At 70.9% G+C, this 40,792-nt stretch carries 38 protein-coding genes and 1 pseudogene; 20 read left to right on the top strand and 19 right to left on the bottom strand.

Annotated features, from left to right (window positions below):
• The 4 genes from O3Q52_RS07285 to O3Q52_RS07270 form a co-directional block, all read right to left on the bottom strand.
• Positions 1-878: ABC transporter ATP-binding protein (locus tag O3Q52_RS07285; protein ID WP_269647975.1), on the bottom strand; the 878-nt coding region annotated here is incomplete at its 3' end.
• Positions 875-1,759 carry an ABC transporter permease gene (locus O3Q52_RS07280; RefSeq protein ID WP_269647974.1) on the bottom strand — a complete coding sequence of 295 codons (885 nt, stop codon included), beginning with the start codon at positions 1,757-1,759 and terminating at the stop codon, positions 875-877. The genes O3Q52_RS07285 and O3Q52_RS07280, both read right to left, overlap by 4 nt.
• Positions 1,756-2,715 (bottom strand): ABC transporter permease, encoded by a 960-nt coding sequence (locus O3Q52_RS07275; protein WP_269647973.1) that lies wholly within the window; start codon positions 2,713-2,715, stop codon positions 1,756-1,758. The genes O3Q52_RS07280 and O3Q52_RS07275 overlap by 4 nt, the downstream gene beginning before the upstream one ends.
• A 21-nt stretch (positions 2,716-2,736) precedes the next feature.
• The gene (locus O3Q52_RS07270; RefSeq protein ID WP_269647972.1) at positions 2,737-4,530 is read right to left on the bottom strand and encodes a peptide ABC transporter substrate-binding protein; all 1,794 of its coding nucleotides are present in this window, start codon (positions 4,528-4,530) and stop codon (positions 2,737-2,739) included.
• A 241-nt stretch (positions 4,531-4,771) separates the two neighbouring features.
• Here O3Q52_RS07270 and O3Q52_RS07265 point away from each other — a divergent pair, with 241 nt between their 5' ends.
• Together O3Q52_RS07265 and O3Q52_RS07260 are read left to right on the top strand one after the other, a co-directional pair.
• Positions 4,772-5,977: an ROK family transcriptional regulator gene (locus O3Q52_RS07265; protein WP_269647971.1), complete on the top strand. Its 1,206-nt coding sequence runs from the start codon at positions 4,772-4,774 to the stop codon at positions 5,975-5,977.
• Positions 5,978-6,052: 75 nt separating this feature from the next.
• Positions 6,053-7,582 (top strand): M81 family metallopeptidase, encoded by a 1,530-nt coding sequence (locus O3Q52_RS07260; RefSeq protein ID WP_269647970.1) that lies wholly within the window; start codon positions 6,053-6,055, stop codon positions 7,580-7,582.
• A gap of 82 nt (positions 7,583-7,664) precedes the next feature.
• Here O3Q52_RS07260 and O3Q52_RS07255 read toward each other — a convergent pair whose 3' ends face one another.
• The 3 genes from O3Q52_RS07255 to O3Q52_RS07245 all read right to left on the bottom strand — a co-directional run bounded on the left by O3Q52_RS07255 (position 7,665) and on the right by O3Q52_RS07245 (position 9,730).
• Positions 7,665-8,480 (bottom strand): SAM-dependent methyltransferase, encoded by an 816-nt coding sequence (locus O3Q52_RS07255; RefSeq protein ID WP_269647969.1) that lies wholly within the window; start codon positions 8,478-8,480, stop codon positions 7,665-7,667.
• Between the two features lie 121 nt (positions 8,481-8,601).
• Positions 8,602-8,814 carry a DUF397 domain-containing protein gene (locus tag O3Q52_RS07250; RefSeq protein ID WP_269647977.1) on the bottom strand — a complete coding sequence of 71 codons (213 nt, stop codon included), beginning with the start codon at positions 8,812-8,814 and terminating at the stop codon, positions 8,602-8,604.
• A gap of 40 nt (positions 8,815-8,854) precedes the next feature.
• Positions 8,855-9,730: a helix-turn-helix transcriptional regulator gene (locus O3Q52_RS07245; protein WP_269647968.1), complete on the bottom strand. Its 876-nt coding sequence runs from the start codon at positions 9,728-9,730 to the stop codon at positions 8,855-8,857.
• Between O3Q52_RS07245 and O3Q52_RS54115 the strand changes: the two genes are divergently transcribed.
• The 4 genes from O3Q52_RS54115 (at position 9,684) to O3Q52_RS07225 (ending at position 12,686) form a co-directional block, all read left to right on the top strand.
• The gene (locus O3Q52_RS54115; RefSeq protein WP_332112878.1) at positions 9,684-10,661 is read left to right on the top strand and encodes an ATP-binding protein; all 978 of its coding nucleotides are present in this window, start codon (positions 9,684-9,686) and stop codon (positions 10,659-10,661) included. The genes O3Q52_RS07245 and O3Q52_RS54115 overlap by 47 nt on opposite strands.
• Positions 10,639-11,118: a hypothetical protein gene (locus O3Q52_RS07235; RefSeq protein ID WP_269647966.1), complete on the top strand. Its 480-nt coding sequence runs from the start codon at positions 10,639-10,641 to the stop codon at positions 11,116-11,118. The genes O3Q52_RS54115 and O3Q52_RS07235 overlap by 23 nt, the downstream gene beginning before the upstream one ends.
• Before the next feature lie 123 nt (positions 11,119-11,241).
• Entirely contained in the window at positions 11,242-12,000 is a 759-nt protein-coding gene (locus O3Q52_RS07230; RefSeq protein ID WP_269647965.1) for a hypothetical protein, read from the top strand.
• Complete coding sequence (locus O3Q52_RS07225) at positions 11,964-12,686, top strand: DUF1775 domain-containing protein (protein ID WP_269647964.1); 723 nt, start codon at positions 11,964-11,966, stop codon at positions 12,684-12,686. Before O3Q52_RS07230 ends, O3Q52_RS07225 begins: the two co-directional genes overlap by 37 nt.
• A gap of 41 nt (positions 12,687-12,727) precedes the next feature.
• Here O3Q52_RS07225 and O3Q52_RS07220 read toward each other — a convergent pair whose 3' ends face one another.
• The 5 genes and pseudogenes from O3Q52_RS07220 to O3Q52_RS07200 form a co-directional block, all read right to left on the bottom strand.
• Positions 12,728-13,414, bottom strand: coding sequence for a response regulator transcription factor (locus O3Q52_RS07220; protein WP_269647963.1), 687 nt, complete (start codon positions 13,412-13,414; stop codon positions 12,728-12,730).
• Between the two features lie 10 nt (positions 13,415-13,424).
• Positions 13,425-14,165 (bottom strand): annotated as a pseudogene (locus tag O3Q52_RS07215) (sensor histidine kinase); the annotation flags it as partial.
• Positions 14,134-14,352 carry a hypothetical protein gene (locus O3Q52_RS07210; RefSeq protein WP_269647961.1) on the bottom strand — a complete coding sequence of 73 codons (219 nt, stop codon included), beginning with the start codon at positions 14,350-14,352 and terminating at the stop codon, positions 14,134-14,136. The gene O3Q52_RS07210 and the pseudogene O3Q52_RS07215, both read right to left, overlap by 32 nt.
• 331 nt (positions 14,353-14,683) lie before the next feature.
• A complete protein-coding gene (locus O3Q52_RS07205) occupies positions 14,684-15,136 on the bottom strand; it encodes a MarR family winged helix-turn-helix transcriptional regulator (protein WP_055617293.1) in 453 nt (150 codons plus the stop codon).
• Between the two features lie 79 nt (positions 15,137-15,215).
• Entirely contained in the window at positions 15,216-15,377 is a 162-nt protein-coding gene (locus O3Q52_RS07200; protein WP_269647959.1) for a hypothetical protein, read from the bottom strand.
• Positions 15,378-15,506: 129 nt separating this feature from the next.
• Between O3Q52_RS07200 and O3Q52_RS07195 the strand changes: the two genes are divergently transcribed.
• The 8 genes from O3Q52_RS07195 to O3Q52_RS07160 all read left to right on the top strand — a co-directional run bounded on the left by O3Q52_RS07195 (position 15,507) and on the right by O3Q52_RS07160 (position 24,587).
• Positions 15,507-16,049 (top strand): MarR family winged helix-turn-helix transcriptional regulator, encoded by a 543-nt coding sequence (locus tag O3Q52_RS07195; protein ID WP_269647957.1) that lies wholly within the window; start codon positions 15,507-15,509, stop codon positions 16,047-16,049.
• Positions 16,050-16,265: 216 nt separating this feature from the next.
• Positions 16,266-16,991 (top strand): response regulator transcription factor, encoded by a 726-nt coding sequence (locus tag O3Q52_RS07190; protein WP_269647976.1) that lies wholly within the window; start codon positions 16,266-16,268, stop codon positions 16,989-16,991.
• A gap of 386 nt (positions 16,992-17,377) precedes the next feature.
• A complete protein-coding gene (locus tag O3Q52_RS07185) occupies positions 17,378-18,622 on the top strand; it encodes a cytochrome P450 (protein ID WP_269647956.1) in 1,245 nt (414 codons plus the stop codon).
• Between the two features lie 58 nt (positions 18,623-18,680).
• The gene (locus O3Q52_RS07180) at positions 18,681-18,878 is read left to right on the top strand and encodes a ferredoxin (protein ID WP_269647955.1); all 198 of its coding nucleotides are present in this window, start codon (positions 18,681-18,683) and stop codon (positions 18,876-18,878) included.
• The gene (locus O3Q52_RS07175; protein WP_269647953.1) at positions 18,875-20,095 is read left to right on the top strand and encodes an NAD(P)/FAD-dependent oxidoreductase; all 1,221 of its coding nucleotides are present in this window, start codon (positions 18,875-18,877) and stop codon (positions 20,093-20,095) included. The genes O3Q52_RS07180 and O3Q52_RS07175 overlap by 4 nt, the downstream gene beginning before the upstream one ends.
• Before the next feature lie 58 nt (positions 20,096-20,153).
• A complete protein-coding gene (locus tag O3Q52_RS07170) occupies positions 20,154-20,996 on the top strand; it encodes an SDR family oxidoreductase (RefSeq protein ID WP_269647951.1) in 843 nt (280 codons plus the stop codon).
• 45 nt (positions 20,997-21,041) lie between these two features.
• Positions 21,042-22,871 (top strand): NAD(P)/FAD-dependent oxidoreductase, encoded by a 1,830-nt coding sequence (locus O3Q52_RS07165; protein WP_269647949.1) that lies wholly within the window; start codon positions 21,042-21,044, stop codon positions 22,869-22,871.
• An 84-nt stretch (positions 22,872-22,955) separates the two neighbouring features.
• Positions 22,956-24,587, top strand: coding sequence for a hypothetical protein (locus tag O3Q52_RS07160; RefSeq protein WP_269647947.1), 1,632 nt, complete (start codon positions 22,956-22,958; stop codon positions 24,585-24,587).
• A 127-nt stretch (positions 24,588-24,714) separates the two neighbouring features.
• On the opposite strand, the gene O3Q52_RS07155 is transcribed toward O3Q52_RS07160, so the two are convergent.
• Complete coding sequence (locus O3Q52_RS07155) at positions 24,715-25,365, bottom strand: TetR/AcrR family transcriptional regulator (protein ID WP_269647946.1); 651 nt, start codon at positions 25,363-25,365, stop codon at positions 24,715-24,717.
• Between the two features lie 190 nt (positions 25,366-25,555).
• On the opposite strand from O3Q52_RS07155, the gene O3Q52_RS07150 reads away from it, so the two are divergent.
• Complete coding sequence (locus O3Q52_RS07150; RefSeq protein WP_269647945.1) at positions 25,556-27,349, top strand: ABC transporter ATP-binding protein; 1,794 nt, start codon at positions 25,556-25,558, stop codon at positions 27,347-27,349.
• Positions 27,350-27,415: 66 nt separating this feature from the next.
• On the opposite strand, the gene O3Q52_RS07145 is transcribed toward O3Q52_RS07150, so the two are convergent.
• Positions 27,416-27,634: a hypothetical protein gene (locus tag O3Q52_RS07145; RefSeq protein WP_269647944.1), complete on the bottom strand. Its 219-nt coding sequence runs from the start codon at positions 27,632-27,634 to the stop codon at positions 27,416-27,418.
• A 366-nt stretch (positions 27,635-28,000) separates the two neighbouring features.
• On the opposite strand from O3Q52_RS07145, the gene O3Q52_RS07140 reads away from it, so the two are divergent.
• Both O3Q52_RS07140 and O3Q52_RS07135 read left to right on the top strand, forming a co-directional pair.
• Complete coding sequence (locus O3Q52_RS07140; protein WP_269647943.1) at positions 28,001-29,794, top strand: S8 family serine peptidase; 1,794 nt, start codon at positions 28,001-28,003, stop codon at positions 29,792-29,794.
• A gap of 222 nt (positions 29,795-30,016) precedes the next feature.
• The gene (locus O3Q52_RS07135; RefSeq protein WP_269647942.1) at positions 30,017-30,694 is read left to right on the top strand and encodes an AIM24 family protein; all 678 of its coding nucleotides are present in this window, start codon (positions 30,017-30,019) and stop codon (positions 30,692-30,694) included.
• Positions 30,695-30,783: 89 nt separating this feature from the next.
• Here the strand turns inward: O3Q52_RS07135 and O3Q52_RS07130 are convergent, their stop codons facing one another.
• The 4 genes from O3Q52_RS07130 to O3Q52_RS07115 form a co-directional block, all read right to left on the bottom strand.
• A complete protein-coding gene (locus tag O3Q52_RS07130) occupies positions 30,784-32,256 on the bottom strand; it encodes a hypothetical protein (RefSeq protein WP_269647941.1) in 1,473 nt (490 codons plus the stop codon).
• A 32-nt stretch (positions 32,257-32,288) separates the two neighbouring features.
• Positions 32,289-32,846 carry a hypothetical protein gene (locus tag O3Q52_RS07125; protein ID WP_269647940.1) on the bottom strand — a complete coding sequence of 186 codons (558 nt, stop codon included), beginning with the start codon at positions 32,844-32,846 and terminating at the stop codon, positions 32,289-32,291.
• A 108-nt stretch (positions 32,847-32,954) separates the two neighbouring features.
• On the bottom strand, positions 32,955-34,262 hold the full coding sequence (locus O3Q52_RS07120) for a cytochrome P450 (protein WP_269647939.1): 1,308 nt from the start codon (positions 34,260-34,262) through the stop codon (positions 32,955-32,957).
• Positions 34,263-34,393: 131 nt separating this feature from the next.
• Positions 34,394-35,656, bottom strand: a complete 1,263-nt coding sequence (locus O3Q52_RS07115) for an endonuclease/exonuclease/phosphatase family protein (RefSeq protein WP_269647938.1) — start codon at positions 35,654-35,656, stop codon at positions 34,394-34,396.
• Between the two features lie 386 nt (positions 35,657-36,042).
• Here O3Q52_RS07115 and cyc2 point away from each other — a divergent pair, with 386 nt between their 5' ends.
• Positions 36,043-38,229: a germacradienol/geosmin synthase Cyc2 gene (cyc2, locus tag O3Q52_RS07110; RefSeq protein ID WP_269647937.1), complete on the top strand. Its 2,187-nt coding sequence runs from the start codon at positions 36,043-36,045 to the stop codon at positions 38,227-38,229.
• An 83-nt stretch (positions 38,230-38,312) separates the two neighbouring features.
• A complete protein-coding gene (locus tag O3Q52_RS07105) occupies positions 38,313-39,008 on the top strand; it encodes a S1C family serine protease (protein ID WP_269647936.1) in 696 nt (231 codons plus the stop codon).
• Between the two features lie 37 nt (positions 39,009-39,045).
• Here the strand turns inward: O3Q52_RS07105 and O3Q52_RS07100 are convergent, their stop codons facing one another.
• On the bottom strand, positions 39,046-39,798 hold the full coding sequence (locus tag O3Q52_RS07100) for a phosphodiesterase (RefSeq protein ID WP_269647935.1): 753 nt from the start codon (positions 39,796-39,798) through the stop codon (positions 39,046-39,048).
• A gap of 131 nt (positions 39,799-39,929) precedes the next feature.
• On the opposite strand from O3Q52_RS07100, the gene O3Q52_RS07095 reads away from it, so the two are divergent.
• On the top strand, positions 39,930-40,553 hold the full coding sequence (locus tag O3Q52_RS07095; protein ID WP_269647934.1) for a LysE family translocator: 624 nt from the start codon (positions 39,930-39,932) through the stop codon (positions 40,551-40,553).
• The last annotated feature ends 239 nt before the right edge of the window (positions 40,554-40,792 follow it).

The following is a 40,792-nucleotide window of genomic DNA, read 5'->3' as shown; positions in this document are numbered from 1 at the left end:
GCCCCGCCCGGCGGCGTCCCAGGCACGGTTGCGCCGTCCACCCCGGCAACAGTCAACCGCGGCACGGCCGCCAGCAGCCGCTTCGTGTACTCGTGCGTCGGCCGCAGCAGAACCTCTTCCACCGGGCCGGTCTCCACGATCTCCCCGTCCAGCATCACCGCGACCCGGTCCGCGAAGTCCGCGACGACGCCCATGTTGTGGGTGACGAGGAGGACGCCGGTGCCGGAGTCCGCCGCGAGGGCCCGGAGCAGGTCGAGGATCTCGGCCTGGACGGTGACGTCGAGCGCGGTGGTCGGCTCGTCGGCGATCAGGAGGCTCGGGGAGTTCGCGATCGCCATGGCGATGACGACCCGCTGCCGCTGTCCGCCGGAGAGCTGGAAGGGGTACGCGGACGCCCGCTTCTCGGGATCCGGGATACCCACCCGGCGCAGCAGTCCGACCGCCTCTCCGGCGGCTTCGCGCGCGGAGACCGGCCGGTGGTTGCGTACGACCTCCGCGATCTGTGCCCCGATCCGGGTCAGCGGATCGAGGGCGGTCGCCGGCTCCTGGAACACCATCGACACCGTGCGCCCCCGCAAACCCATGAGGTCGGCCTCGGCGGCGCCGACGACGTCCGTGCCGTCGACCGAGGCCCGGCCCGACGCCCGCGCGTTCCCCGGCAGCAGCCCCATCGCGGCGAGCGCGACCGTCGACTTCCCGGACCCGGACTCGCCGACCAGCGCCAGCGTCTCCCCGGGCCGTACGTGCAGCGACACCCCGCGCACGGCGGGCACGTCACCCGTCTCCGTGGAGAAGGTCACCCCGAGGTCCTCGACCTCCAGGATGCTGCCCGTACCGCCCACACCGCCCACACCGCTCGTCCCCGTCGTGTCCTTCATGCCCGCCCCTTCACGTCGAACGCGTCCCGCAGCCCGTCCCCGACGGCGTTGAAGGCGCACACGACGAGGATGATCGCGAGGCCCGGCGGCACGATCAGCCACCAGCGCCCGGAGTACGCGGCCGTCAGCCCGGCCGACAGCATTCCGCCCCAGTCGGTCGAGGGCGGCTGGACACCGAGTCCGAGGTACGAGACGTACGCGACGAGCAGGATCGCGTCGGCGACCTGGAACGTCGCCGCGACCACGATGGTCGAGACCGAGTTCGGCAGGATGTGCCGGAAGATCGCCCGGCCGTGGGTCCCGCCGATCGCGCGGAGCGTCAGCACGTAGTCGCGGCTCTTCAGCGTGAGCGTCTCCGCCCGTACGAGACGGGACGGGACGAGCCAGGACACGAACCCCAGGATGAGGATCAGGCCGAGCGAGTCCGGGGTCGTGATCGCCGAGACGACGAGCAGGATGAACAGCGCAGGGATGGCGATCCCGGCGTCCACGACCCGCATCATGACCGCGTCGACCCAGCCGCCCGCGTACCCGGCGACCGCGCCCCACAGCGTCCCGATGACCGTCGCGAGGAGACCGGCCGCGAGCCCGACGAGCAGCGACACCTTCCCGCCGAACATCAGCCGCCCCAGCTCGTCGTGCCCGACCGCGTCGGTGCCGAGCCAGTGCGCGCCGCTCGGCGCGAGGTTCACCTGGGTGAGGTCGGTGTGGGTCTGGTCGGTCGAGTACACCAACGGGCCCACGAAGCAGAACAACAGGAAGAGGGCGACCACCAACAGCCCTGCCACCGCGAGCCTGTTGCGCGCGAACCGCCGCACGGAGAGGCGGTATCCGGTGGCCAACTCCCGCGTGGCCGCCTCGGTCTGGAGTACGGCACTCATGTCCGGCCCGCCTTCACACGAGGGTCGATGATCCGCTGGACGACGTCGGCGAGCAGCGTGCCGACGACGGTCGCGACGGAGATGACGAGCACACAGCCGAGCAGCACCGGATAGTCGGAGGACTGCGCGGCGCTCCAGAACAGCAGCCCCATTCCCGGGTAGTTGAAGAGCTGCTCGACGACGAGCGCACCGCCGAAGAGCACGGGCACGTAGTAGCCGAGCATCGCGACGACGGGCGTGAGGGAGTTGCGGAAGACGTGCCGCCACAGGATCGCGCGCGGCCGCGAACCGCCGGCCCGCGCGGTCCGTACGTAGTCCTCCTGGAGGTTCTCCAGCGTCGCGGCTCGCATGTACCGGCTGAACACGGCGACCATCGACGCGGCCCCCGCGACCACGGGCAGCACCAGGGCGCCCGGCTGCGCGAACACGTCCGCGAGCGTCTCGCCCTGAGGTGCCTGCGAGGGGAACCAGTTCAGCCACTGGGTGAACACGAGCACGAGCACAAGTCCCAGGAAGTACACGGGAGTCGCGTACGCCACGAAGCTCAGCGTGGTGATGACGTAGTCCACCGGCCTGTTGCGCCGCACGGCCTGCCACATGCCGAGCGGGAACGCCAGCAGCAGCCCGACGAGCGCGGACAGCACGGTCAGGACGAGTGTCTTGGGCAGCCGCTGCTCGATGAGCTGGAAGACCCCCTCGTTGAGCGTGTACGAGGTGCCGAGGTCGCCCTGGACCAGCGTGCGCAGGTAGTAGAGGTACTGGACGGGGAGCGAACGGTCCAGGCCCTGCTCGTGGTTGAAGGCCGCGATCTGCTGGGCCGTCGCCTGCGGGCCGAGGATCCCGCGTGCGGGACCCCCGGGCAGCGCGTGCAGCAGGCAGAAGACCACGACCGTGACGATGAGGATCACCACGAGGGCCTGGAGGACCCGTCGGGTCAAGTAGAGGAAGGTGTCCATGAGTTGGCTCTCAGCCGGTCCTCACCTGGTCCACTTCCACTGCGCCGGGTGGAAGTTGGCGAGCGAGTCCTGTGAGAAGCCGCCGAGGCCGTTCTCGACGACGGAGATCTGGTAGTCGGGCGCCGGGAGCCAGATGACCGGCAGGTCCTTCGCGAGGGCCTCGCTGTAGTCCTGGACCGCCTGCGACGAACTCGACGTCGTGGAAGCGGTGATCAGCTTGTCGACGTCGGGGTTCGAGTAGTTGCCGAAGTTCGAGCCGCCCTTGGTCTGGAACAGCGAGTCGCCGGTCGGGAAGGCGTTGAAGTACCAGCTGCCGGCGGTGCCGAAGAACGACAGCTGCCACTTGCAGATCGGCTGGCCCGAGGTGCACTGCGGGGTCTGCGAGAGCACCGAGTTGACGGGCGCGGTCTTGATCGAGAACTTGATGCCGGTCTTCTCCAGCGAGGACTGGATCGAGCTCATCATGTTGTCGGTCACGGCCGAGCCGGACTGCGACAGCACCTGCATCTCGAACTTCGTTCCCTCGGCGACGCCTTCACCGCACTGCGTCTCCCCGGTCCCCGGGTCCGTACAGACCATGACCCCGCCCTTCTCCTGCCAACCATGGCCGGTCAGCAGGGACTTGGCCGCCGAGGTCGAGAACGGGTACGGGTTGTCCTTCTGCACCTGCGAGACGAAGTCGGACGCCTGCGCCTGCGGGACCGGGCCGTAGCCGGGCACGGCCGTCCCGTTGAAGATGACCTTCGCGAGGCTCGTCTGGTCGATCGACCGCTGGACAGCCTGACGTGCGTACAGCTGCTTGAACACCGCGCCCATGGCGGGGTTGTTGAAGTTGTACGGCATGTAGGTGATCGCCCAGCCGGACCACGGCTTGACCGTGTAGCCCTGCGCCGTGAACCGGTCCTTCTGGTCGAGGTCGGTCGCCTCGATGTAGCCGTAGTCGACGCTCCCGGAGCGCAGCGCGTTCTTCTCGGCGTCCGCCGTCGTGAAGGGGAGCAGGTTCACCGTCGCGATGTTCGCCTTCTCACCGCCGTCGTACTTCTTGTTGGCGGTGAGCACGACCTTGCCGGACGTGGAGAACGACTTGACCGCGTACGGGCCGCTGAGGGTCTTCCACAGCGCGTCCTTGTCGTAGCGCGAGATGTTCTTCGCGGCCGAGTTCAGATACGCCCAGACTTTCTTCGCGCCGGCGGCGGTCCGGTCGGCGTCGGACACCTGCGCGGAGGCGTCGGTCTTGTCCCACACGTGCTGCGGCAGCGGAGTGATCTCGCTGAACTCGTTGGCCAGCATCCACTGGGAGTTGTAGGCCTTGTCGAAGGTGATCGTGAAGTGACGGTCGTCGACGGTCTTGAACGAGGTCCAGTTGTCCGGCGCCTTGCCCGGGTTGTAGCCCGCCCACTCCGCCTTGTTCGTCTTGATGAGGTTGAACCAGAACTCGACGTCGCGCGAGGTGATCGGCTTGCCGTCGCTCCAACTGCGGTCGCCCAGCGTGAACTTGACGCTCTTGCCGTCGGCCGCGAAGTCGGCGGCCGTGGCGATGGACGCCTTCTTGTTCCATGCGATCTTGCCGGTGGAGCCGTCGTAGGCGACGAGCCGCTCCCACAGACTGTCGGCGATGGACCGGTTGTTGGTGTTGAGGTGCGCGGCCGTACCGATCGGCAGGATCCAGTTCGGTGTGAAGTTCGCGGGCAGCGCGTAGGTGATGGAGTCGGGGGACGCGGACGACGTGTCGTTCGTCCCGGAGCAGCCCGCGAGCAGCAGTGTGCCCGCCGAGACGACGGCACAGGCGACGAGCGTCGTGCGAGCAGGGGACATGGCTCTCCTCAGGTGAACAAGGGCTCAGGGTGCGCGAGGCCGGACGCGAGGCCGGAGATGAACGGTGGCGTTCGGCGGAGCCAGTCAACGACCGGAAGGTTCGAAGAAACAGGCGGCCCGCTGTAAAAAGTCTGTTACTGCTGTTCTGGAAAAAGTCGCGCGAGGGACATACGGGCATACGCTCGTCGCCTCGACCTCCGGATTTCCCCGGCTTTCCCCAACCCTGGGAGTTACTTCGTCCATGTCTGAAAAAAGTGCGGGACACCGGAGGGGCGTCACGGGCGTCTCCTCGCTGGCCGAGCGCGTCCTCGAACTCCTCGCCTCAGGGCAGGCGTCGACCCGCACGGAACTCGCCGCTCTGCTCGGTGCCGCACCCTCGACGATCTCGCTCACGGTCGGCCAGCTCGTGGCGCACGGGCTGGTCGCCGAGCAGGGAACGCGGTCCTCGACCGGCGGGCGCCCGCGCAAGGTGCTGCGCCTCGGCGGGAGCGAGGGTTTCGCCGTCGCGGCCGACCTCGGCGGACGGCACGCGCGCGTCGGGGTCGTCCTGCCCGGCGGCGGGTTCACCGAGGTCTCCACCGTGCCGTTCGCGACGGCCGAGGGACCCGAGACCGCGCTGCCGGCACTCGCCGAGACCCTGGAGACCCTCGCCGGGCGACGCGGCCGGGAACTGCTGCGCGGCGTCGGCCTCTGTCTCCCGGGCCCGGTCGACGTCGTACCGGGCGTCGTCACCCTCCCCTCGCGCATGCCCGGCTGGAACCGCTTCCCCGTCCGGGACTGGCTGGAGGAGCGGTTCGGGGTACCGGCCGCGATCGAGAACGACGCCAACTGCATGGCCGTGGGCGAGCACAGCGTCCAGCCCGCCGAGCGCCGCCAGTCGATCATGGTGAAGATGGGCTCGGCGATCGGCGCGGGGGTCATCGCCGACGGGAAGCTGTACCGCGGCGCGACCGGCGCCGCCGGCGAGATCACCCACGTACGGGTCGAGGCGGGCCACGACATCCCCTGCTCCTGCGGCAACACCGGCTGCCTGGAGACCGTCGCCTCGGGCGCGGCGCTCGTCCGGATCCTGCGCGAGCGCGGCCTGGACGTCGCCTCCATCGAGGACGTCGTGCGTCTCGCCTCCGACGCCGACCCGGAGGCCACCCGCGCCGTCCGCCAGGCCGGCCGCTACCTCGGCATGGTCCTGTCCGCGAACGTCAACTTCTTCAACCCCGACGCCGTGTACCTCGGCGGCCTCCTCTCGACACTCGAACCGTTCGTCGCCGCGGTCCGCAGCCAGTTGTACGAGGGATGCCATCCGCTGGTGACCAAGCACCTGGTGATCGAGCGGGCCAGCCTCGGCGCGGACGCGGGACTCGTCGGCGCGGGCCAGTTCGCGCTCCAACGGGCCCTGGCGAACGCCCTCCAGGCCGTCACCGGCAGCGTCGCCCCCGCTCACCACTGACCCCCACCACCGTGCGGGTCACTCAACCCATCACCGTGCGAGCCCCTGACGACACCCACCACCGTGCGAGGAGCCATGCCACAACCGCGTACCCCCGTCGCCCGTCCCGTCATCGCGATCGCCGGGCTCGGCATCGAGTCGTCGACGTTCTCGCCGGCCCGGACCGAGGCTCCCGCCTTCCACCCGCAGCGCGGCACGGACGTCCTGACGCGCTACCCGTTCCTCGCGCCGGGATCACCGCTGAGGGACGCCGCCGAGTGGCGCGGCGCCCTGGTCGGCAAGGCGCTGCCCGGCGGTACGGTGACGGCGGCCGCGTACGCCGAACTCTCCGACGAACTCATCGTGAGGCTGGGGGAGTTGGGCGATCTCGACGGCCTCTGGTTCGACATCCACGGAGCCATGACGGTCGAGGGCCTCGACGACGCCGAGGCGGACCTGCTCGCCCGCGTCCGTGAGACGGTCGGCCCGGACGTCATCGTGTCCACCTCCATGGACCTGCACGGCAACGTCTCACGCGAACTCGCCCACCTGAGCGACCTGATCACCTGCTACCGCATGGCCCCGCACGAGGACGCCATGGACACGAAGGAGCGGGCGGCCCGCAACCTCGTGGACCTCCTCAAGACCGGCGCACCCCGCCCGGTCAAGGCCTGGATCCCGGTGCCCGTGCTGCTGGCGGGCGAGCAGACCTCGACCCGTATCGAACCCGCGAAGAGCGTGTACGCGGCCGTCGACGAGGTGGAGGCCGCGGAGGGCGTCACGGACGCCGCGATCTGGGTCGGCTACGCCTGGGCGGACGAGCCGCGCAACCGGGCGGCGGTCGTCGTCACGGGCCCGTCGCAGGACGCGGTCACGGCAGGTGCCGAACGCCTGGCGCGGGGCTTCTGGGAGGCACGCCACGACTTCGCCTTCGTCGCCCCGACGGGCACGCTGGACGACTGCCTGGACGAGGCACTGGCCGCCTCCGAGGCGAACCGGCCCTACTTCATCAGCGACACCGGCGACAACCCGACGGCGGGCGGCGCGGGCGACGCCACCTGGGGGCTCGAACGGGTGCTGTCCCGGCCGGAGTTCAAGGACCCGGCGGGACCGACGGTCATCTACGCCTCGCTCCCCGGCCCGGCCGCCGTGGAGGCGGCGGTCCGGGCGGGCGTCGGAGCGACCGTCACCGTCACGGCGGGCGCGGAGGTCGACGACCGGCACGCCGGACCGCTCACCATGACCGGTGTGGTCCACGCGATCCGCCACGGCGACCCGCACGCCCAGGTGGAGGCGGTGCTACGCGTCGGCAGTGTGCACGTGATCCTCACCGCGCTGCGCAAGCCCTACCACCACGAACACGACTTCACCGACCTGGAGTTGTCACCCCGCAAGGCCGACATCGTCCTCGTCAAGATCGGCTACCTGGAACCCGAACTCTTCACCATGGCCGCCGACTGGAAGATGGCCCTCACCCCCGGAGGAGTCGACCAGAACCTCCTACGCCTGGGCCACCACCGCATCAACCGCCCGATGTACCCGTTCGACGGAGAGATGCCGACCCCGGACCTGACGGCCAGAATCATCCCCGCGTCGACCGAACTGCTGGGCGCGCAGGACGAGTAACCCGCGCCCCTGAAGGGGCGCGGGGAACTGCGCGACAAGCCCCCACCGGGCCGCGGATCAAGAACTGGCGGCCGGCGGAGCGCTACGGCTTACGGGCCACAGCCCCGTACATCGCGATGTCCTCGTCCCGAATCCCCTCACCACTCGTGGCGTCCGGGTGCCACTTGTGCACCTGCACGATGCCGGGTTCGACGAGTTCGAGGCCCTCGAAGAACTCGTCGGCCTCATCGATCGTGCGCAACCGCATGGGCATGTTCCGCGCCGCGTACTCGCGGGCGACCCGCCCCACGTCCTCGGGCGCGAACTCGGCGGTGCCGATGGACATCGCGAGGTAGCTGCCGGAGGGGAGGGGCTCCAGGAGGCGGCGCACGATGCCGACCGCGTCGTCCTCGTCCAGGACGAAGTGGACGATCGCGATCACGGTCAGCGCGACCGGCTTGTCCAGGTCGAGCGTCTCGCGGAACTCGGGGGAGTCGAGCACGGCCTCCGGGTGCTGGAAGTCGGCCTCGATGTACGCCGTCCTGCCCTCGGGGCTGCTGGCCAGCAGCCCCTGGGAGAGGGTGAGGACGATCGGGTCGTTGTCCACGTAGACGACCCGTGACTCGGGAGCCACCGACTGGGCGATCTCGTGGAGGTTCGGCGAGGTGGGGATGCCGGTGCCGATGTCCAGGAACTGGCGTATCCCCGCCTCCTTCGCCAGCCAGGCCACCGCGCGGTTCATCCAGTCGCGGTTGGCCTTCATGTGGATCGGCAGGGCGGGCCACTCCCGCGCCATGGCGTCGCCCGCCTCCTTGTCGGCCGGGTAGTAGTCCTTACCGCCGAGGATGTAGTCGTAGATGCGCGCCGAGTGGGCGTTCTCGGTGTCGATCCGGTCGGCCGGCCATCCGTTCTCGGGCAAAGCCGCCCCTCCTGTCAGGTCGTCGGGTTCGAAGTCAACGCTCAGGAAAATCAAGGGTGTTGATCAAAGCAGGAGTGTTCAGGAAACCAGGGAAGTCTGTGCGCGGGAGCAAGGGGGTGCCTCAGAGCAGGAAGTCGGCGGCACCCGCCTTCACACCTGACAGGAAACTCGTCATCTCGCGGGGCGTGAAAACCAGCGCGGGGCCGTCGGGATCGGTCGACTGGCGCAGTGCGACCCGGCCGTCGCCGAGCTTCTTCGCCTCGACACAGGCGCCGCCCGCGTCGTCGCTCCACGGCTTGTACCAGCCGCGTGTGCCGAGGTCCCGGGACGGCATGCCGTTGCGTATGTGTCCGTCGCGTATGTGGTGGTGCACGTCAGAGCTCCTTGCGAATCGCACCGAGGAGAGCCTCGGTCTTTCTGGCGGGCGTCGCCTGCGCGCCCAGCCGGTCCAGAGCCTCGCGATAGACCAGGACGTCGTCGTCCTTGTCCAGATAGACAGCGCCCACCAGACCGTTGAGGTAGACGATGTCCGGCAGTTCGCGTGCCCGGAACCGGAAGAGATGGAAAGCCCCCGCCCGCATCGCCGGATGCGGCCCGTTCTTGAACGGCATGATCTGCAATGTCACTTGGGGTAGCGAGTTGACCGCGATCAGATGGTCGATCTGGGCGCGCATCACCTCGGCTCCGCCGACCGGCCAGCGCAGCACGGTCTCGTCCATCACGATCCACACGCGCGGCGGCGAGGGACGCGACAGCAGCTCCTGGCGCCGCATCCGCAGCGCGACCCTGCGCTCCGTGGCCTCGGTCGCGGCGTGCGGATTCCCGGCGCCCAGCAGGGCCCGGGCGTACTCCTCGGTCTGCAGCAGACCGTGCACGAACTGGGCCTCGTACGCGCGGATCTGCAGCGCCGCCTGCTCCAGGCTCAGATAGGCCGCGAACCAGTCCGGCAGCACGTCACGGTAGGTGTGCCACCAGCCGCGCTTGTTGGCCTCGCGGACCGATTTGAGGAAGGTGTCGATCTCCTGCTGGTCGGTGACGCCGTACACCTGGAGCAGTTTCTCGGCGTCAGGGAGCCTGAGCCGGGCCACCTTCGCGGCTTCCATCCGGCGGATCGTGGAGTGGCTGACCCCGATCGCCGCACCCGCCTCCTCGAACGTCAGTCCGGCGCGGGTGCGCAGCTCCTCCAGTTGCCTGCCGAGGATCATGCGCAGGACGGAGGGCGCGCCGCCCCAGTCGGTTTCCGCGGTCACGGCTTACCCCCTCACAGCGGGTTCGAGGTCGCAGTCTGTCACGATCATCCGTTCGACGGAGGAAGCATGCACCTGTCGAATTGCAATTTTCAACTTGTCGGTTGCGGGGTGTTGTTGGCAGGTGTCACAGTGGGGCGTACCGTCCCGGTCCGGTGAACGGCGAGACGACGCAGCCCAGTTGGGGGAGAACAGGCTGCGATTCGTCACCGTGCGCAACGGGTTGTACGCGCCTCGCGGCGGAACCGGATCAAGCGGTACCGGCACTGGCCCGACCCCCGGTGCGAAGGCAGAAGAAAGGCGAACGGCGATGGCTCCGCCCTCCCTCCCCAAGCCATTGGGCCGACTGCCCGCGAGCGAACACCCCCACAGAGCGGGCGTGTTCGGCCTCTCCCCGAGACCTGCCTCGGTGGGAGTGGCCCGCAGGAACGTGCGCGAACTGCTGAGCGAATGGGGTGTGAGCCCCGAAACTTGCGACAACGCTGTCCTGGTGACCTCCGAGCTGGTCACCAACGCGCTGACGCACACGGCGAGTGAGTGGATCGTCTGCAGACTGCGCACCGCGGGCGGACGGCTCCACATCGAGGTCGAGGACCAGAACCGCGGCCTGACGCTCCCCGCACAGCGCAGTGCCGGCCCAGACGACCAGGGCGGCCGCGGACTGATGCTCGTCGGCATGGTCAGCAGCGACTGGGGCGTCAAGGACAGCACGAACGGTTCCGGACGCGTCGTCTGGGCCGTACTGCCCTCCCAGCCGGTGCCGTCGCCGCCGGCGTCCTCCTCACCGGTGTCGTTGCGGTCGGTGCCGCCGCAGCCGACGTCGGAGTCACGAGAACCCGCCTCCACCGGGCGCGCGCCCACCACGCACCTCACCCGGCCCAACCCCCACTCGGCCGAAGGACACCTGCCTCATGGAACTGCAGCACGCCCCTGAACCGCGACCGCGCACGTACGGCTCGCGGCTGCGCCCCTCCGCCACCTTCCCGTCCGGGGATCCCGGCCGTCTGGTCATCCCCGCCCAACTGCGCGCCGGGCTGGGCTGCGACGCCGTGACCACGTCCCGGGAGCACGGCGAACGCATCATGAACTCCCTGCCCCGCGTGGGCTGTGTCTTCGCCGACGACTTCGAGGGCGAGAAGCGCTGGTGGTGGATCGTCCCCTCCGGGTCCCACATCGGCGTCAGCTGGCCGCCCTCCACGACATACACCGTCGGCGCGCACCTGGCCGATCCGTCCTGGACACGCGCCCGCCGCGGCCCCTGGGCCGACCGGCCCCGACTGATCCACAGCCCCGCGGGAGGCTCGCCCTACACCCCGCCGATACCCCTGTACTTCCTCACCTGCCGCCTCGCGGGCAGCGTCCCGAGCTGGTCCCTGGGCACGGTGGACTGAACCGCTCCCGCCCCGCCCGAACACCGGCGAGTTCCGCTCAGTGCCACCCCGGGTGAACGGCCCGATCACCTCTGACGTAGATGTATGCGACAAGGTGAACGCGGCGGAGGATGATGGGCGACCGTGCCAGGTGACCATGTGACGCAGTGCGACGGCCGGGGCCAGGGCTCCCGGCCGAGTCGCGCGGGCGCCCGGGTCCGGGCCGTGACGTTCGCCCTCGTCGGCAGTGTGCTCGCCGCCGTCGGCCATCACGCGGTCAAGGGCGGGCAGGTGCCGTGGCGGCTCGTGATCGCCTTCGCCGTCGCGCAGTTCGTCGTCGTACGGCCCTTCGCCCGCCGCCGCCCCGGACTGCTCGCGGTCGTCGGATGCACCCTGGCGGCACAGGCCGCGATGCATCTCGCGCTCACGACGGCCGGCGGCCACCGCGCCGGCATGGGACACACGGCCCACGACGCCATGACGACGGGCGCCGGCGGACACCCCTGGCGGCACGCCTCCGAGACGGCCATGACGACCGCGCACGTCGTCGCCGCCCTCGTCGTCGCCTGGCTGCTCCACCGGGCCGACACCGCGGTCACGGCGGCCCTGGCCACCGGCCGTACGCTGCGCGCGGCCGCGGCGGCGGTCATGGCCCGGTTCCTGCCGGGCGCGGCCGTCGCCACCGCCCACCGGCCGCTGCCCGTACCGCTCGCCGGCTCCTTCGAACTCCCGGCAGGAGCACGGACCCGGACCCTGGAACACGCGCTGGTGCGCAGGGGACCCCCGGGACGGACACCCGTCCCCGTCGTCCCCCTCACCCGGGCCCGGCCTCGGCCCGCCCGGTTCCACAGCCAAGGAGTTCCACCATGTCCCTGTCCCTCAACGGGCGTCGTGTCGTACTGACCGGCGCCGCCGCGCTCACGGCCGTCCTCGCGCTGGCCGGTCCCGCCTCGGCGCACACGGAGGTCGAGGCCGACAAGGCGCAGGCCCTCGCCGAGAACGTCACCCTCACGGTCGTCTGCGAGGCGGAGTCCACCACCGCGGGCTTCCGCGAGGTGCGCGTCGTGCTGCCCGAGGGGATCGCACCGGCCGACGTCACGCTTGAAGAGGCCCCCAAGGGCTGGCAGTTGAAGGCCACCGACGATGGTTACGTCGTGGGCGGCACCCCTCTCAAGAACGGCGTCGACGCCGAATTCAAGGTCAGGATCCGCCAGCTCCCGGACGTCGAGGAAGTGGCGTTCAAGACCATCGAAACGTACAGCGACGGGAAGGTCTCGCGCTGGATCGAGCTGCCCAAGGGCGGTGAGAAGCCCGAACAGCCCGCCCCGCTCCTCAAGTTGAAGGCGGCCGCACCGGGCGCGAAGCCGATCAGTCCCAGCCCGACCGCGAGCCCGACGCCCAGCCCGACCCCGTCGGTCACCACGACGCCTTCCGAGTCCGGGGCCACGGCGGCCGCGGCCGACACGAAGAAGGACGACGACGGAACGCCCATGAGCCTCGTCGTCGGCGGGATCGTCGTGGCGGTGCTGGTTCTCGGCGGCGGAGCGTGGTGGCTCACGAACCGCCGCGCGTCCGCCTCGGGGAGCTGATCTCACCCGGCTCGTGGGACGCGCACGTCCCACGAGCCGGATCAGGACGCGGGCGGCGGGGCCTGTACGAGCCCGGACTGGTAGGCGATGACGACCAGTTGGGCCCGGTCTCGGGCGCCCGGCTTGGTCATCGCGCGATGCACGTGCGTACGTACGGTCAGGGGGCTCACGACGAGGCTCTCGGCGATCTCGTCGTTGGACCTGCCCTCGGCGGCCAGCGCCATGACCTGCCGTTCGCGGGAGGTGAGGGTGGCGAGGTGCTCGGGCGCCGCCAGCCGGTCGGCGGGTGTCGGGGTCGCGAGGAAACGGGTGATGAGGGAGCGCGTGGCGAGCGGGGAGAGCAGGGACTCCCCGGCGGACACCGTCCGGATGCCGTCGAGCAGCACGTCGGCGGTGACGTCCTTGCCGAGGAAGCCGCTCGCTCCGGCGCGCAGGGCCAGGGCCAGGGCCACGTACTCGTCGGTCTCGAAGGTCGTGAGGATGAGGACCCGCGTGCCCGAGAGGTCCGGGTCGGCGCAGATCGCCGTGGTGGCGCCCAGACCGTCGGAGCCGGGCATCCGGATGTCCATGAGGACGACGTCGGGGCCGAGGGTGTGGGCGAGCCCGACGGCCTCGTCGCCGTCCGTCGCCTCGCCGACCACCTCCATGTCGTCGCAGGAGTCGATCAGGATCCGGAAGGTCGCTCTCAACAGGGCTTGGTCGTCGGCGAGCAGGACGCGGATGGTCATCTGATTCGGTTCACTTCCGGGGATCGGGATCGGGATCGGGGTTGGGATCGGGGTTGGGATCGGGATCGGGCCAGGGTCAGAGATGGATGGGCAGTTCGCCGGTGACGCTGAAGCCGCCCTCGGGGCGGGGTCCCGTCCGGACGCGGCCGCCGACGGAGCGGGCACGTTCCCTCATGCCGATGAGACCGAAGCCGCCGCTCGGGGAGGGCACCACGGGAGTGTCCCCCGATCCGTCGTCGGTGACCGTGATGGTCAGCCGGTCGTGCGTGTACGCCAGTGTCACCCGCGCGGCCCGCGCGGACGCGTGCTTGGTCACGTTGGTGAGCGCTTCCTGCACGATCCGGAACGCCGTCAGATCCACGCCCGGTGTGAGCGGCCGCCGTTCGCCCTCGGTGACAATGTCGACCGTCAGCCCGGCGGAGGAGAACGCGGTGGCCAGCTCGGTCAACTGCCCGAGTCCGGGGGCGGGTTCCAGGGGCGCCTCGGAGTCGCCGGGCCGGCGCAACAGGCCGACGGTGGCCTTCAGTTCGCGCAGCGCGGTGGAGGTGGTGCCGACCATGTCGGCGAGGATCCGCTCCGTCTGCTCGGGGCGGCTGGCCGCGAGGTGGGCGGCGGTGCCGGCCAGGGCGTTGGCCAGTGCCATGTGGTGGGCGACCACGTCGTGCAGTTCGCGGGCGATGCGCATGCGCTCCTCGGCGACCCGGTGGCGCGCCTCCTCCTCACGGGTGCGCTCGGCGTGCTCGGCGCGGCTGCCACAGCAGGGCGACGCAGGCGATGCCGCCCAGCAGCAGTCCGACACCGAGCGATCCGTGAGTCCGGGAGTCCCCGGCCGAGGTGAACGTGTTTCCCAGGACGACGGCGGCGAACAGCTGCATGATCACCAGCACGTCGACGACGCGGGGGTGGTCCTCGGCGTACCGCTGCCAGCTGGTGATCATCGGACTCTCCGGTGGGAAGCGAACCCGAGCGCCGCCTTGACCGGGACGGGTACGGACCGGAAGACGAGCAGCGGGAGCAGGACCGGTCTCACGCGGTCGATGGAGAGAAGCAGCCACGGGACGGAGGTCTCCACATCTGGTCTCGGGTACCTCCCAAGACTCCCGGCCGGCGGCCGCCCCGTCGTCGTGCGCCTGCCGACACTCTCCCGTACTCAGAACGCAGTACGCCGAGGCCCGGCACGTCCTCCGAGCACACGACGAGGTACGCCCCGGTCGACATCGAGGCGTACGGAGAAAATCGAGGCGTACGGAGAAAAAGGGGGCCCGGCGCTCAAGGGCGGGGCCAGGGCCGCTCGTCGAGGTTCTCGATGTCCGTGTTGAACCGCTTGAGGTACGCGGCGAAGGTGGCGACCTCCTCGGGGTCCCAGTCGGCCATCACCTTCTCCAGCCCCTGGATGGCCTCCGCGCGATGCGTGTCGAGGCGGTGCTCGCCCTCGTCGGTGATGCGGAACTTGCGGGCCATGCCTCCATCGGGGTCCGGAATGCGCTCGACGAGACCGCCGCGCAGCATGGCGGCGGTCTGCCGGTTGAGCGTGGAGGCGTCAAGGCCGAAAGCGTCGCTGAGCTGCCCGATGGACATCGGGCCCTCCATACGGATCCGGCTCAGCAGGATGTAGGCGCTGCGCTCAAGGCGGCCGCCGGTCCGGGCCCGGGGTGAGTTCAGGTAGAGGTGCCGCCCGAGCAGCATCGCCTCGAACTCGATCAAGTGCGTGGGCTTGTCCATGCCGCCGGTCCTTCCCCAGATCTCGACTCGCGCCCCGAAACCTGAGCCTGGGCCTGAGGTCAGGGCAGGAGCCATGACATCAAATATGCACCACGCACCTAATGTGTACGATGCATGCCCCCAGGTCCGCCGCGCAGCCCTGGTCGCCGAAGGTGACGACGATCTTCTCGGCGGCGCCGGGTGTGAGGGTCGGCCTGAAGGCGAGGTCGATGGCGTCGGACTCCTTCTGGACGGCGACCATGACGAGCTTGGTGCCCCATCCGGCATTGTCGTCGGTGAGGTCGTCGGTGCCGCAGATGCCACAGGCTCGGATCCTGGGCAGGGCAACCTATTTACTTGAGTCAGGCAAGTAGCTGCTAAAGTGGACCCCATGTCCACACCGTCGCCCGCACACACCCCTGACCCTCTGTCCGGAGCCGAGTCCGCCCCCGTCTCCGACGAGGTCATCGAGATCGAGCGAGCCCTCAACCGCATCGTCTATCTGACCGGTCGGGTCAGGCAGCACGACCGCCTCATGGCCCTGGCCGGGGTGTCGCTGGACCGGGCCGCGGTGGCGCTGCTGCGGCAGATCGCCGAATCGGAGCCCATGCGCCCAGGCGAGTTGGCGGCGCGGCTGGCCGTGGAGGCGTCGCACGTCACCCGGCAGGTACAGCAGCTGGAGAAGGGTGGTTACGTGACCCGGGTCCCGGATCCGGACGACCGCCGCGCCCAGCGCATCCAGCTCACCCCCGTCGGCCAGGAGGCGATCGACCGTATCCGCATCGCGAGTTGCCGGGGCATGGAACTCGCGCTGTCCCACTGGAAGCCGGAGGAACTGCGGCAACTCTCCACGCTGTTCCATCGGATGGTCGACGACTTCCTGGACACCGAGGTCACGCTGGAGGGTGAGCACTCCTCGCCGCGCCAGGCCTGACCGGGGGCGGCCGGGTCCGGTCGACGGCACGGCCGGCGCGCGCCCTCGTCGCCGGAGTCCCGGGGTGCGAGGGTTTCCTCGGTGCCGTTCGGCGCGACCGCCGTTCGTGCGCGACGCGTGAGCCCGGCACGAGGTGGTGTCGCCGCCGCCCGCCTCCTACACATGAACGAGGTGCATGCGATGGACGGGACGGACGGGGTGGACCGGGTGCTCGGAATGGACGGCGTCGGCGTCGGTGAGGCGCGCGGGGGTGGCGTGGAGGGGCCCGCGCCCGCCCGTGGGAACGGGCAGCGCGTCCTGGTCGTCGTCCACGACTCCGCGATCGCCGAACTGCTCACGACCACACTGGAGTTGGCGGACTACCGGGTGACCGCCGCCCGCACCGGCGCCCAGGGCATGGCGCGGCTCGCCGAGCACCGTTTCGACCTCGTGGTCATGGATGTCTCGGTCCCGGACATCGAGGAGCTGGGTGAGGGGCGCCGGTTCCGCCCGGCCGACCGGCCTCCGGTGCTCTTCCTCGCCGAGTACGAGAAGCTGGGCCTCCTCGTCCCCGAACTCGGCCTGGGCGAATCGGACTACGTCACCGTGCCGTTCCGGATCTCCGAAGTCCTCACCAGGGCCCATGTGTTACTGCGCGGCCGCGGTTCGGTGCGCCAAGGGCCGTGCTACGGCGACCTCGTCCTCGACGACGCCACCTGTCAGGCCCGGCGCGGCAGACGGGCCCTCGACCTCACCCCGGCGGAGTACCGGTTGCTGCGTCATCTGCTCGTCAACGCGGAGCGGGTGCTGTCGAAGGAACAGATCTGCCGGCATGTCTGGGGCGAGACCCGGGCCGGTAACGCGATCGAGAAGCTCGTCTCCCGCCTCCGTCACAAGGTGGACCAGGAGCAGCCCCCACTGATCCACACGCGCCGGGGCTTCGGCTACCGGCTCGGACGCTGACCCCGACATCGCCCGCGCCCCGACTCCCCGCGCCCGGCGCCCTTCAAGTCCCGACGCCCGGCGTCTCCCGAATCCCGCGCGTCCTCGACTCCCCACACCTCCAACTCCCTCACCCCCACACCCTTTTGGCCCTCCACCTCGGCGGCTGTGCGCCTCTCGCACCGGCCGCTTCGTCGTGTCCGTGGGCCACGGCCGCGACGTGGGGTGGCGCGAAAGTGTGCCCAGGTGGCCGACCTCCTGCGGGTCCGATCTGTGATCTGGGTCACGTCAGCTTTATGTCAGGCAACTGGCCGGAAGCCGTCAGTCCGCTCCGCTTGCATGTGGTCTCAGAGGTCTCCAACCCTTCCCCGTTCTCCGCCCCGGCGGAGCCCCCACCGAGGAGTCAGATGGCCGAGACACTGGCCGGAGCCGCGTCCGACGCAGCCGAGGCGATGCCCGAGTTCCCGATGCCGAGGGCGGCCGGCTGTCCGTTCGCCCCGCCGCCGGCCGTCGAGGAGTTGCGCGAGCGGAACCCGATCAGCAAGGTCCGGATCTGGGACGGCAGTACGCCCTGGATCGTCACCGGGCACGCCCTGCAGAGGGCCCTGCTGACCGACCCCCGCGTCAGCGCCAACGACAAGAGCCCCGGCAGCTTCCCGTTCGTGACGGAGTACCGGCAGCAGATCGCCAAGTACACCCCGGAGCTGATCGTCAACACGGACGCCCCCGAGCACACCCGGCTGCGCCGGATGGTCAACGGGCCGTTCATCATCAAGCGGATCGAGGCCATGCGGGCCCCGATCCAGAAGATCGTCGACGGTCTGATCGACGACATGCTGGCCGGGCCGAACCCTGCCGATCTCCTGACGGCGCTCGCGCTGCCCGTGCCCTCGCTGGTGATCAGCGAACTGCTCGGAGTGCCGTACGCGGACCACGAGTTCTTCCAGGAGAACAGCAGCCTCGCGCTCGACCGTGCCGCCGCGCCCGAGGACTCGCGGGCGGCGAGCAGCGCACTCGCCGCCTACCTCGACGACCTGCTCGGCAAGAAGCTCACCGACCCCGGTGACGACGTGCTGTCCGAGATGGCGGGGCGCGTCGAGGCCGGCGAGATGAGCCGGAGCGAGGCCGTCCACATGGGCGTGGCGATGCTCATCGCCGGCCACGAGACCACCGCGACGATGATCAGCCTCGGCACGCTGGTCCTGCTGGAGAACCCCGAGCAGCTCGCCCTGGTACGCGACTCCGAGGACCCCAAGGTCGTCGCCGGCGCGGTGGAGGAGCTGCTGCGCTATCTGAGCATCGTCCAGGTCGGTCTTCGCCGCGTCGCCACCGAGGACATCGAGATCGGCGGGCAGGTCATCCGCGCGGGCGACGGGCTGATCGTGGACCTGCACGCCGCCAACTGGGACCCCGAGGCGTTCCCCGGCGCCGACCAGGTGGACGTCACCCGGCCCGCGCGCCAGCACAACGCCTTCGGCTACGGCCCCCACCAGTGCCTGGGCCAGTCCCTCGCCCGCCTGGAACTCCAGGTCGTCTACGGCATCCTCTACCGGCGCGTCCCCACGCTGCGACTGGCGGCCAGGGTCGAGGAGTTGGAGTTCGACCACGACGGCACCACGTACGGCGTCGCCTCCCTGCCCGTCACCTGGTGACCGGCCCGCACCGTTGAACGCAGTGGGTGAACGTACCGAAGGAGCAAGGAAGAAGACCATGCGTGTGGAACTGGACGAACCGAAGTGTGTGGCGGCGGGGCAGTGTGTGATGGCCTCCCCGGAGGTCTTCGACCAGCGTGACGACGACGGGGTGGCGATCCTGCTGGAGGAGCACCCCGCCGACGAACTCCTCGACGGGGTGCGCGAGGCCGTGGCGATCTGCCCGGCGGCGGCGATCCGGCTGGTCGACCAGTGAGGCGGATTCTCGTCGTGGGTGCCTCGGCGGCCGGACTCTCGGCCGCCGAGACGCTGCGCCGGGAGGGGTACGACGGCGCGCTCACCCTGGTCGGTGACGAGCCGCACCCGCCGTACGACCGGCCGCCGTTGTCCAAGCAGATCCTGGCGTCCGAGTGGGAGCACGACCGGCTGACGCTGCGCTCGACCGGCGAACTGGACGCCCTGAAGCTGGACTTGAGACTCGGCAGCGCGGCCACGGGCCTCGACCTCGACGGGCGTGAGGTGCTGCTCGCCGACGGGACGCGGGTCGCGTACGACGGACTGATCGTGGCCACCGGGGTGCGTCCGAGACGGCTGCCCGGCGACGGGCACGCGCATGTGCTGCGCACCCTGGACGACGCGCTCGCGCTGCGGGACCGGCTGGGGGAGGGGCGGCGGCTCGTGGTGGTCGGCGCCGGGTTCCTGGGCGCCGAGGCCGCCGCCGTGGCCCGGGGTCTCGGCGCAGAGGTCACCCTCCTGGAACCGGCGCCCGTACCGCTCGGCCACGCCGTCGGCGACGAGGTCGGACGCGTGCTGTCGGCCGCCCACCTGGAGCACGGAGTGGATCTGCGCACCGGGGTCACCGTGTCCGCGGTCACCGAGGCGGGCGTGCGGCTGGCCGACGGTGAACTGGTCGAGGGCGACGAGGTGTTGGTGGCCGTCGGCTCGCTTCCGAACACCGAGTGGCTGGCGGACAGCGGCCTCACCGTGGGCGACGGCCTGGTCTGCGACGAGTACTGCGAGGCGGTCCGGGAGTCCCCCGGCCCGACGAAGTCCCCAGGGCCGACGACCGGGGGCGTGTACGCGGCCGGTGACGTCGCCCGCTGGCACAACCCGCTGTTCGGGGCGTCGATGCGCATCGAGCACCGCACGAACGCCGCCGAGCAGGGCATGGCCGCCGCCCGGAACCTGCTGCACCCGCAGGCGCGCAAGCCGTTCGCGCCCGTGCCGTACTTCTGGTCGGACCAGTACGGCATGAAGGTCCAGGCGTTCGGCCATCTGCGCGGCCACGACGAAGTCGCCGTGGTGGAGGGGGACCTGGCCGAGCGCCGGTTCCTGGTCGCCTACCGCAGGGGCGACCACCTCACCGGGGTTCTCGCGGTCGGCATGCCGCCGAAGGCGATCCGCGGCTGGCGCCAGGCCGTCGCCGTGCGCTCCACGTGGCACGACGCCGTACCGGCCACTGGCGTGTTGTAGCCCTCGCGCTCAACTGGGCATCGATAAAGGGTAGTTCAGACGATCAGGGAGGTTGTTCGTGGTCGACCGTCCGAACGAGGAGCATCGGGACGTGGTCGTGGTCACGGGGGCGGGAGGGATGGGCGTCGCGGTCGCGCGCCGGCTGGGCAACGGGCGGAACGTGCTCCTCGCCGACGCGTCGAGCCAGGGACTCGACCGGGCCGTCACCGCGCTCACCGACGAGGGCTACGCGGTGCGCGGCATGGTGACCGACGTGTCCGACCGCGGGGCGGTGCACAAGCTCGCGGAGGCGGCGGCCGACGAGGGCCGGGTGGTCGCGATCGTGCACACCGCGGGAGTCTCGCCCGCGACCGGGCCGGCGAAGACGATCGTCGACGTCAACCTGCTCGGCACCGCCCATGTCATCGACGCGTTCGAGACGGTCGCCACCCGCGGCACGTCCCTGGTGGTGATCTCCAGCATGGCCGGTCATGTCGCGTCCCTGAGCCGCGAGGAGGAGGCCGCCCTCGCGACGACCGCCACCGAGGACCTCCTCGGCCTCGACGTCGTCAGCGCCATCGGCGACGACGCGCAGACCGCGTACATCGTCACCAAGCGGGCCAACCACCTGCGGGTGCAGGCCGCCGCGCTCGCCTGGAACCTGCGGGGCGCCCGGGTCAACAGCGTCAGCCCGGGCGTCATCGCCACCGCGATGTCCCGGGCGGAGGCCGCGTCGCCGTCCGGGGCGCACATGATGGACATGCTGGACGCGAGCGGATCGGGCCGCGTCGGGACGCCCGGGGAGATCGCCGACGCCGTGGCGTTCCTGACCGGCCCCGAATCGTCGTACATCACCGGGACCGACCTTCTCGTCGACGGCGGACAGGCCGCCTGGCTCCGCCTCCACTTCCGCCCGCGGTAGCGACCGGGCGACGACCGCACCCCCTCCACAGCAGAAGGGACACGCATGACCATCCCCCACACCCCGTCCGCCGCGCCCGACTTCGACCCGGAGGAGCTCGGGTTCGACCCGGAGGCCCTGCGCGCTCGCTACCGGGCCGAGCGCGACCGGCGGATCCGCCCCGACGGCAACGCCCAATACCACCGCGTCGCCGGCGAGTTCGGCTACTACGCCGACGATCCGTACGTGGCGGAGCCGGAGTTCACCAGGGAGCCGCTGACCGACCGGGTGGAAGTGGTAGTCGTCGGCGGCGGGTTCGGCGGTCTGCTGGCCGGGGCGCGCCTGCGGCAGGCGGGCGTGCGGAGCATCCGGGTCATCGAGCAGGCCGGGGACTTCGGCGGGACCTGGTACTGGAACCGGTACCCGGGAATCCACTGCGACATCGAGTCGTACGTCTACATGCCGCTCCTCGAAGAGATCGGCTACGTCCCTCAGTGGAAGTACGCGCCCGGCGAGGAGATCCGGCAGCACGCGCGGGCCATCGGGCGGCACTTCGGCCTGTACGAGGACGCCTGCTTCCGGACCCGGGCGACCGAACTGCGGTGGGACGACACGGAGTTGGAGTGGATCGTCACCACCGACCGCGGTGACCGCATGCGGGCGCGCTTCGTGGTGGTCTCCAGCGGCACGCTCAGCCAGGCGAAACTCCCCGGCATCCCCGGCATCGAGAACTTCAAGGGCCACACCTTCCACACCAGCCGCTGGGACTACGCGTACACAGGCGGCGACGCGAACGGAAACCTGCACCGGCTCGCCGACAAGCACGTGGCCGTGATCGGCACCGGAGCGACCGCGATCCAGGTCGTGCCGCACCTCGGCCGCGACGCCGAGCGGCTGTACGTGTTCCAGCGCACGCCCTCCTCGGTCGACGTACGCGGCCAGCGCCCCACGGATCCCGGGTGGGCCGAGTCGCTCGAACCGGGCTGGCAGCGGCGCCGCAGGGACAACTTCCTCAGGACCGTCACCGGGACCCAGGCGGACGAGGACCTGGTGAACGACGGCTGGACCAGCAGCGCCCGGCTGCTGCAGAACCTGATCCCGACCAACAACTACGCGGACCTCCTGCCCGAGGAACGCGACCGCGTGAACGAACTCGCCGACTTCCAGAAGATGAACGAGATCCGCGACCGCGTGCACACCGTCGTCGAGGACCCCTCCACGGCCGAGGCTCTCAAGCCCTGGTACCGCTACATGTGCAAGCGGCCCACGTTCAGCGACCACTACCTGGACACGTTCAACCGGCCCAACGTGACGCTGGTCGACACGGCCGACCACGGGGGCGTCGAGCGCATCACCGAGGACGCCGTCGTCGTCGGCGGCGCCGAGTACGAGGTCGACTGCGTCATCTTCGCCACCGGCTTCGAGGTGGGCGTCTCGGGCATCCTGTCCGGCCAACTCCCCGTGTACGGGAGGGAGGGCGCCACGCTGCCGGGGGCCTGGATGCAGGGCGGCCCGAAGACGCTCCACGGCTTCTACAGCCACGGCTTCCCGAACCTCTTCCAGCTCGGCCCGCTGCAGAACGCCAGCGCCGTGAACTACGTCCACATCCTCGACGAACAGGCCGGCCATGTCGCCGAAGTGGTCGCCGAGGCACGGGAGCGCCGGGCCCGGTACGTGGAGCCGTCCCCCGAGGCCGAGGACGCCTGGGTCGCGACGATCCGTCAGAAGGCCGCGGACCTCTACAAGTTCCAGGCCGAGTGCACCCCCGGCTACTACAACAACGAGGGCAGGCCCAGGAAGCGCAGCGAGTCGTACGGCGACGGACCCGTCGCGTTCCACGAACTGCTCAGGAGCTGGCGCTCGGACGGCGGCATGAACGACGTCATCGTCGAGTGATCCGCCCGGGGCGCCCGACCACGGGGGCGTCGGCGCCCCGACCGTACGACTGACCATCACCGAACCCAGGGACGGGGAACGACGGTGCGGCCCAGCCGATTCGACGACACCGGCAACACGCCTTCCACGAGCGGCCGTTGGGACCTGAGGAGACTCAACCCCCCGAACCGCCTGTGGGGTTCGAACGGTGTCACCTTCGGTCCCGACGGGCGGCTGTACGTGGCACAGTTCCTCGCCGGGCAGATCAGCGCCGTCGACACGGCCACGGGGGACGTCGACGTGGTGGTGCCGCTGGACGGTCCGGTGCAGGCGCCCGACGACCTCGCCTTCGGGGCGGACGGTTCCATGTACATCGCCGACCTGACACCGGGGCGGGTCTGGCGGCGCAGCCCCGAGGGCGCGTTCAGCCTCGTCTCCGACCAGGTGCAGGTGCCCAACGGCATCACCTGTGTCGGAGACCGGCTCTTCGTCAACGAGATGAAGATGAACGGCCGCCTGCTGGAGCTGTTCCCGGACGGCGGCGACCCGGTGGTGCTGACCGACGGGCTGGCCCTCGGCAACGCGATGCAGCTCGGCCCGGACGGCTGTCTGTACTACCCGCACATGATCGGCAACCAGGTCTGGCGGATCCCGCCGGACGGCGGCACACCCGAACTGTTCGCCAAGGAGGTGGACGACCCGGTCGCGGTCCGGTTCGACAAGGGCGGCGTCCTGGTCGTCCTGTCGCGGGGCCCGGCCGGCATCGTGACGCGCATCGATCTCGCCACCGGGGCGCGGTCGGTGGTCGTCAGCGGCGTCCTCGGACTGGACAACGCGGCCTTCGACGCGGAGAACCGCATGTTCGTCTCCAGCTTCGGCAGCGGCGGCGTCACGGAGATGCGCGAGGACGGCCGCACCCGGGAGATCGTTCCCCGAGGACTCAGCGGCCCGTTCGGGGTCACCGTCGACCTCCGGGGCACGGTCTACGCGGCGGACCACTACCGCCTGGCGAGCCCCGGCGACTCCGGGGAGCACGACTCCAGCGGCGTGATCACCCACGAACTGCAGCCCTTCGTCCACGGCATCACCGCGGACGACGGACTGCTCCACTTCGCCTCCGAGTACGGCGACGTCCGTACGTACGATCCCGTCCGCAGGACCACGCGGGTACGGGTGCAGGGGCTGAACGAGCCCACCGGCATCGAGCGCTCGCCCGACGGAGCCCTCGTCGTCGCCGAGTCGGGTGCCGGCCGCGTCGTACGGATCGACGGGCGGTTCGACGGGACGGACACCGTCACCGTGCTCGCGGAGGGGCTCCGGCACCCCGTCGACATCGCCTTCGACACCGAGGGGCGCTGCTATGTCAGCGACGACGAACTCGGGGCCGTGCTCCGGATCGACGACGACGGCGAGACGGTGGCCGTCGCGGACGGCCTCGGCGCGCCACAGGGACTGACCGTCCGCGGGGACGAACTGTTCACGGTGGACGTCGAGCACCGGTGTCTGCGGGCGGTGTCCCTCACGACGGGGGAGACCCGGATCGACGCCGAGGACCTCGCGGTCGGCCTGCCCCCGGGCATCACCCGTACCGAACCCGCCCTGTTCGCCGCGGGCATGCCCGGCTCGCCGCACCCGTTCGCGGGCCTGGCCGCAGCCCCGGACGGCACCCTCCTCCTCTCGGCGAACGGCGAGGGAAGCATCCTGCGCCTGTCGGCACGCGCGCCTTCGGAGGGTTGAGGGGCCGGTGCCCCTTTAGGGGCGCGGGGAACTGCGCGCCCAGCCACGACGGCCCCGCACACGAAACCCCGCACACAAGCCCCGCACACAAGCCCCGCACACGAAACCCCGCACCCCAGCGGAGCGCCTACGTGCCGGAGATGCCGCCCAGGCAGAACCGCCAGACCTCCTCCGAGGTGACCGGCTCGGCGTGGCCGTCGGCGGCCGAGCCATGGGCCTGGGCGGCGAACATGACGGTCTGCAGGACGAGCGCGGCCTGGCGGCGGGGCCGCCCGGCCGCGATGACGCCCGCGTCGGCGGCCCGCTCGATGAGCTCCGCGAACACCGTGAGCAGCGGCCGGTGGGCGGCCGCCACCTGGGAGGGGTGCTTCACCAGCAGTTGCAGGGCGAAGCCGCCGAACAGCTGCCGCGGCACGTCGGGGCCCGGCTGCGCCCGCTCGTGGAGCATCTCCACGGCCAGGCGCAGCGCCCGGAGCGGATCGCTCTTCGACGCGGCGGCTTCCCCGATCTCGTTCGCCGATTTGGCGAGCGTGTCCTCGAACAGGGCGAGCAGCAGCTCGTGCTTCCCGTCGAAGTACTGGTAGAAGCTGCGCAGCGACTGCTTCGAGCGGTTGACGACCTCCTGGACGGTGAAGTCCGTCGTGCCCTTCTCGGCGATGAGCGAGTAGGCCGAGTCCAGAAACCTCTGTACGCGTTCCTCCGCGCGCAGCTTCGCGGCCCGGGTGGATCGCTCGACGGCACGCCGGCGCCAAGCCGGTTGTTCGGGGGCAGCGGTCATTAGTCGAACGTTACTCGACGGGCCCGTTCGGATACCGCCGGCCGAAATCCCCTACGGCGCTGTCAGTGGCATCGGCGATACTTCCAACGATCCCCCTTGCTCCGGACGAGGCCCCGGACCGGACTCCGGACCGGACCGCGGACGGGACTCCGGCCGAGAGCGGGAGGGGAGCCGATCGAGGGGGAGCACCGTGCCGCAGCCCGACCCGTCCGACACACCGTCCACGCCGCCGTGGCGGCTCCTGCTCGGGTACGTACGCCCGTACCGCTGGACGTTGCTGCTCGGGGCCGTGCTGTCTCTGCTGACCGGCGCCGCGGGGCTCGCGCTGCCGCTGGTCGCCCGGTCGCTCATCGACGACCTGGGGCACGACCGGGCGATCACCGGCGCACTGCTGGCCATGTCGGCGCTGGTGGTCGCCAACGCGGCGATCGGGGCGCTGGGTGGGTACGTGCTGCGGTACACCGCCGAGTCCGTCGTGCTCGGCGCCCGGCGGGGCCTGGTGTCGCATCTGCTGCGGCTGCGCATATCCGCCGTCGACCGCAGCGAGCCCGGCGATCTGATGGCCCGGATCACCTCGGACACCACGCTGCTCAGGGAGGTCACCACCGACTCGCTGGTCGGACTCGGCACGGGCGGGCTCACCCTGGTGGCCACCCTCGCGATGATGGGGTTCGTCGACCCGGTGCTGACGGGCGTCACCCTGGGCGTGGTCCTGGCCGCGGGCACGGTGATCGGCGTGATCGTTCCGCGGATCAACCGTGCCAGCAAGCGCGCGCAGGACGCAGTCGGAGCCATGGGTGCCTCGCTGGAGCGGACCCTCGGCGCGCTCCGGACCATCAAGGCGTCCGGCGCCGAGCACCGCGAGGAGCGGGCCGTGCACGCGGCGGCCGAGGAGTCGTGGCGCCAGAGCGTACGGGCCGCCAAGTGGTCGGCGCTGGCGGGGAACACGGCCGGCCTCTCGATGCAGGTCGCCTTCATCACCGTCCTCGCCGTGGGCGGCGCACGGGTCGCGACCGGAGCCATCGACATCGGCACCCTCGTCGCGTTCCTGCTGTACGTCTTCTACTTGATGGCGCCGATCCAGCAGGTCGTCGGAGCCGTCGCCCAGTACCAGACCGGCTCGGCCGCCCTGGCGCGCATCGAGGAGGCCAGGCTGCTGCCCGCAGAACCGGCCGCCGAGCCCTCGCCGCTGCCCCGGCCCGGCGCCGAACCCGCCTCGATCGCCTTCGAGGACGTCCGCTTCCGCTACGACGACGACCTTCCGTACGTGCACCACGGCGTGACCTTCGCCGTCCCGCCGCGTGGCATGACCGCCTTCGTCGGACCGTCCGGCGCCGGGAAGACCACGGTGTTCTCGCTCATCGAGCGGTTCTACGACCCGGAGGAGGGGACCATCGCGCTGGACGGCCGCGACCTCACCGACTGGGAGGTCTCCGCGCTCCGGTCCGCCATCGGCTACGTGGAGCAGGACGCGCCCGTCCTCTCCGGCAGCCTCCGCGACAACCTCCTGCTCGGCAATCCCGACGCCGACGACGGCGAGGTGCTCCGCGCGCTGAAGACCACCCGCCTCGACTCCCTCGTCGACCGGCTGCCGAAGGGGCTCGACACCCTCGTCGGCCACCGCGGCACCAAGCTCTCCGGCGGTGAGCGCCAGCGCGTCGCCATCGCCCGCGCCCTGCTCAGGCGGCCCCGGCTGCTGCTGCTCGACGAGGCCACCAGCCAGCTCGACGCGGTCAACGAGGCCGCGCTGCGCGACACCGTCGCCGATGTCGCCCGCACCACCACGGTCCTGGTCGTCGCCCACCGGCTGTCCACCGTGACCATGGCCGACCGGATCGTCGTCATGGACGCGGGGCAGGTACGGGCCGTGGGCACCCATCGCGAACTCGTGGCCGGCGACCCGCTGTACGCCGAGCTCGCCGCCACACAGTTCCTCGCGGCCACCGACGACGGACTGTCGGTGCCTGAGACGGTCGACGGCTGAGCCCGGCGACCGGGCCCGACGGTGGCTGAGCCCGGCGGCAGCGGAGCACCGCCCGTGGAGCGGCGGTTACGAGGCCAGAGGCTCCGACTGCCGTAGCACCGCGGCCAGTTGCTCGATGCGCGGCGCGTACCCGGCGTGGCTGTACCGCTCCTCGACGGCCCACGGGAAGGTCCGGTCCGCCCGGACGGCGGGCAGCCGGGCCCAGGTCGGCTTGGTCTTCCTCAGGCCGGCCGGCTGGAGGTTGCCCTCGCGGTTGTCGACGAGGATCAGGTCGGCCTCGTACATGTCGGCGTTCTCCCAGCGGCAGTCCCTCCCGTCCGCACGCCTCCATGGCGAGACAGGACTGAACGTCCGGAAAGGGGTCTTTCCCGCCAACTGGCCGGTCCGGATAGGGGGTTCTCGGCCATGGATCGAGGGTTTTCCCCGTATCCGCGGGACAAAGGCTCCGCCTATTGTTCGAGCACAGCCGAACCACAGGTAACCCCTGACTGGAGGCTCGCGCACGGCCGGCCCTGGCGCCCTCTCGATTGCACCCCCCGCCGCTTCGACGACGAAGCGAATCGAACCGCTGCTCCGCACCGCGCGGCACCGTATGCGCCGCATCGCACCGCTGTTTCGCGCTGCCCGGAGCCGGCCACGAAAGGCACTCACTTGCGTACTCCTCGACCCGCGAGACGGAAGCTGATATCCGTCGCCGCGATCTCCGCGACGCTGCTGGCCGGGACCGCCGCGTCCCTCGCGCTGGCCGGTCCCGCCACCGCCAAGGTCCCCGCCGAGCAGACCGCCGCCGCTGCCGTGTCCGCCCCGGCCGAGCGACTGATCGTCGGCTACAAGTCGGGCGCCACCGAGGCCAAGTCGAACAAGGCCGCCTCCGCCGACGCCGAGGCCAAGGGCAAGGAGGCCGGCGAGAGCCTGGACTTCCAGCGCCGCCTCGGCACCGGTGCCGCGCTGGTCGACCTGGGCGAGCAGCTGAGCAAGGCCGATGTCGCCGACGTCGTCGCCGAGTACCAGGCCGACCCGCAGGTCGCGTACGTCGTGCCGGACCGCCTCAACAAGCCGCAGGCCGACCCGAACGACACCGAGTACAGCAAGCAGTGGGACCTCTTCGAGACCACCGCGGGCATGCGCGTGCCCGGCGCCTGGGACACCGCGACCGGCAGCGGCGTGACCGTCGCCGTCATCGACACCGGTTACGTCACCCACTCCGACCTCGCCGCCAACATCGTCGCGGGCTACGACTTCATCTCCGACACCGCGGTCTCGGTCGACGGCAACGGGCGCGACAGCAACCCGGCCGACCCGGGCGACTGGTACGCCGCCGGCGAGTGCGAGCAGACCACGGGCAGCTCCTCCTCCTGGCACGGCACGCACGTGGCGGGCACCATCGCGGCCGTCACCAACAACAGCAAGGGCGTCGCGGGCATCGCGTACAACGCGAAGATCTCCCCGCTGCGCGTCCTCGGCAAGTGCGGCGGCTACGACTCCGACATCATCGACGCCATCACCTGGGCGTCCGGCGGTACGGTCTCCGGCGTCCCGGCCAACGCCAACGTCGCCAAGGTCATCAACATGAGCCTGGGCGGTGGCGGTGCCTGCACCACGGCCACCCAGACCGCGATCAACAACGCGGTCGGCCGGGGCACCACGGTCGTCGTCGCGGCGGGCAACAGCAACGCCAACGCGGCCAACTACTCGCCGGCCAGCTGCAGCAACGTGATCTCGGTCGCCGCGCTCAACCGCACGGGCGCCAAGGCGAGTTACTCCAACTTCGGCTCGGTCGTCGACATCGCGGCACCCGGTGGCCAGACCAGCACCGGCACCGCCAACGGCATCCTGTCCACGCTGAACTCCGGGACGCAGGGCCCCGGTTCGGAGTCGTACGCCTACTACCAGGGCACCAGCATGGCCGCCCCGCACATCGCGGGTCTGGCCGCGCTCGCCAAGTCGGCGAACTCCGCGCTGACCCCGGCCCAGATCGAGTCCGCGATCAAGACCAACTCGCGTGCTCTGCCCGGTACTTGCTCGGGCGGCTGTGGCGCGGGTCTCGCGGACGCGGCCAAGACGGTGCAGGCGGTGAGCGGGTCCGGAGGCTCCACGGGGGGCACCACCTTCACCAGCACCACGGCCGTCTCCATCCCGGACGCCGGCTCGGCCGTCGAGTCCTCGATCGCCGTCAGCGGCCGCACCGGCAACGCGCCCTCGGCCCTCCAGGTCGGCGTCGACATCACCCACACCTACCGCGGTGACCTGGTGATCGACCTGGTCGCCCCGGACGGTACGGCGTACCGGCTGAAGTCCTCGGGCTCGGACTCGGCCGACAACGTCAACACGACCTACACCGTGGACGCGTCCAGCGAGTCCGCCAACGGCACCTGGAAACTGCGCGTGCAGGACGTGGCCTCGGCGGACACCGGCACCATCAACAGCTGGAAGCTGACCTTCTGACCGTCGAGCGCCGTCGGACGACTGTTGACCCAGGCGGACGGCGGCTGATCGACGACTGACGAGCCACCCCCCACAGGGTGGGGCCGAAAGGCCCCGCAGGGGCGGCCGACGCGAGCGGGCGTCGGCCGCCCCGCCTTTCGTTCCGCGGACATATACCTTCGTCGGTGTCTTTCATCCCGCCGCTGGATGGTGGAACCCGCGCCTCCGGGACAGGATGCCCGCATGAAGGGTGATCTGTTTTCCAGCGAGTACATGGTGCAGCCGGCCACTGCGGCGGGCATGAGCGTCGAGAACGCCAAGTCGATCAAGTACGCCGTCAACGGCGAGATGCTCGCCCGGCAGGGTGCGATGATCGCCTACCGGGGCAGTCTGCAGTTCGAGCGCAAGGGCCAGGGCGTCGGCGGCATGCTCAAACGGGCTGTCACGGGCGAGGGGCTGGCGCTCATGGCGGTGCGCGGGCAGGGAGAGGCCTGGTTCGCGCACGAGGCGCAGAACTGCTTCATCGTCGACATCGACCCCGGTGACGTCTTCACCGTCAACGGCCGCAACGTACTGTGCTTCGACGCCTCACTGAAGTACGAGATCAAGACGGTCAAGGGTGCGGGCATCACGGGTGGCGGGCTGTTCAACAGCGTCTTCACCGGACACGGCAGGCTCGGTCTCGTCTGCGAGGGCAACCCGCTGGTCATCCCCGTCTCGCCGCAGTGGCCGGTGTACGTCGACACGGACGCGATCGTCGGCTGGACGGCCAACCTCCAGACCTCACTGCACCGTTCGCAGTCCATAGGCTCGATGATCCGCGGCGGCTCCGGCGAGGCCGTGCAGTTGATGCTCCAGGGCGAGGGATACGTCGTCGTACGGCCGAGCGAGGCGACACCGCAGAAGGTCCAACAGCACTGATACGGGCCCGTGTCGGGCCGGTTCACGGCTGTTGGACCTTCCGGGGGTGCCGGGTGTCCGCCCGTCTCCTTCGCGATCCGCCGACGCGTCTACGTCGTGGCCCGTCGGCGGCGCCACAGCACCGCGGCGGTGCCGGTGGCGAGCAGCGCCGCGGTGCAGGCCGCGGCGGGCAGGAGCACGTCCGTGCCGGTCGAGGCGAGCGAGCCGTTGCCGGTGGTGTCGAGCGAGCCGCCGCCGGTCGTGGTCTGCGCCCCGCCGCCTCCCGTGCCACCCACGCTGTTCCCGTCGGCGCTCGGACCGTCGACGGGAACCGTGGTCCCGGAGTCGGTCGGGTCGGCGTCCGGTCCCGAGTCGCCGGGCGACGGCTCGGACGTTCCGTCCGAGGGGCTGGGCGAGGCCGGGTCCGAGGGCGAGGGCGACCCCGGGTCGGACGGTGACGGCGACTCGGAGGGCGACGGCGGCACCGGCGCCCGGAACACCGTGAGCGAGGCCTCGGACGGGCTCCCGACGAACACCGAGTCGCCGCCCGGCGTCACCGCGACGGACGAGCTGCCCAACTGGCCGTTGACGCCCGGCAGTTCGGCACCCATGCCGAGGTCCTTGAGCGTCGCCGTGTCGTACACCGCGAGCTGCCCCACGCCGTCCCCCTCCTCCGGCGGGTTGCCCCAGTCCTGCCACACCGCGAACGCCCGGTCGGAGCGCGGGTCCACGGCGACATCCGCGATGGTGTCACCGGGCTTCGCGTCGAAGGAGGCGGCCAGTTCGCCGGCGGCGATGTCGTACGCCTCCAGGACCGTGCCGCGCCCCGCCCACAGCACCCCGCGCTCGGTGTCCCACTCCAGGAAGGACACCGCGGCACCGGCGCCGAGCGCGATCTCCTTGCCGTCCGGCGTGAAGTCGGCCGAACCGACCCTGCGCAGCACGCTGTTGGTGTTGTCGGCGACCCAGATCTGCCCGGCGGCGGTGTCCACGGCGAGCGGACCGACGGCGGCCGGCAGGGTCAGTGAGCGCTCCACGGTCACCGACGTCTCGCCGACGGCGACCTCCTCCAGTTTCGTCCCGCGGACGACCACGACCGTGCCGGCCTTCGCCCCGGCCTTGGCCTGCGTGATCGTCGTGCCGGAGAGCCAGCCACCGCGGCCCGCCGCGTCCCCGTCCTTCACGGCGGCGATCCCGCGCAGCCCGACCAGGTAGTGCACCCCGTCGCCCGGCAGCGGCCCGGCGAGCCGTTTGCCCGGAAGCTGGGCGGGCACGCCGGTGCTGCCGGGGGAGGTCTTCACCCAGTTCAGTACGTTCCCGGCGGCCGGGTCGACGACATAGATCCCGGCGAGGCTCCCGCCCGTCGTACCGGCGACGGTGTCGGACCCGACGTACAGCTTCCCCGACTCGGGGTGCACCAGCAGGTCGAGCGGTTTGCCGACGGTCGTGAGGCGGGCCGTCTGCTCGTACCCCTCCCTCCCGGGCGGGTCGTCGGCGCCGACGGCGGGCGTGCTGACGACGACGGCGGCGAGGACCACCGCCGTGATTCCCACGAGGGCGCCCGCCGCCCGGGGGCGGAGCACATCGCTCCGCCCCCGGGTTCTGAGAGGCGCGGTCACGAGAAGGTGACCGGGATGTAGACGTCGTAGGAGCGGGTGCCGCTCGCCGTGTGGTCGGCGCGCGTCACGATGGCGCAGTCGACGTCCGTGCCGCAGACCTGGCCGGTGGCGATGTTCGGGTTCACGTGCACGCTGACGTCGAAGGAGCCGCCGGAGCCGTAGGCGGAGCTGTTCGCGACCGTGCCGCCGCCGAGGTTCGACACCCAGTGCGAGGCGCCCGTCGTGCCGGACTGGTCCGCGCCGCCCAGGCAGGGGGTCGGCCGGGAGGTGTACGTCGACGGGTCACCGGGCACGACGCCGTCCGGTATCACGCACAGGCCGACGTAGACGCCCTGGATGGTGTTGTAGCCGCTGCCGGAGACGGTGATGTTCTGCCCGGCGGCCGACAGGGCGTCGGGGGCCGTCAGCGACAGGTTGTACGTCGTTCCGCTCACCGTCACGGACCGCGTGGCGGTGGCGGCCGAGGCGGAGGTGGCGAGCCCGACCGTCAGCGCGGCGGCGGTGGCACCGACGACGGCGATTCGGGTGGCACGGGCGAACACGGCGGATCTCATGGGCAGTTGGCCTTTCGGAGGCGAAAACCACTTAGGTAAGGCAAACCTAAGTTGCGAGTCAATGGATCGTCAACCCGTACCTCATGGAGCCCAGCCGGACCAGCCGGCTCAGGCCACGTGCAGCGGCAGCGACTTCAGGCCGTTGATGAAGTTGGAGACGAGCCGCCGGGGAGGCCCGGCGACGCGCGGCGGCCCGGGCAGGGCGCGCAGCGCCTCCTCGTACAGCACCCGCAGCTGCAGCCGGGCGAAGTGCGCACCCAGGCAGACATGCGGGCCGTCCCCGAAGGAGACGTGCGGATTCGGTGTACGCGCCAGGTCGAGCCGGTGCGGCTCGGCGAACACCCGCTCGTCGTGGTTGGCGGAGGCGTGGAAGACCACCACCTTGTCCCCGGCACGGACCGTCGTCCCGGCCAGCTCGGTGTCGCGCACGGCGGTGCGACGGAAGGTGAGCACCGGCGGGTGCCACCGCAGGAGTTCGTCGACGGCCGACTCCAAGTCGACGTGCCCGGCGCGCAGTTGGGCGTACGCCTCCGGATGCCCGGCCAGCGCCAGCAGTCCGCCGGGGGCCGCGCCGCGAACCGTGTCGTTGCCCGCGACCGTCAGCAGGAAGAAGAACATCTCCAGTTCCGCGGTGGCGAGTTCACCGTCGGCGGCGAGCACGGTCATGACGTCGTCGCCGGGGTGCCGCCGCTTGTGTCCGGCCAGCTCGCGGGCGTACGCGAACATGTCCCGCAGTGCCGCCGGGGAGCGCGGGTCGACCGGTCTGCCCACGGCGTCGAGCACGGGCGGGCCCGCCTCGTCCGGGTCCTGGTAGCCGATGACCCGCTGGGTCCAGTGCAGCAGCAGCCCGCGGTCGCTCTCCGGCACACCGAGCAGATCCGCGAGGTTGAGCAGCGCGTAGTCGTCGGTGACATCGGTGACGAGGTCGCAGGTGCCGTCGTTCCTACGTGCGGTCGCCACCGCCTGCTCGAAGAGCGAGCGGGCCCGGGTGAGGGCGACCGACGCGAAGCGGTCGATCCGGCGCGGGGTGAACGCCCGGCTGACGAGGCGCCTCAACCTCCCGTGCCACGGCGGATCCTGATTGAGCATCATCCGCCGGATGAACGGCAGGTCGTCCGGATCCGGATCCCTGATCTGGGTCGCCCCGAGATACGAGGAGTACGTCTCCGAGTCCTTCAGGACCCGGACCACGTCGGCGTGCCGGGTGACCGCCCAGAAGCCGGGTCCGGCCGGCCAGCCGAGAACCTCGTGCTCCTGCTGCCAGGCCACGGGGTGGTGGTCGCGCAGGACGCGGTATGCGGCGTGGGGGACACCGGCGGCGTACTGCCGGGGGTCGAAGACGTCGGGGACGGCGTCCGGGCCGGCGTCCGGGCCGGGTTCCCCGGCGGGTGGCGTGGGCGTCGCTCGTGAGGTCACGCCACCACGGTGGCCCGGCCGCGGCGGGGCGGCAAGGGCGTGTGAGAGGGCTCCGGCGACCGGCGGCGCGAATGTGCTTTCGCATTTTCCCGAAGGCCGCGCGAACGGCGGGGGCGAGAAAAAGGACCCGGTCACCCCAGCCGTACGTCCTGCCAGACCATCCGGTGGTCCGACGTCGGGACCACCGTGCCGTTGCCGACCAGGCGGTAGAGCGGGTCGTCGGACGTGGGCCAGAAGACGCCGTTGCCGGCAGGGATCAGACCACGGGACGGGATGACATGGTCGACCCGGAGGTTGCCGGGCGCGGTGTCGCCGAAGTCCGCCGTGTCGTACGCGGGATTCCCGACATGCGAGGCATTCGCACCCCCTTGGAGACGGGAGGCCTCCACGCCACCACGAGAGGCGGGCGGCACGCCGGGCAACCGCACGGCCGAGTGGTCCAGCAACTGCCGCACCGCGTCGTCGTAGCTGTCCCCGTCGAACGGATCGGCGTTGAGGTCACCCGCGATCACGAAACGGGCCCCGGCCCGCAACCCGTCCCGTACACCCCGGTCGTCGTACAGGTACGCCCCACGACGCCGCCCCCCGATGTAGTCCGCCCACAACCGGATCTCGTCGTGGTTGCGCCGCCCGTTGCGGTCCTCGGCCCCGTCGAAGGTGGGCGGAGTCGGATGCGAGACGAGGAAGTGCACGGTGGAGGAGGAACCGTGGCCGAGCCGGATCGGCAGATCCCAGTGGCTCTTGGACGACAGCCGCAGGATCGCCGTGGCCTCCGCGCTGTAGTAGCCCTGCGGCATGACGTTGCCCGGCATGTCCTTCCACAGGAAGTGCTGGAAGGTACGGGCCGCCCGGACGTCGATCGGGTACTTGGAGAGGACGACCATGCCGTACTGGCCGGGGAACCAGCCGTACCCGAAGGCGTCCTGCCCGTACGCGTCGGAACCCGGCGTGGTGACGGCGCCGTTCTTGCCGTCGAGGTCCACCCCGGAGGCGACACCGGTGTTGACGGGCGCGGTGAAGCGGTACGGGAAGCGCACCGGCTTCGCGCCGTTCTGGCCCACGGCGAGGTAGTTGCGGAGGAACAGCCGGACCGCGGTGCCGTCCTCGTCGTAGTCGAACTCGTTGATCAGCAGGACGTCCGGGTCGACCCGCTGGATCGTCTCGGCGACGTTGCGGGCCTGCTGGTTGTCCGGCGTGGACAGGTCCGTGACGAGGGCGCCCTGAGTGCCGCGGTTCAGCGAGGCATTGAAGGTGGCGAAGCGGACGGCACGCCGGTGCGAGCTCGCGCCGGCGGAGGCGCCGAACGCCGTCGTGCCGGCCAGCGCGGCTCCGGTGAGACCGGCGAGCGCGGCACGGCGCGAGAACGACGGGCGGTGCGGTCTGGGGTGGTTCATCGGTACTCCGGGGGGAGGGGGGAGAGACGAGGAGGGCACGTGAACTCCCGTAGTCTGCGCGCGTAGACGCAGGTGGCACAAGGGTTTGCCGGGGACTCACGGACGGCGGTGAAGCGGGGATTTCGGACGGCCGACGCCCTGGTGTACGCACGTCGTACGAGGCCGACGGCCGTCGTCATCGCACGTACTCCGAGGCCCGCCCGCAGGGCATCGCACCGGGCACCGGCGGAACAGCACACCGCCGACTCCGCGGAATCGCGCACCGCCGGCCCGCAGGACAGCACACCTTTCCCCGAACCGCCTCCCGACACTCATCCGTTCACGCGATGGTGCGATCATGTGCCGCCGTACGGATGCCCGTCGGAGGCCGCGGGTAGGGCCGGGCCATGACGCAGCCGTTCGAACTCCCGCACTTCTACATGCCGTACCCCGCGCGGTTGAACCCGCATCTCGACGAGGCGCGCGCCCATTCGAGCGAGTGGGCGCGCGGTATGGGCATGCTGGAGGGCTCCGGTATCTGGGAGCAGGCCGACCTCGACGCGCACGACTACGGCCTGTTGTGCGCGTACACGCATCCGGAGTGCGACGGGCCCGCCCTCTCGCTCATCACCGACTGGTACGTGTGGGTCTTCTTCTTCGACGACCACTTCCTGGAGACCTTCAAGCGCAGCCAGGACCGCTCCGGCGGCAAGGACTACCTGGACCGGCTCCCGCTCTTCATGCCGCTCGATCTCTCGACCCCCGTGCCGGAGCCGCAGAATCCCGTCGAGGCCGGACTCGCCGACCTCTGGGCGCGCACGGTTCCCTCGATGTCCCTGGGCTGGCGCAAGCGGTTCGCCGAGTCCACCGAGCATCTGCTCAACGAGTCGATGTGGGAGCTGTCCAACATCAACGAGGGGCGGATCGCCAACCCCGTCGAGTACATCGAGATGCGCCGCAAGGTCGGCGGCGCCCCCTGGTCGGCGGGGCTCGTGGAGTTCGCGACGGCCGAGATCCCCGAATCCGTCGCCGGCTCACGGCCGTTGCGCGTGCTCATGGAGACCTTCTCCGACGGCGTGCACCTGCGCAACGACCTCTTCTCCTACCAGCGGGAGGTCGAGGACGAGGGCGAGTTGAGCAACGGTGTGCTCGTCCTGGAGACCTTCTTCGGCTGCACCACCCAGCAGGCCGCCGACATGGTCAACGACATCCTCACCTCGCGGCTGCACCAGTTCGAGCACACCGCGCTCACCGAAGTGCCCGCGCTGTCCCTGGACAAGGGCCTCACACCGGACGAGGTCCGGGCGATCGGCGCGTACGCGCAGGGGCTGCAGGACTGGCAGTCGGGCGGCCACGAGTGGCACCTGCGGTCGAGCCGCTACATGAACGAGGGGGCTCTCGCGACCTCACCGCTGACCGGCCTCACCGGTCCCGGCACCTCAGCCGCCGATGTCGGGGCGCTGCTCGCCGCCGCCGGTGCCGAGCGGCTGCGCGCGTACACCCATGTCCCGTACCAGAAGGTGGGACCCTCCCAACTCCCTGATTTCTACATGCCGTTCCAGGTCCGGCTGAACGCCGATCTGGACGGGGCCCGGCAGCGCATCACTCCGTGGGCGCACAGCATGGGCATCCTGGAGGAGGGCGTCTGGGACGAGGACAAGCTCGCCGCCTACGACCTGCCGCTGTGCTCGGCGGGCCTCGATCCGGACGGTACGCCGGAGGCGCTGGACCTCAGCGCGCAGTGGCTCGTGTGGGGGACGTACGGCGACGACTACTACCCGATGGTGTTCGGGAACCGGCGTGACGTGGCCGCGGCGAAGCTGTGCACCGAGCGGCTGTCCGCGTGTATGCCCCTCGCGGGCGAGGAGATCCCGCCCCCGGTCAACGCGATGGAGCGGGCCCTCGCCGACCTGTGGCGGCGTACGACGGTCGGGATGACCCTGGAGGCGCGCCGCACCTTCCGGGCCTCGGTGGACGTGATGACCGAGAGCTGGGTGTGGGAGCTGGTCAACCAGCTCCAGAACCGCATCCCCGACCCCGTCGACTACCTGGAGATGCGTCGCGCCACTTTCGGCTCCGACCTCACCAAGAGTCTGTGCCGCCTGGGCCACGGCCCGGCGGTGCCTCCCGAGGTCTACCGCAGCGGTCCGGTCCGTTCGCTGGAGAACGCCGCGATCGACTACGGGATGCTCATCAACGACGTCTTCTCGTACCAGAAGGAGATCGAGTACGAGGGAGAGGTGCACAACCTGATCCTCGTCGTGCAGAACTTCTTCGGCTGCGACTACCCGACGGGACTCGGCGTCGTCCATGACCTCATGACCCAGCGCATGAAGCAGTTCCAGCATGTCGCCGCCAACGAGTTCCCTCTGCTCTACGAGGACTTCCAACTCTCCGACGAGGCCCGCGAGATCTTGGAGGGCTATGTGGTCGAGCTGCAGAACTGGATGGCCGGCATCCTGAAGTGGCACTACGACTGCCGCCGTTACGGGGCCGCCGACCTGGCCCGCCGCGCCCACGGCTTCGTACCGGGACAGCTCCCGGGCCTGCCGATCGCCGCCAGTCGGCAGAGGACGTCGATCGGCGCCCTCTGACGGGGCCGCCGCCTCGCGTCACCCGTTCGAGGATCGTGGCGTGCCGGTGCGGAGGGTAGGGCTCTGGCCGGAGGCGATCACCAATGGAACAGACCGCGTTGCGTCCCAAGCCGATGCCGGGCCGGGAGCCGGGCGGCGGCCGTCCGCCCGGCACGGTCCGCCGCCCGCACGCCGCACGCCGGCGCGGGCGACGGCTCATGACCCTGCTGTTCAGCCTGTTCGTCGGGGCGGTCCTCGTGCTGTCGGGGATCGGCCTCGGCACCGTGGGCGCCACGGTGATCGGCATGAGCAAGCTGGCCGACCTGCGGAGGGAGGCGGGCGAACAGGGCGGTGCGCCGGGGGAGTCCGGCCCGGCGCCAGGGTCGGCGGAGGGCTCGGCGGAGGGCTCGGCACAGGAATCGGGGCAGGAAACCGGGCAGAGACAGGGCGGCTCCAAGTCGGCACCAGGAGCCGGGAGTTCCGCCTCGCCGAAGAATCCGTCCCGGGATCCGCGGAGTGACGCGCCCGAAGAGCGGCCCACCCTCGGTGTGGAGGCTGTCGACTCCTCCAAGGGCCCGGGCGCGCTCCTCGTCGGCGTGCACGTCCCCGGACCCGGCTACACCGCGGGTCTCGTACGGGGTGACGTGCTGCTCGTCTTCGGCCGGACCCGTGTCGACTCGGCCGCCGACCTGGCGCGGGCCGTCGCCGCCGCGCGCCCCGGCACCGCGGTCACGCTCACTCTGCGGCACGCGAGCGGCGGCTACCAGCAGCTGTCGGTGACCCCCGGCGTCGTCACCTGACGGCACCCGGCGTCACACGGTCACGCCGGACCCGGCGTCACACGGCCACCCTGAAGTGGCTCGTCAGCCGGCCCTCGTCGTCCAGCACATGAAAGGCGAACCCGGGAGGCGCCTCCCGGTCCGCCGCACCCTCGCCCTCCCACGGCAGCCACAGCGTCCAGGTCACTCCGGGCCCGACGACCAGCGGCCGCCCGCCGAACGTCGTGGCCGCGGGCGTGTGGGCGTGCCCGGTGATGATCCCGGCGACCTCGCTCCTGCGCTCCAGCAGCGCGGCCAGCACCGACGGCCGGCGCAACTGGTAAGCGTCGGGCAGCGGGTGATGGAGCGCCACCGGCGGATGGTGGAAGGCGAGCAGCGCGGGCAGCCCGTCGAGTCCGTCGAGCGTCTCCTCGATCCAGGCGTACGTCTCCTCGTCCAGCTCTCCCTCGTCGCTGCCCGGCACGCTGGAGTCGCACATCAGGACGGCCGCGTCGTCGAAGACCCGCACGCTGTTGACCGGCCCGTCGCCGGCCGGTTCGCCGAGCAGTGCCTTGCGGTAGGGGGAGCGGCTGTCGTGGTTGCCCGGACACGTCAGTACGGGGAAGGGGGCGCCGCGCTCGCGCAGCCCCAGGATGCGCGCGGCCTCCTCGTACTCGGCCTCCGTCCCGTGGTCCGCGATGTCCCCGGTGACCAGGAGGGCATCCACCGGGACCGGCAGCTCCCACAGTCGGTCCCGCACCCGCTCGGCGCGCTCCGTCGCCCGCCCGGTCCCGTCGAGATGAAGGTCGCTGATGTGCGCGAGCACGAGCATGGTGGTCTCCGCCTCCCCTGGGTGGCCACTTAATGGCTTGATGGCATCCAAGCATTAGAACTAATGGTTGGGCAATCGGGGATCGTTAAATGTCTTGGCCGCGCCCCCTCAACCGGGCCACGATGGGCCCCATGCTGAGCACCCTTCTCGCCTTCCTCGGCGCATGCACCCTGATCGCCGCCTCGCCCGGACCGAGCACGGTGCTGATCATCAGGCAGTCCCTGCAGAGCAGGCGTTCCGGATTCCTGACGGTGCTGGGCAACGAGACCGGCGTCTTCGTATGGGGAGTCGTCGCCGCGTTCGGCCTCACCGCACTGCTCGCCGCCTCCGAAATGGCGTACGACGTGATGCGCGTCGTGGGGGCCGTCGTGCTCGTCGTCTTCGGCGTACAGATGCTGTGGCAGGCGCGGCGCGCCAAGCGCGCGGCGGACGACGGCCCGGAGCAGGGCGGCGGGAAGAGCGGCTGGGCCTCCTACCGGACCGGGCTGCTGATCAACCTCGCCAACCCCAAGGCGGCGATCTTCGCGATGTCCTTCCTCCCGCAGTTCGTGCCGGAGGGCGCCCCGCACCTGCCCACCATGGTCGGGCTCGCCGCCCTCTGGGCGGTCTACGAGATCGGCTACTACGGCCTGTACGTCTGGTTCGTCGGCCGTATGAAGACCGTGCTGTCCCGGGCCGGCGTGCGGCGCAGGCTGGAGCAGGTCTCCGGGGGAGTACTGCTGCTCCTCGGCGCCCGGCTCGCCCTGGAGAGCTGATGTCCCGGGAAAATGACGCTCTTCTTAAGGAAGGCGCCGTTCGGAAAGTAGTGGTGACCGGCTCGCGCCGCCCCCGCTGTCCGGGCAGGATGCTGCCCGTAGCCCCTTTTGAACCACGGAGGCCCGGATGACCGGCACGCCCGCGCCCTTCACCGCCGACGACTACCAGGCACGGATGGAGCGCGCCGCGCGGGCCGCCGCCGACGCGGGGCTCGCCGGGGTGCTGGTCGCGCCGGGCC

It is taken from the genome of Streptomyces sp. ActVer, assembly GCF_027270795.1.
Lineage (GTDB): Bacteria > Actinomycetota > Actinomycetes > Streptomycetales > Streptomycetaceae > Streptomyces > Streptomyces umbrinus_A.
Note: the sequence above shows the minus strand (reverse complement) of the source record. Positions and strands in the feature narration are given on the sequence as shown.

Excerpts from the sequence above, each read along its gene's own strand:
- O3Q52_RS07195 (WP_269647957.1), top strand. The coding sequence starts at position 15,507 with ATGTCCACACCGTCGCCCGCACACACCCCTGACCCTCTGTCCGGAGCC.
- cyc2 (WP_269647937.1), top strand. The coding sequence starts at position 36,043 with ATGACGCAGCCGTTCGAACTCCCGCACTTCTACATGCCGTACCCCGCG.
- O3Q52_RS07190 (WP_269647976.1), top strand. The coding sequence starts at position 16,266 with ATGGACGGCGTCGGCGTCGGTGAGGCGCGCGGGGGTGGCGTGGAGGGG.
- O3Q52_RS07115 (WP_269647938.1), bottom strand. The coding sequence starts at position 35,656 with ATGAACCACCCCAGACCGCACCGCCCGTCGTTCTCGCGCCGTGCCGCG.
- O3Q52_RS54115 (WP_332112878.1), top strand. The coding sequence starts at position 9,684 with ATGCGCAGGACGGAGGGCGCGCCGCCCCAGTCGGTTTCCGCGGTCACG.
- O3Q52_RS07135 (WP_269647942.1), top strand. The coding sequence starts at position 30,017 with ATGAAGGGTGATCTGTTTTCCAGCGAGTACATGGTGCAGCCGGCCACT.
- O3Q52_RS07185 (WP_269647956.1), top strand. The coding sequence starts at position 17,378 with ATGGCCGAGACACTGGCCGGAGCCGCGTCCGACGCAGCCGAGGCGATG.
- O3Q52_RS07100 (WP_269647935.1), bottom strand. The coding sequence starts at position 39,798 with ATGCTCGTGCTCGCGCACATCAGCGACCTTCATCTCGACGGGACCGGG.
- O3Q52_RS07125 (WP_269647940.1), bottom strand. The coding sequence starts at position 32,846 with ATGAGATCCGCCGTGTTCGCCCGTGCCACCCGAATCGCCGTCGTCGGT.
- O3Q52_RS07165 (WP_269647949.1), top strand. The coding sequence starts at position 21,042 with ATGACCATCCCCCACACCCCGTCCGCCGCGCCCGACTTCGACCCGGAG.
- O3Q52_RS07210 (WP_269647961.1), bottom strand. The coding sequence starts at position 14,352 with ATGATCACCAGCTGGCAGCGGTACGCCGAGGACCACCCCCGCGTCGTC.
- O3Q52_RS07200 (WP_269647959.1), bottom strand. The coding sequence starts at position 15,377 with ATGGTCGCCGTCCAGAAGGAGTCCGACGCCATCGACCTCGCCTTCAGG.
- O3Q52_RS07225 (WP_269647964.1), top strand. The coding sequence starts at position 11,964 with ATGTCCCTGTCCCTCAACGGGCGTCGTGTCGTACTGACCGGCGCCGCC.
- O3Q52_RS07145 (WP_269647944.1), bottom strand. The coding sequence starts at position 27,634 with ATGTACGAGGCCGACCTGATCCTCGTCGACAACCGCGAGGGCAACCTC.
- O3Q52_RS07235 (WP_269647966.1), top strand. The coding sequence starts at position 10,639 with ATGGAACTGCAGCACGCCCCTGAACCGCGACCGCGCACGTACGGCTCG.
- O3Q52_RS07220 (WP_269647963.1), bottom strand. The coding sequence starts at position 13,414 with ATGACCATCCGCGTCCTGCTCGCCGACGACCAAGCCCTGTTGAGAGCG.
- O3Q52_RS07155 (WP_269647946.1), bottom strand. The coding sequence starts at position 25,365 with ATGACCGCTGCCCCCGAACAACCGGCTTGGCGCCGGCGTGCCGTCGAG.
- O3Q52_RS07180 (WP_269647955.1), top strand. The coding sequence starts at position 18,681 with ATGCGTGTGGAACTGGACGAACCGAAGTGTGTGGCGGCGGGGCAGTGT.
- O3Q52_RS07105 (WP_269647936.1), top strand. The coding sequence starts at position 38,313 with ATGGAACAGACCGCGTTGCGTCCCAAGCCGATGCCGGGCCGGGAGCCG.
- O3Q52_RS07275 (WP_269647973.1), bottom strand. The coding sequence starts at position 2,715 with ATGGACACCTTCCTCTACTTGACCCGACGGGTCCTCCAGGCCCTCGTG.
- O3Q52_RS07280 (WP_269647974.1), bottom strand. The coding sequence starts at position 1,759 with ATGAGTGCCGTACTCCAGACCGAGGCGGCCACGCGGGAGTTGGCCACC.
- O3Q52_RS07270 (WP_269647972.1), bottom strand. The coding sequence starts at position 4,530 with ATGTCCCCTGCTCGCACGACGCTCGTCGCCTGTGCCGTCGTCTCGGCG.
- O3Q52_RS07205 (WP_055617293.1), bottom strand. The coding sequence starts at position 15,136 with ATGGACAAGCCCACGCACTTGATCGAGTTCGAGGCGATGCTGCTCGGG.
- O3Q52_RS07265 (WP_269647971.1), top strand. The coding sequence starts at position 4,772 with ATGTCTGAAAAAAGTGCGGGACACCGGAGGGGCGTCACGGGCGTCTCC.
- O3Q52_RS07250 (WP_269647977.1), bottom strand. The coding sequence starts at position 8,814 with ATGCCGTCCCGGGACCTCGGCACACGCGGCTGGTACAAGCCGTGGAGC.
- O3Q52_RS07095 (WP_269647934.1), top strand. The coding sequence starts at position 39,930 with ATGCTGAGCACCCTTCTCGCCTTCCTCGGCGCATGCACCCTGATCGCC.
- O3Q52_RS07260 (WP_269647970.1), top strand. The coding sequence starts at position 6,053 with ATGCCACAACCGCGTACCCCCGTCGCCCGTCCCGTCATCGCGATCGCC.